This is a genomic window from Tessaracoccus yangjingae (assembly GCF_055326235.1).
This window is the reverse complement of the sequence record NZ_JBUZNN010000008.1, coordinates 1-56,240: the sequence shown is the minus strand read 5'-3', so window position 1 is coordinate 56,240 and position 56,240 is coordinate 1. Positions and strand designations below refer to the sequence as shown.

49 protein-coding genes and 4 tRNA genes (1 of these 53 running past the window's edge) are annotated in these 56,240 nt (G+C 71.2%); 18 read left to right on the top strand and 35 right to left on the bottom strand.

The window, feature by feature from the left end:
- Nucleotides 1-14, bottom strand: a tRNA-Ser gene (locus ACZK5D_RS12005); it reaches 74 nt to the left of the window's first position.
- Nucleotides 15-145: 131 nt separating this feature from the next.
- On the opposite strand from ACZK5D_RS12005, the gene ACZK5D_RS12000 reads away from it, so the two are divergent.
- Nucleotides 146-1,318, top strand: a complete 1,173-nt coding sequence (locus ACZK5D_RS12000) for an MFS transporter (RefSeq protein WP_463665442.1) — start codon at nucleotides 146-148, stop codon at nucleotides 1,316-1,318.
- A 6-nt stretch (nucleotides 1,319-1,324) separates the two neighbouring features.
- Here the strand turns inward: ACZK5D_RS12000 and tadA are convergent, their stop codons facing one another.
- Together tadA and ACZK5D_RS11990 are read right to left on the bottom strand one after the other, a co-directional pair.
- Nucleotides 1,325-1,756 (bottom strand): tRNA adenosine(34) deaminase TadA, encoded by a 432-nt coding sequence (tadA, locus tag ACZK5D_RS11995; protein WP_463665441.1) that lies wholly within the window; start codon nucleotides 1,754-1,756, stop codon nucleotides 1,325-1,327.
- A 33-nt stretch (nucleotides 1,757-1,789) separates the two neighbouring features.
- Entirely contained in the window at nucleotides 1,790-2,386 is a 597-nt protein-coding gene (locus ACZK5D_RS11990; RefSeq protein ID WP_458995935.1) for a tRNA adenosine deaminase-associated protein, read from the bottom strand.
- Between the two features lie 112 nt (nucleotides 2,387-2,498).
- On the opposite strand from ACZK5D_RS11990, the gene upp reads away from it, so the two are divergent.
- A complete protein-coding gene (gene upp / locus ACZK5D_RS11985) occupies nucleotides 2,499-3,140 on the top strand; it encodes a uracil phosphoribosyltransferase (RefSeq protein ID WP_458995934.1) in 642 nt (213 codons plus the stop codon).
- A 150-nt stretch (nucleotides 3,141-3,290) separates the two neighbouring features.
- Nucleotides 3,291-4,052 carry a YwiC-like family protein gene (locus ACZK5D_RS11980; protein ID WP_463665440.1) on the top strand — a complete coding sequence of 254 codons (762 nt, stop codon included), beginning with the start codon at nucleotides 3,291-3,293 and terminating at the stop codon, nucleotides 4,050-4,052.
- A 7-nt stretch (nucleotides 4,053-4,059) separates the two neighbouring features.
- On the opposite strand, the gene ACZK5D_RS11975 is transcribed toward ACZK5D_RS11980, so the two are convergent.
- The 4 genes from ACZK5D_RS11975 to ACZK5D_RS11960 all read right to left on the bottom strand — a co-directional run bounded on the left by ACZK5D_RS11975 (nucleotide 4,060) and on the right by ACZK5D_RS11960 (nucleotide 7,610).
- Nucleotides 4,060-4,965, bottom strand: coding sequence for a 1,4-dihydroxy-2-naphthoyl-CoA synthase (locus tag ACZK5D_RS11975; RefSeq protein ID WP_463665439.1), 906 nt, complete (start codon nucleotides 4,963-4,965; stop codon nucleotides 4,060-4,062).
- Nucleotides 4,966-4,974: 9 nt separating this feature from the next.
- Complete coding sequence (locus ACZK5D_RS11970) at nucleotides 4,975-5,706, bottom strand: glycerophosphodiester phosphodiesterase (protein WP_463665438.1); 732 nt, start codon at nucleotides 5,704-5,706, stop codon at nucleotides 4,975-4,977.
- Nucleotides 5,707-5,772: 66 nt separating this feature from the next.
- On the bottom strand, nucleotides 5,773-7,335 hold the full coding sequence (locus ACZK5D_RS11965; protein WP_463665437.1) for a glucosaminidase domain-containing protein: 1,563 nt from the start codon (nucleotides 7,333-7,335) through the stop codon (nucleotides 5,773-5,775).
- Between the two features lie 202 nt (nucleotides 7,336-7,537).
- Nucleotides 7,538-7,610, bottom strand: a tRNA-Arg gene (locus ACZK5D_RS11960).
- A 218-nt stretch (nucleotides 7,611-7,828) separates the two neighbouring features.
- On the opposite strand from ACZK5D_RS11960, the gene ACZK5D_RS11955 reads away from it, so the two are divergent.
- Both ACZK5D_RS11955 and ACZK5D_RS11950 read left to right on the top strand, forming a co-directional pair.
- The gene (locus ACZK5D_RS11955) at nucleotides 7,829-9,313 is read left to right on the top strand and encodes an AlkA N-terminal domain-containing protein (protein ID WP_463665436.1); all 1,485 of its coding nucleotides are present in this window, start codon (nucleotides 7,829-7,831) and stop codon (nucleotides 9,311-9,313) included.
- Entirely contained in the window at nucleotides 9,310-9,801 is a 492-nt protein-coding gene (locus ACZK5D_RS11950; RefSeq protein ID WP_463665435.1) for a methylated-DNA--[protein]-cysteine S-methyltransferase, read from the top strand. Before ACZK5D_RS11955 ends, ACZK5D_RS11950 begins: the two co-directional genes overlap by 4 nt.
- A 25-nt stretch (nucleotides 9,802-9,826) precedes the next feature.
- Here the strand turns inward: ACZK5D_RS11950 and ACZK5D_RS11945 are convergent.
- Nucleotides 9,827-9,920, bottom strand: a tRNA-Ser gene (locus ACZK5D_RS11945).
- 119 nt (nucleotides 9,921-10,039) lie between these two features.
- On the opposite strand from ACZK5D_RS11945, the gene ACZK5D_RS11940 reads away from it, so the two are divergent.
- Nucleotides 10,040-11,755: an LCP family protein gene (locus ACZK5D_RS11940; protein WP_463665434.1), complete on the top strand. Its 1,716-nt coding sequence runs from the start codon at nucleotides 10,040-10,042 to the stop codon at nucleotides 11,753-11,755.
- Nucleotides 11,756-11,764: 9 nt separating this feature from the next.
- On the opposite strand, the gene ACZK5D_RS11935 is transcribed toward ACZK5D_RS11940, so the two are convergent.
- Both ACZK5D_RS11935 and ACZK5D_RS11930 read right to left on the bottom strand, forming a co-directional pair.
- On the bottom strand, nucleotides 11,765-12,202 hold the full coding sequence (locus ACZK5D_RS11935; RefSeq protein ID WP_463665433.1) for a hypothetical protein: 438 nt from the start codon (nucleotides 12,200-12,202) through the stop codon (nucleotides 11,765-11,767).
- A 48-nt stretch (nucleotides 12,203-12,250) separates the two neighbouring features.
- Nucleotides 12,251-12,338: transfer RNA gene (locus ACZK5D_RS11930), tRNA-Ser, on the bottom strand.
- Nucleotides 12,339-12,524: 186 nt separating this feature from the next.
- On the opposite strand from ACZK5D_RS11930, the gene ACZK5D_RS11925 reads away from it, so the two are divergent.
- From ACZK5D_RS11925 to ACZK5D_RS11915, 3 genes are read left to right on the top strand one after another with little or no spacing between them, the layout of a single operon-like run.
- Nucleotides 12,525-13,343: a pseudouridine synthase gene (locus ACZK5D_RS11925; protein WP_463665529.1), complete on the top strand. Its 819-nt coding sequence runs from the start codon at nucleotides 12,525-12,527 to the stop codon at nucleotides 13,341-13,343.
- Nucleotides 13,344-13,369: 26 nt separating this feature from the next.
- Nucleotides 13,370-14,029, top strand: a complete 660-nt coding sequence (locus ACZK5D_RS11920) for a 4a-hydroxytetrahydrobiopterin dehydratase (RefSeq protein ID WP_463665432.1) — start codon at nucleotides 13,370-13,372, stop codon at nucleotides 14,027-14,029.
- Nucleotides 14,030-14,058: 29 nt separating this feature from the next.
- On the top strand, nucleotides 14,059-15,024 hold the full coding sequence (locus tag ACZK5D_RS11915; protein WP_463665431.1) for an NAD(P)H-quinone oxidoreductase: 966 nt from the start codon (nucleotides 14,059-14,061) through the stop codon (nucleotides 15,022-15,024).
- Nucleotides 15,025-15,045: 21 nt separating this feature from the next.
- On the opposite strand, the gene wecB is transcribed toward ACZK5D_RS11915, so the two are convergent.
- The 12 genes from wecB to ACZK5D_RS11855 all read right to left on the bottom strand — a co-directional run bounded on the left by wecB (nucleotide 15,046) and on the right by ACZK5D_RS11855 (nucleotide 29,899).
- Nucleotides 15,046-16,113 carry a non-hydrolyzing UDP-N-acetylglucosamine 2-epimerase gene (wecB, locus tag ACZK5D_RS11910; protein WP_458995922.1) on the bottom strand — a complete coding sequence of 356 codons (1,068 nt, stop codon included), beginning with the start codon at nucleotides 16,111-16,113 and terminating at the stop codon, nucleotides 15,046-15,048.
- A gap of 59 nt (nucleotides 16,114-16,172) precedes the next feature.
- Nucleotides 16,173-17,642 (bottom strand): glycosyltransferase family 4 protein, encoded by a 1,470-nt coding sequence (locus ACZK5D_RS11905; RefSeq protein ID WP_463665430.1) that lies wholly within the window; start codon nucleotides 17,640-17,642, stop codon nucleotides 16,173-16,175.
- Nucleotides 17,643-17,645: 3 nt separating this feature from the next.
- Nucleotides 17,646-18,938, bottom strand: a complete 1,293-nt coding sequence (locus ACZK5D_RS11900; RefSeq protein WP_463665429.1) for a nucleotide sugar dehydrogenase — start codon at nucleotides 18,936-18,938, stop codon at nucleotides 17,646-17,648.
- A gap of 115 nt (nucleotides 18,939-19,053) precedes the next feature.
- Nucleotides 19,054-20,049 (bottom strand): Gfo/Idh/MocA family protein, encoded by a 996-nt coding sequence (locus ACZK5D_RS11895; protein WP_463665528.1) that lies wholly within the window; start codon nucleotides 20,047-20,049, stop codon nucleotides 19,054-19,056.
- 1 nt (nucleotide 20,050) lies between these two features.
- Complete coding sequence (locus tag ACZK5D_RS11890; RefSeq protein ID WP_463665428.1) at nucleotides 20,051-21,139, bottom strand: DegT/DnrJ/EryC1/StrS family aminotransferase; 1,089 nt, start codon at nucleotides 21,137-21,139, stop codon at nucleotides 20,051-20,053.
- Entirely contained in the window at nucleotides 21,140-21,736 is a 597-nt protein-coding gene (locus tag ACZK5D_RS11885; protein WP_458995918.1) for an acyltransferase, read from the bottom strand.
- On the bottom strand, nucleotides 21,733-22,791 hold the full coding sequence (locus tag ACZK5D_RS11880) for a glycosyltransferase (protein ID WP_463665527.1): 1,059 nt from the start codon (nucleotides 22,789-22,791) through the stop codon (nucleotides 21,733-21,735). The genes ACZK5D_RS11885 and ACZK5D_RS11880 overlap by 4 nt, the downstream gene beginning before the upstream one ends.
- 101 nt (nucleotides 22,792-22,892) lie before the next feature.
- On the bottom strand, nucleotides 22,893-23,762 hold the full coding sequence (locus ACZK5D_RS11875; RefSeq protein ID WP_458995917.1) for an ABC transporter ATP-binding protein: 870 nt from the start codon (nucleotides 23,760-23,762) through the stop codon (nucleotides 22,893-22,895).
- On the bottom strand, nucleotides 23,740-24,573 hold the full coding sequence (locus tag ACZK5D_RS11870) for an ABC transporter permease (protein WP_458995916.1): 834 nt from the start codon (nucleotides 24,571-24,573) through the stop codon (nucleotides 23,740-23,742). The genes ACZK5D_RS11875 and ACZK5D_RS11870 overlap by 23 nt, the downstream gene beginning before the upstream one ends.
- Nucleotides 24,574-24,642: 69 nt before the next feature.
- Nucleotides 24,643-25,812, bottom strand: a complete 1,170-nt coding sequence (locus ACZK5D_RS11865; protein ID WP_458995915.1) for a glycosyltransferase — start codon at nucleotides 25,810-25,812, stop codon at nucleotides 24,643-24,645.
- Entirely contained in the window at nucleotides 25,812-27,407 is a 1,596-nt protein-coding gene (locus ACZK5D_RS11860) for a glycosyltransferase (protein WP_463665427.1), read from the bottom strand. The genes ACZK5D_RS11865 and ACZK5D_RS11860 overlap by 1 nt, the downstream gene beginning before the upstream one ends.
- Nucleotides 27,404-29,899 (bottom strand): glycosyltransferase family 4 protein, encoded by a 2,496-nt coding sequence (locus tag ACZK5D_RS11855; protein ID WP_463665426.1) that lies wholly within the window; start codon nucleotides 29,897-29,899, stop codon nucleotides 27,404-27,406. Before ACZK5D_RS11855 ends, ACZK5D_RS11860 begins: the two co-directional genes overlap by 4 nt.
- Nucleotides 29,900-30,047: 148 nt before the next feature.
- On the opposite strand from ACZK5D_RS11855, the gene argG reads away from it, so the two are divergent.
- The 5 genes from argG to ACZK5D_RS11830 all read left to right on the top strand — a co-directional run bounded on the left by argG (nucleotide 30,048) and on the right by ACZK5D_RS11830 (nucleotide 36,098).
- Nucleotides 30,048-31,478 (top strand): argininosuccinate synthase, encoded by a 1,431-nt coding sequence (argG, locus tag ACZK5D_RS11850; protein ID WP_463665526.1) that lies wholly within the window; start codon nucleotides 30,048-30,050, stop codon nucleotides 31,476-31,478.
- A gap of 315 nt (nucleotides 31,479-31,793) precedes the next feature.
- The gene (locus ACZK5D_RS11845) at nucleotides 31,794-32,330 is read left to right on the top strand and encodes a helix-turn-helix domain-containing protein (RefSeq protein WP_458995912.1); all 537 of its coding nucleotides are present in this window, start codon (nucleotides 31,794-31,796) and stop codon (nucleotides 32,328-32,330) included.
- A gap of 63 nt (nucleotides 32,331-32,393) precedes the next feature.
- On the top strand, nucleotides 32,394-33,350 hold the full coding sequence (locus ACZK5D_RS11840; RefSeq protein WP_458995911.1) for a TIGR03885 family FMN-dependent LLM class oxidoreductase: 957 nt from the start codon (nucleotides 32,394-32,396) through the stop codon (nucleotides 33,348-33,350).
- Between the two features lie 6 nt (nucleotides 33,351-33,356).
- Nucleotides 33,357-35,009 (top strand): alpha-amylase family protein, encoded by a 1,653-nt coding sequence (locus ACZK5D_RS11835; RefSeq protein ID WP_463665425.1) that lies wholly within the window; start codon nucleotides 33,357-33,359, stop codon nucleotides 35,007-35,009.
- Between the two features lie 45 nt (nucleotides 35,010-35,054).
- Nucleotides 35,055-36,098 carry an FUSC family protein gene (locus ACZK5D_RS11830; RefSeq protein ID WP_463665424.1) on the top strand — a complete coding sequence of 348 codons (1,044 nt, stop codon included), beginning with the start codon at nucleotides 35,055-35,057 and terminating at the stop codon, nucleotides 36,096-36,098.
- Nucleotides 36,099-36,140: 42 nt separating this feature from the next.
- On the opposite strand, the gene ACZK5D_RS11825 is transcribed toward ACZK5D_RS11830, so the two are convergent.
- Nucleotides 36,141-36,926, bottom strand: a complete 786-nt coding sequence (locus ACZK5D_RS11825) for an HAD family hydrolase (protein ID WP_463665423.1) — start codon at nucleotides 36,924-36,926, stop codon at nucleotides 36,141-36,143.
- Nucleotides 36,927-37,024: 98 nt separating this feature from the next.
- Nucleotides 37,025-38,299, bottom strand: coding sequence for a serine--tRNA ligase (gene serS / locus ACZK5D_RS11820; RefSeq protein WP_463665422.1), 1,275 nt, complete (start codon nucleotides 38,297-38,299; stop codon nucleotides 37,025-37,027).
- A 205-nt stretch (nucleotides 38,300-38,504) separates the two neighbouring features.
- Between serS and ACZK5D_RS11815 the strand changes: the two genes are divergently transcribed.
- Nucleotides 38,505-39,707, top strand: coding sequence for an MFS transporter (locus ACZK5D_RS11815; RefSeq protein WP_463665421.1), 1,203 nt, complete (start codon nucleotides 38,505-38,507; stop codon nucleotides 39,705-39,707).
- 45 nt (nucleotides 39,708-39,752) lie between these two features.
- Nucleotides 39,753-41,309, top strand: a complete 1,557-nt coding sequence (locus ACZK5D_RS11810) for a bifunctional phosphatase PAP2/diacylglycerol kinase family protein (RefSeq protein WP_463665420.1) — start codon at nucleotides 39,753-39,755, stop codon at nucleotides 41,307-41,309.
- Between the two features lie 219 nt (nucleotides 41,310-41,528).
- Here the strand turns inward: ACZK5D_RS11810 and pheA are convergent, their stop codons facing one another.
- The 5 genes from pheA to ACZK5D_RS11785 form a co-directional block, all read right to left on the bottom strand.
- On the bottom strand, nucleotides 41,529-42,428 hold the full coding sequence (pheA, locus tag ACZK5D_RS11805) for a prephenate dehydratase (RefSeq protein ID WP_463665419.1): 900 nt from the start codon (nucleotides 42,426-42,428) through the stop codon (nucleotides 41,529-41,531).
- Between the two features lie 31 nt (nucleotides 42,429-42,459).
- Complete coding sequence (locus ACZK5D_RS11800) at nucleotides 42,460-44,361, bottom strand: glycoside hydrolase family 127 protein (protein WP_463665418.1); 1,902 nt, start codon at nucleotides 44,359-44,361, stop codon at nucleotides 42,460-42,462.
- A gap of 16 nt (nucleotides 44,362-44,377) precedes the next feature.
- Nucleotides 44,378-45,187 (bottom strand): carbohydrate ABC transporter permease, encoded by an 810-nt coding sequence (locus ACZK5D_RS11795; protein WP_463665417.1) that lies wholly within the window; start codon nucleotides 45,185-45,187, stop codon nucleotides 44,378-44,380.
- Nucleotides 45,188-46,114, bottom strand: a complete 927-nt coding sequence (locus tag ACZK5D_RS11790; protein ID WP_463665416.1) for a carbohydrate ABC transporter permease — start codon at nucleotides 46,112-46,114, stop codon at nucleotides 45,188-45,190.
- Nucleotides 46,115-46,179: 65 nt separating this feature from the next.
- Entirely contained in the window at nucleotides 46,180-47,463 is a 1,284-nt protein-coding gene (locus ACZK5D_RS11785) for a sugar ABC transporter substrate-binding protein (protein WP_463665415.1), read from the bottom strand.
- 159 nt (nucleotides 47,464-47,622) lie between these two features.
- On the opposite strand from ACZK5D_RS11785, the gene ACZK5D_RS11780 reads away from it, so the two are divergent.
- Nucleotides 47,623-48,633, top strand: coding sequence for a LacI family DNA-binding transcriptional regulator (locus ACZK5D_RS11780; RefSeq protein ID WP_463665414.1), 1,011 nt, complete (start codon nucleotides 47,623-47,625; stop codon nucleotides 48,631-48,633).
- Nucleotides 48,634-48,646: 13 nt separating this feature from the next.
- Here the strand turns inward: ACZK5D_RS11780 and ACZK5D_RS11775 are convergent, their stop codons facing one another.
- From ACZK5D_RS11775 to aat, 3 genes are read right to left on the bottom strand one after another with little or no spacing between them, the layout of a single operon-like run.
- Nucleotides 48,647-49,459, bottom strand: coding sequence for a DUF1206 domain-containing protein (locus tag ACZK5D_RS11775; protein ID WP_463665413.1), 813 nt, complete (start codon nucleotides 49,457-49,459; stop codon nucleotides 48,647-48,649).
- Between the two features lie 28 nt (nucleotides 49,460-49,487).
- The gene (locus tag ACZK5D_RS11770) at nucleotides 49,488-50,351 is read right to left on the bottom strand and encodes an Fpg/Nei family DNA glycosylase (protein WP_458995902.1); all 864 of its coding nucleotides are present in this window, start codon (nucleotides 50,349-50,351) and stop codon (nucleotides 49,488-49,490) included.
- Nucleotides 50,344-51,126, bottom strand: coding sequence for a leucyl/phenylalanyl-tRNA--protein transferase (aat, locus tag ACZK5D_RS11765; protein WP_463665412.1), 783 nt, complete (start codon nucleotides 51,124-51,126; stop codon nucleotides 50,344-50,346). The genes ACZK5D_RS11770 and aat overlap by 8 nt, the downstream gene beginning before the upstream one ends.
- A gap of 90 nt (nucleotides 51,127-51,216) precedes the next feature.
- Between aat and ACZK5D_RS11760 the strand changes: the two genes are divergently transcribed.
- Nucleotides 51,217-51,903: an EcsC family protein gene (locus ACZK5D_RS11760; protein WP_458995900.1), complete on the top strand. Its 687-nt coding sequence runs from the start codon at nucleotides 51,217-51,219 to the stop codon at nucleotides 51,901-51,903.
- 7 nt (nucleotides 51,904-51,910) lie between these two features.
- On the opposite strand, the gene alr is transcribed toward ACZK5D_RS11760, so the two are convergent.
- From alr to ACZK5D_RS11745, 3 genes are all read right to left on the bottom strand, one after another.
- Nucleotides 51,911-53,026, bottom strand: a complete 1,116-nt coding sequence (gene alr, locus ACZK5D_RS11755; RefSeq protein ID WP_463665411.1) for an alanine racemase — start codon at nucleotides 53,024-53,026, stop codon at nucleotides 51,911-51,913.
- Between the two features lie 77 nt (nucleotides 53,027-53,103).
- Complete coding sequence (locus tag ACZK5D_RS11750) at nucleotides 53,104-54,510, bottom strand: ANTAR domain-containing protein (RefSeq protein WP_463665410.1); 1,407 nt, start codon at nucleotides 54,508-54,510, stop codon at nucleotides 53,104-53,106.
- A 218-nt stretch (nucleotides 54,511-54,728) separates the two neighbouring features.
- On the bottom strand, nucleotides 54,729-56,120 hold the full coding sequence (locus ACZK5D_RS11745; protein WP_463665165.1) for an IS1380 family transposase: 1,392 nt from the start codon (nucleotides 56,118-56,120) through the stop codon (nucleotides 54,729-54,731).
- Nucleotides 56,121-56,240: the final 120 nt, after the last annotated feature.

Below are 56,240 nucleotides of genomic sequence, written 5' to 3'. Positions count from 1 at the left end.
TCAGACACATCACCGCCGAAAACTTTACCGGCGGTCGCTGGGTTTGACCAATCGGTGCTCCCGGCGGAGGACATGGCCCGCTCCCGAGGGCAAGGCATGGCAACCCCGGTGGCCAGGCCGACCGGGCGCCCGTAAGGTGGGGCCGGTGCGTGACTTTGCGGTGTTGATGAGGGCCCCCGGGTTGGCACTGATCGTGGCCACCCAGCTGGCGGCCCGGCTACCCGCCGGCATGTACTCCCTGGGCGTGCTGATGCACGTCCAGCAGACCCAGGGCAGTTACACCGCCGCCGGCCTGGTGCTGGCCGCGTTCTCCGTCGGCATGGCGGTGGCCGGGCCGCTGGTGTCGCGGCAGCTGAGCCGGTTCGGCACGCTCCCCGTCCTGCTGAGCACCCTGGTGATCTCGGTCACGGCGTTCGCCCTGCTGGCCGTCCTCGACCTCACGCTCCCCTGGCTGATGCTGCTCGGCGCCATCGGCGGCGCGGCCATGCCGCCGGTGATCCCGACCGTCCGCACCCTGTACCCGCAGCTGGCGCCGCAGCACCTCCTCACCGCGCTGTTCAGCTTCGACGCCGCGCTCCAGGAGATCATCTGGGTGATCGGCCCGGTGGCCATCACCATGCTCGTCGCCGGCCTCGGCTCCGGCCCCGCGCTGCTCGTGGTGGTCGCGGTGCAGGTGGTGGGCGGCCTGATGTTCATCCTGGCGCCCAGAGTGCGCGCGCTGAGGATCCCGGCCGCCTCCCGTCGCTTCGGGCGGGTGCTGAGCAACCCGTCGGTGCTCCTCATGTCCGTCACGTCTCTGCTGATGATCGGCGCCTTCGCCTCGATGGAGGCGGCCGTCGTGGCGTCTTTCGGCCACGGCTCCGTCAACGCCGGCCTCGTTCTGGCGATCTCGTCGTTCGGGTCGCTGCTCGGCGGCCTGGCCGCCGGGAACCGCCCCATCACGCGGTGGTCGCTCGCGCTGCGGATGTTCATCGTCGTGGTGGGGTTCGCGATCGCTGCCCTCGTGAGCGGCTTCTGGGCGCTGTCCGCGGCACTGTTCGTCGCCGGGTTCGGGATCGCGCCGGCGCTGGCCGCCGTGTCGTCGGTGATCGCGGGCAGCGTGCCGTTCTCTGACACCGCAGAGGCGTACGGCTGGATCGGCACCGGACAGCTCCTCGGCGCCTCCGTGGGCTCCGCGATGGCCGGCATCGCCATCGACGCGGCGGGCGGCCACGGCGGGATCCTCGTCAGCGTGGGGATCGCGGCCGCCGGGGTCGTCGTCGCCAGCGTGTTCCGCCGGGCGCAGCCGGACCTGCGCAACGGGATCGTGGCGCAGTAGCGCCGGTCAGCGACGCTCGGCGAAGAACCGGTCCAGCACGGCGGAGCATTCGTCGGCGAGCACCCCGGCGGTGACCGCCGGCCGATGGTTCAGGCGTGGGTCGCGGACCACGTCCCACAGAGACGACACCGCCCCCGCCTTCTCGTCGAACGCCCCGAAGACCAGGTGGGCCACCCTGGACGCGACGACCGCCCCCGCGCACATGGTGCACGGCTCGAGGGTGACCACGAGGGTGCAGCCGTTGAGGCGCCACTCGCCGACCACCTCGGCCGCCCGCCTGATGGCCACCACCTCGGCGTGGGCGGTGGGGTCGCCGTGGAGTTCGCGCTCGTTGCCGGCGCGGGCGATCACCTCGCCGTCGGGGTTGAGCACGACCGCGCCGATGGGGACGTCCCCGTGCAGGGCGGCCGCCTCGGCCTCCTCAAGGGCGAGGCGCATGGCGCCGTGCCACCTCGTGCCCAAGGCCGCGGGCTAGTCGTCGAAGGCCTCGACGGCGCGCTCGAACTCCGTCTTGACCTTCAGCTTCGCCGCGATGCGTCCGAGCAGCACGTCCGAGTCCTCGTCGTAGTCCGTGGCGATGGCCTCGAGCTCGAACTGGCGCAGGCCGCTGGCCGCGTACATCCCGAGATCTCCCAGGGGGGCGGGCTCGTCGTCGTCGTCCGGCATCTCCTCGCCGAGGTAGTCCACGACGTCTCGGGCGATGGGCCAGTCGTTGGCGGCCGTGACGTCCGAGAGGAGCACCTCGACGGTGCGCCCGCGCACGCGGCAGATGACGAAGAACTCGCCCGCCACCGACACCCATCCGTCGGCACCCGAATCGCCGGGGAGGCGGCCGAGCTGGTTGATCAGCTCGTCGAGATCGTTGGCCAGATCAACGTCCATCGGCACCGCGACGGCCTTGCCGTCCTCGCGGTAGAGGGCCACGACCAGGTCCACGTCATCCTCGGTGGCGTCCTCGAGATCGTCGAAGTCGTCGAAGTCGTCCTCGGCGTCGTCAGCCTCGTCGGAGTCGTCCTTGTCCGTGTCGGTGAGGTCGAATGGCTCGGCGTCCTCGTCGAATGCGTCCACGGCTGACTCCTTTCATCGCATGGGCCCCCATCCTTGCACGCCGGGCAAGGCGACACACCGCCGGGGGCCGAACCGCTACGCTCCCGGCGCCGGATGTGGGAAGGTAAGGGTCGTGGAACTCTGCGTCGTCACCCATCCCCTCGTCGATCACAAGCTGACCGTCCTGCGCAACAAGCACACCGAGCAGCCGGTGTTCCGGCGGCTCGTGGAGGAGCTCGTGACGTTGCTGGCCTACGAGGCCACCCGCGGCGTCCGCATCACGGAGACCAGCATCGAGACCCCCGTGACCGCCACCACCGGGGTGAAGCTGGCACAGCCGGCCCCGCTCGTGGTCCCCATCCTCCGCGCGGGCCTCGGCATGCTCGACGGGATGCTGCGGCTGATGCCCACCGCCGAGGTGGGATTCCTGGGCATGATCCGTGATGAGGTCACCCTCCAACCCGTCACCTACGCCGAGCGTCTGCCCAACGACCTGTCGGGGCGCCAGTGCTACGTCCTCGACCCCATGCTTGCCACGGGCGGCTCGCTGGGCGGGGCGGTGCAGTACCTGGTGGACCGCGGCGCGGACGACATCACCTGCATCTGTCTGCTCGCGGCCCCCGAGGGCATCGAGAAGCTCAACCGCCTGCTGGCGGACCTGGATGTGCCCTGCACCCTCGTGGTGGCCGCCGTCGACGAGCGCCTCAACGAGCACGGCTACATCGTGCCGGGGCTCGGCGACGCGGGCGACCGGCTGTACGGCCTGGCCGACTGACTCACTGACAGGCTCCTTCGGCCCCGCGTCTGCATCTTTCTCGCTGTGGGGCCGCAGCTGTGCATATGCACGCAGTCGGCCCCACAGCGAGAGATGTGCGGAGATGGGGCCGGATGGTGAGGCGTGACGGGCGTCGGCTAACGTGACCGGATGGCTGGTCCGACGGCAGGCTGGGTGCCGAAGCAACACGGGGCGTGGGCGATGCTCGTCGTGCCGTACCTTGCGGGACTGTTGATGGCCCGGGATGCGCGCCCCCTGGGCCCCGGAGACCTCACGCTCGGGCTGACCTGGCTCCTCGGCTACTTCGCCTACAACGCCGCCACCCTGACGCTGAAGGCGCCGGCCGTCCGTCGCTCCCGATACATGCCCGCGCTCCTCGTCTACGGCGTCGCGACGGCCCTCATGGGCCTCGGGACCCTCGTCATCCTTGGGCCGTCGCTGCTGTGGTGGGCCCCGGTCTACGCGGTGCTGGTCTCGTGGGCGCTGTGGCTGGCGTCGTCGAGGAGGGAACGATCACTGCAGTCGGGCGTCCTCACCGTCATCGCCTCATGTGGGCTGATGGCCGTTCTCCAGCCGTGGGGCGCCGACGACCCCAACCGCTGGCGCGACGTGGCCATGATGCTCGCGCTCACCGCGTACTTCGTGGGCACCGTGCTCCACGTCAAGGCGCTGATCCGGGAGCGGAACGACCCCGCCTCGGCCGTGCGGTCGCAGGCGTACCACGGGGCGCTGGCGCTCGTGATGATCGCGGCCGTCGGCGCCGGCTGGATGGGTTGGTGGTGGCTGACGTGGGCTGCGGCGCTGGTGGCGAGGTCCTTCTGGATGCCGCTGGCCCCGCGTCGCCCCGCCCAGATCGGCGTGATGGAGATCCTGCTCTCGACCTGGGCGCTGGCCCTGGTGGTTCTCGGCTGACGCCGCCTCAGTAGTAGTACGGGAACCTCGACCAGTCGGGGGCCCGCTTCTCCAGGAACGAGTCGCGACCCTCGACGGCCTCGTCGGTCATGTAGGCCAGGCGGGTGGTCTCGCCGGCGAACACCTGCTGGCCGATGAGCCCGTCGTCGATGGCATTGAACGCGAACTTCAGCATCCGCTGCGCCGTCGGCGACTTTCCGCAGATCTTCGCGGCCCACTCCAGCCCGACATCCTCCAGCGCCTCGTGCGGCACGACCCGGTTGACCATGCCCATGCGGTGGGCGTCCTCGGCGTCGTGCACGTCGCCCAGGAAGAAGATCTCGCGGGCGAACTTCTGCCCCACCTGCCGTGCGAGGTAGGCCGAGCCGAAACCGGCGTCGAAGGAGCCGACGTCGGCGTCCGTCTGCTTGAACTTCGCGTGCTCCCGCGACGCGAGCGTCAGGTCCGCCACCACGTGCAGCGAGTGCCCCCCACCGGCGGCCCACCCGTTGACCAGTGCGATGACCACCTTCGGCATGAAGCGGATCAGCCGCTGCACCTCGAGGATGTGCAGGCGGCCCAGCTTCGCGGCGTCCACGCTCTCCGCGGTCTCGCCCTCGGCGTACTGGTAGCCGGCGCGGCCGCGGATCCGCTGGTCCCCACCCGAACAGAAGGCCCAGCCGCCGTCCTTCGGGGAGGGTCCGTTGCCGGTGAGCAGCACGCAGCCGATGTCCGATGACGTCCTCGCGTGCTCCAGCGCACGGTACAGCTCGTCGACGGTGTGCGGGCGGAAGGCGTTGCGGACCTCCGGCCGGTCGAACGCGATCCGCACCGCCGGCACCTCACGGGACCGGTGGTAGGTGATGTCGGTGAACTCGAAACCCTCTACCTCGTCCCACAGCTCGGGACGGAACGGATTGCCGGAGGTGCTCATGGGGCGAGCCTATCGGCCGGGGACCCGGAGGACCTCGGCGATGCGGTCGGGCAGGTTCGTGATCACGGCGTCGACTCCGAGCGCTACGAGCCAGCGGGCGTCGTCGTCCTTGTTGACCGTCCAGGCGTTGACCTTGATTCCCTCCTCGTGGCAGAGCCACACGAAGTTGGGGTGCTGCAGCGCCAGGTAGTGCGGGTGGATGGCGCCGGCGCCGAACCACTTCGCGTACTTCCAGGGATCGTAGATGCCGTCGGACATCAACAGCCCGAGCTGCCCCGGCGCGACCCGTCCCCGTAGGTTGGCCAGCGAGAAGTGGTTGAACGACGAGATGAGGACCTGGTCGAGCATCCCGGCGTCCTGAACGATGCGCAGCACGTCGTCCTCGAGGCCGGGGTAGAGCACGATCGTGTTCTTGAGCTCGATGTTGACGGTGACCCCCGTCCCTCTGAACAGGTCCAGGACCTCACGGAGGGTGGGGATCTTGACGTTGCGCCGGCCCGCGAAACGGTTGGAGAAGTCACACTGCCGAAGCTGCTCCAGCGTCTGGTCCACCACACGGCCGAACCCGTTCGACGTGCGGTTGATGGTCTCGTCATGGATGGCCACCACCTGGCCGTCAGCGGTGCGCTGGACGTCCAGTTCGACGCCGTCGGCGCCCATCTGCAGCGCCAACTGGAATGCGGGGAGGGTGTTCTCGGGCGCGTACGCGCTCGCGCCCCTATGGGCCCAGATCTGTGTCACCGGCTGATTCTCCCACGATCCGCAGCCCCGGCACTCATCGCCGGCGCCCGGCGCCGATGGGTGGACTCAGGAAAAGCGGACGATGTTGTTGAAGACCCACGAGCGCTCCCACGCGTAGATCCAGTCCCCGGAGGCCGTCTGCCTGGACGCGATGACGCTGGCCAGGATGTAGGCGCGGCAGCCGCCGTAGCCCGTGGTGCTGGTGTCGCACTCGGCCTTCCACTCGCGGCCGCCGGAGGTCCAGGTGTACTCCTTCGGACCCGGGGTGCCATGGCCGCCGAGGGGATTGGTGGTCCACAGCGTGCGCTTGCTGGGCTTGTACGTCATGTTGTTGAACGTCCAGTCGTTGGTCTTGACGAACTTCCCGTCGACCACCTTGACGGTGGAGGCCCAGATGTCCGTGAAGCACCGCGTGGTCGACGAGTAAGGCTCGCAGCGCGTCCTCCACTGGCGGCCGTTGAACTCGTGGGTGCCCTCGGTGGTGTAGATGTCGTTGATCCACGTGCCGTTCACCGTGGCCGACGTGTAGGCAACCCCACTGGAGGTGGTGAGGACCGCCCGGAAGGACCATGTGCCCGGGGTGCTCTGGCCCACCGTGAGCGGCAGGTCGAACGTCGCGTCCGAGGCGACGGTGCCGGACGAGTGGTCCGTCCAGGCGCCGTTCAACAGGACCTGCGCCTTGACGCTGCTCCCCTGGAGCCCGGCCGCCGAGCCGCGCAGCCGCGCAGCCTGGTTCACCATCACGGTGGCGATCGCCTGCACCGAGACGCGCGGCAGCCGCTCGAGCGTGAACTCCGCGCTGGTCAGGACCCCCTGAGCGGCGACGGCCTGGACCCGGTACGTGACCTTCCCCGCGACGTTGAGGTTGTAGTCGACGGGGATCGAGAACTGCCCCCTGGAGCCCGCGGCCACCTTCCTGCTCGTGGACCAGCCCGACGGCGTGAGCACCTGGACGAGGATGTCGCGCGCGGCGCCCCCCGGGCTCAAGAGCCCGGTGACGGCGGCGGCCGCGCCCGCATACGCCTTGGTCTGCGGGCGGATGACCAGTTCGGAGGCCGCAGTCGACGGCGTGGTGACGTTGTGCTGGTACAGGTTGTACTTGGTCATCAGGTTGATCACCTTGTTGGCGTACTGCGGATCGGTCGCATAGCCGCCCAGGTGGACCTCGACGATGAAGCGGTCCGGGTTGTCGGTGTAGCTGAAGGCCTTCGCGTAGCGGCTCAGCCGGCTGAGGAAGTAGCCGTGGTCGATGAACGACTTCTCGGGGGTGTCGTACTTCCTGAAGCTCGCGGTGGTGGTGTAGGCCGTGCCGTTGGCGTCGTACTCCGTCGTCGAGACGCTGTAGCAGCCGTTCTGGTACGGGCTCGCCGTCGATGAACACTTGATGCCGAACCAGTTGTTGGCGTTCTTCGTGAGCCCGGACTCACCCATCCCCGATTCCAGCATCGCCTGCGCGATCGCCACGGAAGCCGGTACGCCGTACTCGCGCTCCTCGGCCTGCGCCCAGGCGGCTGTTCTGGTCACGAAGGTCGCGGCGTCCAGTGCGGCCGCGGGACGCGGCATGGGCAGCATGACAGCAGCGAGTGCGAGGACCAGCAGTGCACGGACGAGGGTGCGCGGGGAAGGCATGGCCGTATTCAATCCGGTGACCGGGGATCTGACCACCGCAATGTCAGGCACAGGTTGAGGTCTGGCACGGGCCCCGACGCCCCTGCGGCGTGCCGCACCACCCGCTGCGGTACACCACGGCCGGCCGCTGATCGGGTGGCGGTTCGACGAGGCCGGAGAAATGACCGAGGCGCCGGGTGCGGACACCCGGCGCCTCATCCAGCGCGCTCGGAGGGACTCGAACCCCCAACCTTCTGATCCGTAGTCAGATGCTCTATCCGTTGAGCCACGAGCGCTGGCCCGCGAAACTATACGCGACCCCGGGAGGATGGGCAAAACGGGCCGTCCGTGCCCCCTCCGTCCGGGAGGGGGCTACGCCGGTCTTCCAGCGGGGACTCATCCGTGCACATGGGCAGAGGCTGCCGCACAGGGCGATCGCCGGCACCGCCCCACCGGGACGGTGATGTCGCATTCCTGCGAGAACCCGGGCTGTCCGTGCGTCATGCTGGGTGTCATGCACGACGACACGGCCGCCTGCCTCCGCGCCATCCGGGCCAAGGACGCGCGTTTCGACGGCCGCTTCGTCACTGCCGTGACCTCGACGGGGATCTACTGCAGGCCGAGCTGCCCCGGCCGCACCCCCCATCCCCGCAACGTCCGCTTCTTCCCGACCGCCGCCGCCGCGCAGCTCGCCGGGTTCAGGGCCTGCAAGCGCTGCCTGCCCGGAGCCGCACCCGGCTCGCCCGAATGGGACGTCCGCGGCGACGCCGTCGCCCGCGCGGTCCGGCTCATCGACGACGGCGTCGTGGACCGCGAGGGCGTCGTCGGCCTGGCCGCGCGGCTGGGCTACTCCGTGCGGCAGGTGCAGAGGCTGCTGGACGAGGGGGTGGGCGCCGGCCCCCTGGCCCTGGCCCGGACCCGCCGGGCGCACACGGCCAGGACGCTGCTCGAAGCCACGGCGCTGCCGCTCACCGACGTGGCGTTCGCCTCGGGGTTCTCGAGCCTGCGCTCCTTCAACGCCACGCTCCGGGAGGTCTACGACGCCACGCCGAGCCAGCTGCGGCGGCCGTCGAGCGCGCCTGCCCCCCGCTCCGACGGTGGCCTCACCTTCGTCGACCTCACCCTCCCCGTCCGTCGGCCCTTCTGCCCGTGCAACGTGTTCGGCCACCTCATCGCCACCGCCGTCGAGGGCGTCGAGTCCTTCCACGAGGGCGCCTACCACCGCACCCTGCGGCTCCCCGGGGGCCACGGCGTCGTCTCGCTGAGGCCGGGACCCAGGGGGGTCGCGGCCCGGCTCGGGGTCAGCGACCTTGTTCAGCTGCCCACCGCCATCGCCCGCATCAGGCGTCTCCTGGATCTCGACGCAGACCCCGTCGCCGTCGACGATCTCCTCGCCTCGGACCCCCTCCTCGCGCCCCTGGTCCGGGCTCATCCTGGGCGGAGGGTTCCACGCGGGATCGACGGCGAGGAGGTCGCCTTCCGGATCCTGCTGGGGCAGCAGGTCTCGACGGCCGCGGCACGGACCCACGGCGCCCGACTGGTCGCCGCCGTCGGCACCCCGGTGGAGACCGGAATCGCTGGCCTGGATCGCCTGTTCCCCACGGCCGACGCGGTCGCGGAGGCACCCGACGACGCTCTGGCCTTCCCCGCCTCCCGCCGCGACACTGTCCGCACGCTGGCGCGCGCACTGGCCGAAGGCCGCTTGGACCTCTCCGTCGGCGCCGACCGCGACACCGCCCGCGCAGGGCTCGCCGCCCTCAAGGGGATCGGCCCGTGGACCGTCGAGATGATCGCCATGCGAGGGCTCGGCGACCCCGACGCCTTCCCCGCCACCGACCTCGGCGTGATCCGGGCCGCCGCCGAACTCGGGGTCGACGTCGCCGCGCGGTCCGCGCGCTGGCGGCCCTGGCGGTCCTACGCCACCCAGCACCTGTGGGCGCTCACGCCCCACGCCGTCAACTCGATCCCGGGGCACCCCGGTTGTCAGGAGAAGCCATGAACTACAGCGTGATGGAGTCGCCCATCGGAGCGTTGACCATCGTCTCGTCCGACGGGGCGCTGGTGGCGGTCCTCATGGACGGGCACCACCGCCCGCCCGTGCCCGAGTCCGCCTGGGGCGAGCGGGTCGACGACGCGCTCCCGGAGGCCACCCGGCAGCTGACCGAGTACTTCGCCGGCCGGCGGCGGGAATTCGACCTCCCGCTGGCACCGTCGGGCACGGACTTCCAGCGGCAGGTGTGGGCGGCGCTCGCCGAGATCCCGTACGGGGAGACCCGCAGCTACGGCCAGATCGCCGCGGCGATCGGCCGCCCCGGCGCCTCGCGCGCCGTGGGCATGGCCAACGGCAGGAATCCGGTGAGCGTGGTGGTGCCCTGTCACCGCGTGGTGGGGGCGAGCGGTTCGCTGACCGGCTACGCCGGTGGCCCCGAACGCAAGCAGTTCCTGCTCGACCTTGAGCGCGGCAACGACGGAGCCCCCGGGAACTGACGTGTCCCGGGGGCTCGATCATGACTGGCGGAGGCGGCGGGATTTGAACCCGCGATGGGGTTGAAGCCCCAAACCCGCTTAGCAGGCGGGCGCCATAGACCGTACTAGGCGACACCTCCAGTGCCGTCACAGCCTAGCCGAGCCCCGAGCCAAGCGGCAAACACCCGGGAGCCGACCGGCACGGGGGCACAGGGAGCTCTGAGGGCGTCGGGTTACACTGGCGCGCAGGAGGAGCCGAATGAGCGAAGACCCCAGGGCCCGCCGCGCCGCCCCCGACGAGGGACCCGCCGCCGCAGGGCCCACGTCCGGGAGCACGCCGTCGCGCGCCTTCGAGGGCACGAGCGGCCCCGGGCCCGAGTCGGGAACCGATGAGCTCCCCTTCCTCGCCAACGTCCGCCATCGGATGGCCGCGGACGACGCCTCCCGGGAGCCGTCGCTGCGCCGGTCCCTCGGCCTCACCGCCCTCTCCACTCTCATCCCGGGCCTCGGGCTCCTGGGAGCCCGGCGGCCGGCCCTCAGGGCGCTCGGCCTGATCACTGGCCTGGCGGCCCTGGTCGGCGTCGTCTCGCTGGCGTACTGGGCCTCGACGAACACCACCCGGGTGGCCGTACTCGCCGTGAGCCCCGGGTTCCTCGCCTCCGCCAGTCTCGCTCTCATCGCGCTCGGGCTGATCTGGGTGGCGCTCATCACCCTGACCCAGGTGACCACCCGCCCACGGCACCTGTCGAACGGCCGCCGCGCCGTGGGCGCGGTGCTGGTGACCGCGCTGGCGTTCGGTGTCGCGGCGCCGTCGGCCATCGGCGCCCGCTACGCGCGGGACCAGGTGCTGCTGGTGGAGAACGTGTTCACCGCCGGCGAGGACGAGGTCCAGTCCTCCAGCCGGCCGACGCTCGAGGCCAGCGAGGGCACCGACCCGTTCGCCGACATCCCCCGGATCAACATCCTGCTGCTGGGCGCCGACGGCAACGCGGCCCGCGCCGACGCCGTCGAGCAGTACAGCATCCGCACCGACACCATCATGCTGGCGTCGATCGACACCAGGACCGGCGCCACCACGCTGATCCAGATCCCCCGCAACCTCCAGTACACGCCGTTCCCCGAGGGCAGCGAGATGGCCGAGGCGTTCCCCCGCGGCTTCCGCGGCGAGCCGGCCGAGGACTGGTTCATCAACAGCATCTGGGCCCACACCGAGCTCGGCTACCCCGACCTGTTCGCCGGCGCCACGTATCGCGGCGCGGAGGCGCTCAAACAGGGTGTCGAGGGCGTGACGGGGCTCAAGGTGGACTACTTCGCCATGCTCAACATCGACGGCATCAAGAACCTGATCGACGCCATGGGTGGCGTCACCGTCAACATCAACCAGCGCCTGGCCATCGGCGGCAATTCGGAGGGCAAACGGCCGTCGGGGTACCTCGAGCCAGGCCCCGACCAGCACCTCATGGGCTACGAGGCCATGTGGTACGCCCGCAGCCGCCTGGACTACTCGGACTACGACCGGATGGCCAGGCAGTCCTGCCTGGTGGGCGCCATCATCAAGCAGGCCAACCCCGCCACGATGTTGACCCGATACGAGGCGATCGCCGCGGCGTCGTCGCAGATGGTGGTCACCGACATCCCGCAGCGGGACCTGACCGAGATCGTCGAGCTCGCGCTGCGCGTCAAGGACGGCCAGGTCACCCGGCTCGTCTTCTCGCCGGGCAAGAACGGGTACTCCTACGCCGACCCGGACTTCGACGCCATGCGTGCCGCGGTGGACGAGGCAATCAACCCGGCCACTCCGAGCCCCACCCCGGCGCCGTCGGGCTCACCGGCCACCACGTCGTCCGCGTCGCCTTCGGCGGCACCGCAGCCATCGGCGTCGCCGTCGGCCTCCGAGGCCCCTGAACTGGCCGACGGCGCGCAGAACGTGACGGACGTCTGCGCGTGGCACGGCGGGGACAGCGAAGAGGGCTGAGCCCGAGCGCTACCCCTTCGCGGCGCGGAGACGCGCGCGAATGTCGTTCAGGACCGCGTCGATCTGGGCGCGATCCCCGCCGGGGAACAGCAGGTGCGTGCGCCGGACGGCCCCGTGGTAGATGGTGACGTGAGAACCCTCCTGGGACTGCGTCACCTTGCTCACGTCCGCCCACTCCCCCGAGTGTTCAACCCCGGGCCCCACGAAGCTGTAGCCGTCGTCGGTCAGCGTGAACCTGGCCGCGAAACGGTTCATCGACACCAGCGCCATCACCATGAGCCCCACCCCCGCGGCGAGCAGCAGCCCGGCGATGACCACGACGACCACGTGCCAGCCCTGGCTGAGCGCGGCCACGAGCAGGACGGCGCCGGCCAGGGCCGCGACGGCGGCAGTGACGAAGGCACGCACAGGCGGCTGCGGCTTGATGACGTGGATGCTCTCGGCCATGGCGGCAAGCCTACCGAGAGGAGCCCGCGACCCTCGGGACGCCGGGCGTGGCGGCGAGGGTGGGATTCGAACCCACGGAGAGTTGCCCCTCGGCCGCTTTCAAGGCGGCTGCACTAGTCCACTATGCGACCTCGCCAGTGCGCGACCATGCTACCGCCTCCCCGCCCCCGGGGTATCGTGGCCTCCCGGCCGGGTCCACCGGGCCGCCGTCGAGAGGGGTGAGGTGCCGCCGAAGTCGCCGCTGCCACCGCGCCGTGGCCTCCAGGCCGCCTGGGTGCGCACTCCCGACCGTGACCCCGGAAACCCGCTGCCCTGGCCGACGATGCGCGACTGGCTGGTGCACAAGCTCGCCCCCTCCCCCGAGGACGTCGACGACATGCTGGGCCGGGGCGTCTTCGTCGACGACCGCGGCCGTCCGTGGAGCGGGCGCGAACCGTATCAGCCACACACCTTCGTGTGGTTCCACCGGGAGCTGCGGGAGGAGGCCCCGGTCCCGGGGGAGCTGACGCTCCTGCACCTCGACGAGCGGGTGGCGGTGTTCGACAAGCCGCACTTCCTCTCCACGATCCCGCGGGGTCGCCACGTGACCGAGTCCGCCGTCGTCAAGGGACGCCGGCTCCTGGACCTCCCCGGGCTGTCGGCCGCCCACCGCCTCGACCGCGGCACCGCCGGGGTGCTGCTCATGACGACGGAGAAGCGCTGGAGGGCCGCCTACCACTCGGTGTTCACGCACCGGACCGCCGTGAAGACGTACCGGGCCATCGCGGGCGTCGACCCCTCGCTCACCTTCCCGCTCCGGGTGGAGTCCCACCTCGTCAAGCGGGTGGGCACCCTCCAGGCCGAGACCCTCGACCTTCCGCCCAACGCCACCACCGACATCGACCTCCTCGAGACCCGCGGCGCCCACGCCCTGTACGAGGTCCGTCCGCTGACCGGCCGCACCCACCAGATCCGGGCGCACTTCAACCAGTTGGGCATCCCGCTGCTCGGCGACCCGCTCTACCCCGAGGTGCTGCCCACCGGCATCGACGACTTCAGCACCCCTCTGCGCCTGCTCGCGTACCGGCTGGAGTTCCCGGACCCCGTCGACGGCTCGCCGCGCAGCTTCGTCAGCTCCCGGGAACTCGACTGGCCCGCCTGATCCCGCCGGCGGGGTTAGGGTGAGGAATGGCTCTCACCCGCACCCAGGCCTCCGAGGCGCTCCCCTCCTGGCGCTACCTGCTCGGACGCATGCACCTCACCGTCGACGCCGGCTCTTTCGCTGACGCGCTGGGCCTCGTCAACGAAGTCGGCCGGATCGCGGAGGAGCTCAACCACCACCCGGAGATCGACATCCGCTACTCCCGGGTACACCTCGCCGTGTCCAGCCACGACGCGGGCGGCATCACGGACCGCGACGTGGCGTTCGGGGAGGCCGTGAGCAGCCTCATCGCCTCGCGCGGGCTCGACCCGGTGACGGCGGACCTCGCCGCTTTCGAGGTGGCCATCGACGCGCTCGACATCCCCGCGGTCCTCCCCTTCTGGAGGGCGGTCACGGGCTACGCCGACGACGGGCCGGAGGCGCTCGTCGACCCTCAGCTGATCGGACCGCCGATCTGGTTCCAGCAGATGGATCAGCCCCGCCCGCAGCGCAACCGGATCCACATCGACCTCACCGTGCCCCACGACGAGCTCCGCGCCCGCCTGGACCGGGCGCTCGCCGCGGGTGGCACGCTGCTGAGCGACGCGGCGGCCCCAAGCTTCTGGGTGCTCGCGGACCCCGAGGGCAACGAAGTGTGTCTGTGCACGTGGCAGGGCCGCGACGAGTGGGACGCGGCCGAGGGGTGACCACCCCGCCCCTGTGGCAGGCTGGGCGCATGCGCGCAGTGATCGTGGAGACCCCCGGAGACATCGACGCCCTCACCCTCGGCGAGGCGCCCACCCCCACCCCCGGACCGGGCGAGGTGCTCGTGCGGACGGTGGCCTCGGGCGTCAACCGTGCAGACGTGCTGCAGCGGCAGGGGCACTACCCGCCGCCCCCCGGCGAGAGCGAGATCATCGGGCTCGAGGCCTCCGGCGTGGTGGAGGAGGTCGGCGAGGGCGTCCAGCGATGGCGTAAGGGCGACGAGGTGGTGGCCCTCCTGGCCGGCGGGGGCTACGCCGAGTTCTTCGTCGCCCCGGAGGGGCAGCTGATCGCACCTCCGCCGGGGGTCGACCTGGTCTCGGCGGGCGGCGTGCTGGAGGTGGCCGCCACGGTGCTGTCCAACCTCAGGGAGGGGCGGCTGAAGGCCGGCGAGGTGTTCCTGGTGCACGGCGGGGCGGGGGGCATCGGCACGTTCGCCACCCAGTACGCCAAGGCGCTCGGCTCCACCGTCGTGGCCACGGCCGGGAGCCCGGCGAAGCTCGCGCACTGCCTGGCGCACGGCGCCGACCACGCGCTCGACTACCACGACGACTGGGTGGCGGCCCTCAAGGCCGCGACGAAGGGCGCCGACGTGATCCTCGACATCATCGGGGCGAAGTACCTCGAGTCCAACGTGGCCGCGCTGAAGAAGCGGGGGCGAATAGTGGTGATCGGGCTGCAGGGCGGCGTCAAGGGCACCCTCAATCTCGGCGCGCTGCTGAGCAAGCAGGCCACCATCACCGCGACATCGCTGCGCTTCCGACCGGCGGCGGAGAAGGCGGAGATCTGCGCCGCCGTCGAGGCTGAGGTGTGGCCGATGCTCGCCGACGGGCGGATCCGGCTCTCACCGGAGACCCGGATCCCCTTCGACGAGGTACGACGGGCGCACGAGCAACTCACCGCCGGCGACAACGTGGGCAAGATCGTCCTGGTCCACTGACGGGCCGTCGCCCCTCAGCGGTCAGCCCTGGAAGTCGAGCAGCGCGCGCACGGCGCGCTCGGACGCGCGCCCGTCCCCGTAGGGCTCACCCTTGGCGCCGGTGGGCCGCGGCCGGACCATCACGTCGCGCAACTGCGTGAGCTCCGGGTCGAGGATGTTCCAGCCGTCGGCCAGCGTCTCGACCCATTCGGTCTCGGTGCGGATGGTGGTGACGGGCGTGTCCAGGAGGAACGCCTCCTTCTGCAGCCCGCCCGAGTCCGTCACCACGCCGGCAGCGGCCATGACGGCGCGCACCATCTGCGGGTAGGCCAACGGCTCGGACGCCACCAGGCTTCCCGAGGACAGGCTCAGGCCGTGCTTCTCGGCCAGCACCCTGAGCCGCGGGTGCGTGAGGAGGACCACCGGGACGGGGGCGCCCTGGAGGGCGGTGAGAATCGCGGCCAGGCGCGCCGGGTCGTCGGTGTTGTCCGCGCGGTGGATGGTGGCCAGGACGAACGGCCGGTCCGGGTCCACGCCGTCGGGGAGGGCCACCGGCTGGTCGGCGACGGCGTCGCGCGTGGCCAGGCACACGTCGGTCATGACGTCACCCACCAGGACCGTACGGTCACGCAGGCCCTCGTCCGCCAGGTGCTGGACCGCCACCTCGGTGGGGGCCAGGAGCAGGTCCGCGAGGTGGTCGGTGACGATCCGGTTGTGCTCCTCCGGCATCCGCCGGTTGAAGGACCTGAGGCCGGCCTCGAGGTGGGCCAGCTTGATGTGCATCTTGACGGCCGCCAGCGCCGCCGCGGCGGTGGAGTTCGTGTCCCCGTAGGCCAGCACCCAGTCCGGCTGGAAGCGCTCGAGCACCTCGTCCATCTGCGCGAGCATGGCGCCCGTCTGGCGCCCGTGGGTGCCGGACCCCACCCCGAGATGCGCGTCGGGGGCGGGGATGCCGAGGTCGCGGAAGAACACGTCGGACAGGAGGGGATCGTAGTGCTGGCCGGTGTGCACGATGATGTGCTCGACCTCCGGCAGCTCCGCGCAGACGCGCACGATGGGGCCGAGCTTCACGAACTGGGGACGGGCCCCCACCACACTCATGATCTTCACGGGGCCCAGTCTGGCACATGCGCCCCCGACCGGGCGTTGCTGCCGGCGGTGGCCCCGCCTCAGCCTCCGGCGGCCGGACGCACCTCGAGCGAGCCGAACTCGCCCTCGGCAGGCCGGGCCGGGTGGCCGGTCATCGCGCCGTACAGGCCGAGGATCTGCTCCTCCTGCGCCTGCCAGGAGTAGCGCGCCGCCACCTCCGCCACCGCGTAGCGCGACGGGTCGGCCAGCACCTTGGCCGCCTGCTCGCCGAACGAGCGCGGATCCTCGGAGGTGAAGACCTCACCGACGCCGTGCGTGATGACGAACTCGGCCATCAGCTTCGCGTCGGAGACCACCAGCGGCAGCCCCGCGTGCAGGTACTCGAAGAGCTTGTTCGGCATGGCCGCGTCGTGGTTGGGCGAGCCCCCGGGCAGGGGGTGCACCGCGGCGTCCGCCCCCGAGAGGTAGTGCAGGAGCTCGTTCTGCCCGACGGGGCCCACGAAGTGCAGCCTGTCCGCGACGCCGTGCTCGGCCGCAAGCGCTTCCAGCTTGGGGATCATCGGGTGCGGCAGTGGCACGGACACGACCACGAGGTGCGCCTCTGCGGGCAGATGCGCGATCCCCTTGATGATCGTCTCGATGCCGCGCGCCCAGCTCATGGTCCCCGAGTAGACGACGAGCGGCACGTCGGGGCTGAGCCCGGCCGCCTCGCGCACCGTCGTCGGGCCGTCGTGGCGCGAGACGGGGGGCATGTTGAGGAACACGGACGGGCGGGCCGCGAGGCGGTAGGTGTCGCGGAGGACGTCGGCGATGGGCTCCGAGACGGTGGACGTGGCGTCGGCCTGCCCGATCATGGCGCGCTCGCACGCGATCAGCGCCTCATGCGCGGCCACCAGGCCCTGCTCCTGCGGCGGGATCCCGGCGAAGTTCTCGCGGGCGTCGTAGTAGAAGCGCGGCTCCCGGCCCTCGGCGCGGAGCCTGGCGAGAGCCTCGCGGGCCGCCAGGAGCACCTGCGGATGGTGGGCGTGCAGCACGTCCGGCCTGAGGTCGACGAGCAGGTCCGTCAGCGTGTGCGCGATGTCGTAGACCACCGGGAGGTTGCGCTCGACGCCGTCGACGACGAAGGGGTCGGTCAGGCCGGCCCGGCGACGCCGCTCCAGCTGGACGCGGTACCTCAGGTCCTCGGCGAGGGACCCTGCCTTCAGCGCTCCGACCCGTCCCGTCTCCAGCAGCCACTTGGCCGCCGCCTTCGCGGAGGCCGGATTGACGCCGGTGATGCGCTCGCGGTGCACGCGGCGACGGCGGTGTGCCGCCCTGCGCTGCTCGAGGTTGCCGGTGGGGCCGGGCTGCGCCGGTCTCCTGGTCAGCGGCACCCGGATCACCCGGATGCCGTCCCCGAGCACGTACTCGCCGGAGCGGCCTCCCGCCGCCTCCAGCGAGATGATGACGGGCTCGTAGCCGCCGCGGCTGAGCGTGGTGGCGAACTTCTTGACGCGCGAGTCGATGTCCACGGGCGCGTGCCGGAACAGCACCACCCGGGGCGCCGCCACCGGTCAGGCTCCCTTGCCGATGACGGTGATCCGCACCCCGTCGAAGTTGGCCGGGTCGAGGACGCGGCGCCCGTCGACGATGGCGGTGACGCCGGGGAGGGCCGCGGCGGTGAGGTCGCGGTACTCGGCGTGGTCCGTGTGCAGGATGGCGAGGTCCGCCTCCTGGCCGAAGTGGTACGGGGCGAAGCCGTAGCGGCCGAGCTCCTCGTCGGTGAACATCGGGTCGTGGACGGCCACCTGGGCGCCTCGCTCGCGCAGCTCGGTGACGACGGGGAACACGCCGGAGAACGCGGTCTCCTTGACCCCGCCGCGATAGGCGGCGCCGAGGACGGCGACACGCTTCCCGGTCAGGTCCCCCGCGAGGCCCTGCAGGAGGTCGACGGCGTGGGCCGGCATGGCCGCGTTGGCGGCGCGGGCGGTGGACACGACGCTGGCCTCCGGGTCCGTCCAGAGGTAGAGGCGGGGGTAGATCGGGATGCAGTGGCCGCCCACCGCGATGCCCGGGCGGTGGATGTGGCTGTAGGGCTGGGAGTTGGAGGCCTCGATCACCTGGTAGACGTCGATGCCGTTGCCCGCGGCGAAGCGGGCGAACTGGTTGGCCAGGCCGATGTTGACGTCGCGGTAGGTGGTCTCCGCGAGCTTGGCCATCTCGGCGGCCTCCGCGGAGCCGAGATCCCACACGCCGTTGCCGCGCGCGAGGTCCGGCCGGTCGTCGAAGCTCAGCACGGCCTCGTAGAACGCCTGGGCGCGGGCCGCGCCCTCCGGGGACAGGCCGCCGATCAGCTTGGGGTACTTGCGCAGGTCCGCGAACACGCGGCCGGTCAGGACGCGCTCCGGGGAGAACACCAGGTGGAAGTCGCGGCCCTCGACGAGGCCCGAGCCCTCCTCCAGCATCGGCCTCCAGCGGGTGCGGGTGGTGCCCACGGGCAGGGTGGTCTCGTAGCTGACCAGGGTGCCCGGCTTCAGCCCCGCGGCGATCGCACGGGTGGCCTCGTCCATCCAGCCGAAGTCCGGCACGCCCTCGGCGTCGACGAACAGCGGCACCACGACCACGACGGCGTCCGACTCGGCGACGGCGGCCGTCGTATCCGTCGTGGCCCGCAGCCGTCCGGCCGGGACCAGCTCGGAGAGCTTCTCCTGCAGATGCGCCTCACCGGGGAACGGTTCGGTGCCGGCGTTGACCAGGTCCACGACCGCCTGGTTGACGTCCGCCCCGATCACCTCATGCCCGGCATCGGCGAACTGGACCGCCAGCGGGAGTCCGATCTTGCCCAACGCGACGACCGTGATCTTCACTTGCCTGTTCTCCTTCGTTCCGCCTGCGACCCCGTCGCAGACTCTACCCCTCGCGGGCGGACACACCGACGGGCCCGCTGGTGCGGGCCCGTCGGTGGGTGGTGGTTCTGGTTGCTCAGTGGGCGCCGATGGCGACGAAGCGGTCCGTGGCTGCCGACTCGATCATGGCCTCGCAGACCTCGACCACGCGTGCGCCCTGTTCCATGGTCACGATGTCCGCGTCCTTGCCGAGGACTGCGTCGCGGAAGTTCTCGTGCTCGGTGCGCAGCGGCTCCGGCTTCGGGATCGCGAACCGGGTCACGTCGCCCTCGGACACGCCGCGGAACTGCGCGATGTCGTCCCAGGTGGTGGCCACCAGGCCGTTGGCGTAGAACGTCAGGTCCGCGGTCAGGGTGTCGGCCACGAACATGCCCTTCTCGCCCGTCACGACGGTGAGCCGCTCCTTGGTGGGCGAGAGCCAGTTCACCAGGTGGTTGCTCATCAACCCGCCGCTGAGCTGGCACGTGGCCGAAACCATGTCCTCGTACTCCCGGCCGGCCTTGCTCACCGTGCGCGCCGCCACCAGCTCGTAGTTGCGCTGCGTCACCCACGCCGTCAGGTCGACGTCGTGGCTGGCGAGGTCCTTGACCACCCCGACGTCGGCGATCCGCGCCGGGAACGGCCCCTGCCGGCGGGTCTGCACCTGGTACAGATCCCCCAGGTCACCGTTCTCCAGCCGCTTGCGCAGGCTCTGCAACGCCGGGTTGTACCGCTCGATGTGGCCGGTGGCACCCACCAGGCCCTTCGACGCGAACGCCTCGGCCAACCGGCGGGCCGCCACCGTGTCCTTCGCCAGCGGCTTCTCGATCAGCGCATGCACCCCGGCATCGGCCAGCGCCAACCCGATCTGCTCGTGATACGCCGTCGGCGTGGCCACCACCACATAGTCCACGTCCTGCGCGATCAGCTCCTCCACCGAGGCCAGCACCGGCAGCGACCCCGCCACCCCGTGCGGGTCACCGGCCGGATCCGCCACCGCGACCAGTTCCACCCCGTCGATCGAGCGCAGGTTCCGGGCGTGATGGCGACCCATCATGCCCAACCCGATCAGGCCCGCCCGCAGAGCCGCCACCTCAGGCACCGGCCTTCGCCAGCGCGTTGACCGCGGCCACGACGCGCTCCAGGTCACCCTGCGACAACGACGGATGCACCGGCAGCGACAGGCACTCCAGCGCCGCCTGCTCGGTGTTGGCCAGATGCACATCCACCTGGAACGGCTTCAGACGATGGTTCGGCACCGGGTAGAACATGCCCGAGCCGACGTTGTACTCATCCTTCAGCGCCTTGGCGAAGCCGTCACGATCCTCGGCCACCCGCACCGTGTACTGGTGGTACACGTGCACCGCACCCTCAGCCACCGGCGGCGTCACGACACCCTCCAGGTTCGACGACAGGAACGCCGCGTTCTCCTGACGCGTCGCGGTCCACGCCCCCACCTTCGTCAACTGCACTCGGCCGATGGCCGCATGGATGTCGGTCATCCGGTTGTTCAGCCCGACGACCTCGTTGTGGTACTGCTGCAACATCCCCTGATTGCGGTACAGCCGCAGGTTCCGCTCGACCGTCTCGTTGGCCGCCGACACCATGCCGCCCTCACCCGAGGTCATGTTCTTCGTCGGGTACAGCGAGAACATCGCGAACTCGCCGAACGCCCCCACCGGGGTCCCGTTCAACGCCGCCCCGTGCGCCTGCGCCGCATCCTCGAACAACATCAGACCGTGCCGGTCCGCGATCTCCCGCAACTGCACCATCTTCGCCGGATGCCCGTACAGGTGCACCGGCATGATCGCCTTCGTGCGCTCCGTGATCGCAGCCTCCACCGACGCCGGATCCAGCGTGAAATCATCCAAGGCGATATCCGCGAACACCGGCGTGGCACCCGTCAACGCCACCGAGTTCGCCGTCGCCGCGAACGTGAACGACGGCACGATGACCTCGTCACCGGCCCCGATCCCACACGACAACAGACCAAGATGCAGCCCCGACGTACCCGAGTTCACCGCCACACACGCGCGACCCAGACCGAAATGCGCCGAGAACTCCTCCTCGAACGCCTTGACCTCTGGGCCCTGGGCGATCATCCCGGAACGCAGCACCCGATCAACGGCCGCCCGCTCCTCGTCGCCGATGATGGGCTTGGCCGGGGGAATGAAGTCGTTCACTTAAGAAACCTCCACAAGCGTGTTGTCCTGCTCCTGATACTGCTCACCGGTCTGCGGGCACACCCACAGCCCCTCCGTCGCGCCGGCCTCCAGCGGAACTCCCGCCCGGCCCACCCAACGGATGCGCTTGGCCGGCACGCCGGCCACCAGCGCGAAATCCGGCACATCCTTGGTCACCACGGCGCCGGCGGCCACCATGGCCCAGCGTCCGATCGTGACGGGGGCCACGCAGACGGCGCGCGCGCCGATCGACGACCCGGTCCGGCAGGTCACCCCGACCGCCTCCCAGTCGTCGCCGCGCTTCAGCTTCCCGTCGGGGTCGATGGAACGCGGGAAGTGGTCGTTGGTGAACACCACGGCGGGGCCGACGAAGACGCCGTTCTCCAGCACCGCGGGCTCGTAGACGAGTGCGTAGTTCTGCAGCTTGCAGTTGTCCCCCATGGTCACGCCCGTGCCCACATAGGCGCCGCGCCCGACGATGCAGTTCTCGCCGAGGACCGCCTGCTCGCGGACCTGAGCGAGGTGCCAGACCGAGGAACCCTCTCCGATCACGGCATCCGGGGATACGTCGGCGCTGGGTTGGATGCGAACGGTCATCGCTTCCCTTTCTCTCGTCGAGGGTGAGCATACCGTGCGGCCTTCCGCCGGCTGCGGACGGTGGCGGCTGAAGGCAACAGCTCCGCGATCAGCGCCGCCGCGTCGTCGTACGGGTTGGGCCGGGCCCTCGCCGCCTCGCCGGCGGCCCTCGCGGCGGAGACGAGCGCCTCGCGGTGCGCCGTCTCGGACGCGAAGCGCCGCAGCTCCGCGACGGTCTCGGCGTGGCCGTCGACGACCGCGCCCGCCCCCGTGCCCCGGATCAGCTCGGCGACCCTGGGCAGCGGTGTGGCCACCGTCGGCAGGCCGCACGCCTGGTACTCGTAGACCTTCGACGGCATCGCGTCCCGGAAGGCGGGTGTGTCCTCCAGCAGGCACAGGCCGACGTCGGCCCCGGCTGCCAGCGCCCAGGCCTTGTCCGGGGGCAGCCGGTCATGCGAGGTGATGCGGGCGCAGTCCGGTTCGAGCAGGCGCGCCTCCAGCCAGGCGCGGTCCGGCGGGGCGACGGGGCCGACGAGGTCCAGCGACCAGGGCCGGGCGTCCCCGGAGGTGGCGGCGACGGCCTCGACCATCGCGTGCAGCCCGCGGCTCCGCCGGTTGTCGCCGATGTAGACGGCGCGGAAAGGCCCGTCCGCGCGGTGGCTCCGGATGGGCGGCAACAGGCTGAGATCGGGTTCGTTGCGCATGACGGATCGGCGGGGGGCGTCGCGCGGCGGAACGTGCTCGTCGGCCACCAGCACCAGCTCCGCGCGGGCGATGAGCCGCATGAGCAGGCCGACGGCGCCCTGGAGGACGGGCAGCAGCGGACGGGGCACCCAGGGGCGGTCGGTGAGCAGGGCGCGGTAGTCCTCGTGCACGTCGGCGACCCACGCGCCGCGCCTGAGGCGGCTGCTGAGCCAGGCCATCGGCGCGGTGTCCGGATCGATGGTGAGCAGGACCCCGGCGCGCATCCGCCACGGCCACAGCAGCGCGCGGAGCGCCCGCGTCACGGCCCCGGCCCGGGGGGCGGTGCGCACCGTGGCCCCGGCCGGACCCGCGGCCGGATCGCCCAGGCCCATCACCGCGACACTCAACCCGGCCCGCTGAAGAGCAAGGACCGTGCGGTGCAGGCGGGCGTCCGCGACGTCATGCCCCGTGGTGACGAGGCCGACGTCGGCGCTCAGAAGTCCTCCATGACGATGGCCTCGTCGCCCACCTTGAGGAACTCGAGGTAGGCGTCGCACACCTCCGCCGGTTCGCCGCGCTTGATCAGGCGGCCCTTGTGCAGCCAGATCACCTCGTCGGAGAGCTCCTGGATGGTGGAGAGGGCGTGCGAGACGAGCAGCATGGTGCCCGCGCTGCCCATGAGCTCCTCCATCTTCTTGCCCGCCCGCTGCTTGAACTGCGCGTCGCCGGCGGAGAGCGCCTCGTCGATGATGAGGATGTCCGGCTCCATGAACACCGCCACGGAGAACGCCAGGCGGGAGAACATGCCCGAGGAGTAGGTGCGCATCGGCATGTCGATGAAGTCTCCGAGGTCCGCGAACCCCGCGATCTCCTCGAACTTCTCGGTGACCTCGGCGCGGGTCAGGCCGGCGGCGAGACCGCCGATCATCACGTTCTCGCGGCCGGTCAGCGCGGAGTTGAACCCGACCCCGAGCGCCAGCAGGGTGGACACCTTGCCGCGGACCTCGATCTGGCCCTTGGTGGGGGGCAGGATGCCCGCGATGGCCCGCATCAGCGTGGACTTGCCGGCACCGTTGGCGCCGATGAAGCCCGTGCACTGGCCCGCCGGCACGTCGAAGGTGACGCCCTTGATGGCGTTGACCTCGCGGAAGCGCACCTTCTCCTTGCGGGCCTTGCGGACGAGAGCGTTCTTGAGGGAGTTCTTACGCTCTAGGTTCACCCGGTAGGTGATGTGCAGGTCGTCGACGATGACCGCGGCATCGTCCGAGTGCACGGCGGGGGGCGTGACCGACTCGTGAGCGACGGGTTCCGGGTCTCCGGTGGTGCGCTCCAGCGGCGTATCAGAGGCGGACAGCGAACTCACGCTCCCTCGAGACGAAGTACAGGGTGCCGAACACCGCCAGGGCGACCGCCCAGAGGGTGCCGCCCACGAAATAGCTGGTGGCCGGCATGTGACCGGCCAGGGCGTCGTGCCAGATGCCCAGCACGCCGAAGACGGGGTTGAGCTGGATCCACTGGCCCACGTGGCGGCCGATGGGTCCCTCCAGGAACATCTCGGCCGAGTACAGGACCGGGGAGGCGTACAGCCAGATGCGGATGAAGTAGGGGAGGAACTGCGAGGTGTCGCGGAAGTACACCTGCCAGGTGGCCACGAGCGCGCCGAGGCCCAACCCCAGCAGGGTGGACAGCACGATGGCGTAGAGCATCCAGAGCATGTTCCAGGACCACGGGAGGCCCCAGATGATGTGGATCACCAGATAGACCAACAGGGTGGGGAGGAACCGCCGCAGCCCCACGTACACGTTGGAGAAGATGAGCAGCATCTTGGGGAAGCTCATGTTGAGCACCAGGCTGCCCGCGTTCGTCACTGCGTTGACGCACGCCTGCATGGCGCCGGTGATGTAGAAGAAGAGGAACAGGCCGGCCGCGATGTCCGGGAACGTGTGGCTGGCCGACCCACCGGAGAGCACCACCACGAGCAGGAAGTAGACGCCCGCGAGGAGGAGGGGGTTGACCACCAGCCACAGCTGCCCCAGCACGGTGTTGGTGTTCGAGGCCCGGAGGTTGGTGTGGGCCAGCTCCAACGCGAAGTCCCGCCGGCCCCAGAGTTCGCTGAAGTAGGCGCGGAGGTTCGGCACGCTCGCCTTGTGCGGCTTGTAGATCCGCCTCTGCACGGGGGCCCCACCGGCCTTCCGAGACTCAGTCAACCTCTCACCAACTCCCACATCTCAGCGTCCGCCGGGTCAACCGACCCGCGGATCGATGCCAAGTGTCCCATACACCCGCCGGAGCGCCGCCTCGTCCTCCGGCCAACTGAGCCGCGGCCGCGCCTCGCGCACCTGACGGACAAGCTGAGGGTACTCCGCCTGCGCCCGCCGGACGGCGTCGGCGAACGAGGCCGCGTCTCCCGGCCGGTACAGCACGCCCAGGCGGTGCTCGCGCACCAGCTCGCCGAGCTGGCCGACGTCGGTGGCCACCACCGGCACCCCCAGGCTGACGGCGTGGAACAGCTTGTTCGGCATGGCCAGGCGGTGGTTCGGCCAGCGGTCGGAATGCGTGACCAGCGCCAGGCCCGCCTCCGCGATCGCCCGCGACACGTCGTCGAGGGGAAGGGCCGGCAGGACCGAGGCGCGGCCCGCGTCGAACGTGGTGAGCCACGTCCCGTCCCCGGGGCCGACGATGGTGATCGGCAGCTCGACCTCCCGGCTGGCCGCCGCGATCACCTCGAGCTCGCGGTAGGCGCCCACCCGTCCCGCGTAGACGGCGCCGCGGGGGCGTTCGGGCAGCACAGGGAGCTCGGCCTCGGGAAGCAGGGGGAAGGTGTTGCGCACCACCGCGACGTTCCCCCAGCCGTACTGGCGCCGCAACGCGTCCGCGACCCCGGGCCCGACGGTGATCACCGCGGCGGCCCGCCCGCCCCATTCGGCCTCCTGGCGGCGCTCGCGGCGGTCCTGCAGCGGCGTCGGCCGGTACTCGCGCGGCACGCCGGTCCACAACTCGTGGGAGTCGTAGACCAGCGGCACGCCACGCTCACCTGCGAGCCTGGCACCCGCGCCGAGTGCGGTGAAGTCGTGGGCGTGCACTACGTCGAACGAGCGGGCGGACGCGTCGGCGTAGGCGCCCTCCGCCCACCGGCCGAAGGCGCTGTTGCGGTGCTGCGGGAGCAGCAGCCACCGGCCGACCCGCGCCGGCCACGACAGGCGGCGGCCCGACAACGAGGTCCCCTGCTCGCCCCTGAACACCGACGACGTGCCGACGCTGGAGACCGTGATGCCCTGGCCGGGCCGGAATCCCGCGGGGACGGACTTGCCGATGATGTGGACGCTGTGTCCGGCACCGACGAGCCCCCCTGCCTCGCGCAGCACCCGGGTGTCGGTGGCCACGGAGGTGGCGACGAGCATCAGGACGCGCATCAGCGGGCCTCTGCCGCATCCACCGGCGGCAGGCCGAAGAGAGTGGGATCGAGCTCGACGCTGGGCCGCACCGCGGGGTTGGCGTCCCAGAACGCGGCCAGGTCCGCAGCCGAGGTGAGGTCTCCCAGAAGCGCCAGCGTGCCGGCGCCGGCCGCGTCAGGCGTCGCGGCGGGCCGGAGGCCCTCCACCATCCGGCGGGCCTTCCGCAGCGCGCGTTGAGGGACCGAGAGCGGACGCGCGGTTGGCTTGGGCTGGGGTACGCCGACCGTGTGGACGACTGCGCCCTGGGCCTCGGCCAGCGCGACCTGCGGCTCGACCGCCGGTGAGCGCCAGGTCCTGCGGGCGAACACCTCGACCCGGTCCGGCGCGGGGCCGGCCTGCCCGGACGCCGCCCGCGCAGGGCCCCACGGGGCCACGCCGTAGAGCTCCGCGAGGCGTGCGCTCACGGCCGCGGGACCGTATCTGGCAGACAGCTCCCGGCGTGCGCCGGCCGGATCGAGGCCCTGAAGGCCCTCCTCGATGTCGGTCACAGCGTCCAGGATCCCGGCCGGGTCCTCCGCCACGTCGATGAACCGGCCGCACAGCCGGATGGTGTCCCCGAGCGCCTCCTGGGGGCCTCCGCTCCTGGTCACCACCACCGGCAGCCCCGCCGCGACAGCCTCACTCACCGCTAGGTGGAACGTCTCGTAGCGGCTGGGCGCGACCAGCACGTCGAAGCGAGGCAGCGCCGCCAGGACCGACGGCTTGGGCACGTTGCCGTGGAACCTCACGCGGCCGCCCAGGCCGGCGACCCGCACCGAGTCCTCAAGCTCCCCGCGGAGGGGCCCGTCGCCGAACAGGTCGAGGGTGGCCGCCGGGCGCTCCCCCGCGAAGCGGGTGAAGGCGGCCATCAGCCGCTGCACGCCCTTGATCTCGAGCAGCCCTCCGACGAAGACCCAGCGGTCCAGCGTCTCGGGGGGCGCGTCCCGACGGGGGGCGCCGTCGAAGTCGACGGGGTTGGGCACCACGACCACCTTGGCGTCGTTGCCGGGGAGGTGGCCGAGGATCAGGTCCCGGACCTGGCCGCTGACGCAGGTGAGGTAGGAGGCCCGGTCCAGGACCTCCGCGTAGAGCTCGCGGCCGGCCGGGTCCGCGAGCACGGTGCGGGCCTCGCTCGAGTGCTCGGTCACCACCACCCGCGTCGCCGGACCGGCGAGACGCGCGGCCAGGAGGCCCCCGAAGTAGGTGACGTGGCCGTGCATGACGTCGGCCTCGAGCCCCGGCAGCGCATCGGCCACGGCTGAGACCGCGCTGGCGGCCCGCTGGGGCACGCTCCATCCACCCACGAGCGCATGCGGCACCCGGGTCACAGTCCCGAAGTCCCCGCGGGCGTCGAGGGCGCCGGCCGCGCCCATCCGTCGGATCAGGGCGTCGAAGGCAGGGCGGTGGGCGTCGACCAGCTCCTGCGGCCCACCCGGCCACTCGACGGAGTTGACCACCCGCACGTCGAAGCCTCCGGCCGCCAGGCGGCTCCATTCGGCGACGAAGTTGCCCAGCACGGGGTTGCCCAGCGAGGGATACCAGGGCGTGAGGACCGCGAGGCTGCGGTCGGTCATGCGTCGAGCTGGAGGAATCCGGCCAGCACCTCGGCGGCGCGTCGGCCGTCGTGGAACTCGAGGACGTAGGCGCGCCCGGCGGCGCCGATCCCGGCGGCGCGCGCCGGGTCCTCGAGCAGGCCGGCCAGGACCTCGCCGAGCGTGTCGGCGGTGGCGCGCACGATGGGCGGCTCCCCCGGGTAGCGCTCGGCCACCCGGTCCGCGAGGTGACCCACCACCACCCTGCCTGCGCTCATGGCCTCGACGGCGGCCAGGCCGTAGTCTCCGATCCGCAGCTGGTCGATGACGATGTCGGCGCCGAGCACCAGGGACCTGACCTGCTCATGCGGGATGTCCTCCTCGCGCACGTAGCGGATGAGGCCGCGCGACTGCAACTCCTCGCACGCCGCGTCGACGTACTCGGAGCCCTTGATGCCGCTGCTCGGGATGTGCAGGACGACCGGCGGCTTCCCGTCGGCCATCGGCACCCTGTCGCTGGACCAGAGCCGGGTGTCGACCGTGAGGGGGAGCCAGGTGGCGTCGGGCAGGTAGTCGAACAGGTCCGCGGTGGTCACGAAGGCTGGGCCGTCGAAGGCCCTGACGTGCGGGGTGAGGTGGTCCACCCGCCGCTGCAGCTTGGCGGTGAGCTCCGCCATCTCGCCCTGCAGCTCGCCCCGGAAGGGGGACCACGCCTCAAGCCGGGCGTGCTCCCTGGGGTTGCGGATGTCCGAGCCGTGGAACACGAGCCCCTGGCGGATGCCCTGGGCCCGCAGCCACTCGGTCTCCTGCCAGAAGTACTTGCCGAACGCGTTGCCCACGATGGGCCGGCCGGACTCGCTGAGCACGTGGGTGTAGCGGTTGACCAGCCTGGCCTTCAGCCGCTCCTGCCAGTAGCGGGTGAGTGACTGCGTCTGGGTGAACACCTCGTCCGCCGGGTAGTTCTGGTCCGAGAGCTTCAGCCACGCCGAGTCCGCGATGACGCGCGGGCGCTCGCGCATCAGCGCGTGGGCCCACTCGGTGGCCTGACCGGCCGAGTTGGTGGTGCCGATCCGCAGCCGCGGACGCGGCTCGAAGAGGTCCGAGTCCGACAGGCTGGCCCGCTGCGCGAGCATGTCGCGGCGGATGCTGTAGAGCTGGGCGGTCAGATCGTGCGGCCGCAGCCCGGCGCGCAGCTGGGGGGTGAGGGTGGCGAGGCACGTGTCGACCAGGTTGTGGCTGAAGTGCTCGAAGGTGTGCTCCGCCACCAGCTCGTCGGTCAGCCTGGACCTGTAGCTGTCCAGATCCCCGAGCAGCTTCGTGGCCGCCTGGGCCAGCGACGCGGGGTTGGAGTGCTGGAACACCTCGCCGATGCCGAACCTCGTGATCCGCTCGCTCAGCCACTCCATGTCGGAGGTGAGGATGGGGAGCCGGGCCTGTACGGACTCGAAGTACTTGTTGGGTGCGGCCCAGTTGTGGTTGCCGACGGGGAGGAAGGGGAAGATCGCGGCCGTGGCGGAGGCGAGGTAGTCGGCCACCTCATGGGTGGGCGCGAACGGCACGAAGTGCAGCCTGTCACGCACCCCCAGGCGCCGGGCCTGCTCGTCGAGCTCCAGGGTGTAGGAGCTCGGCCGCCGGGCGCCGATCGCGAGATGGACGCCCGGGAGCAGGGTGAGCGCCTCGACGGCGTCGTGCACCCCGCGGTGAACCGACAGGCCGCCGGCGTAGGCCAGGAGCGGCGCGTCGGGATCGATGTCGAGGAAGTCCCGGATGGTCATGGGCCTGCCGGTGGCGGGCAGGTCCCCGATGGGCGCGTTGGGCACCAGCGGTGGGAGCGGGATGTCGTACTTGTCGCGGAGGAACTCCGCGATGGGCTCGCAGACGGTCACCACGGCATCGCAGCCGCGGATGTACTCGGCCTCCAGCGCCGGGAACCCCTGCAGCACGTTCGGGTCCTCGCTGGCGAGGCCGTAGACGTACTCGCGCGCGTCGTAGAGCACCGCGACCTTCCGTCCCTGGCCCCGGAACCGGTCGGCCACGCGGCGCGCCAGGTGCAGGAGGTGGACGTCGCAGACCACGAGGTCCGGCTCGAGCTCGACCACGCGGGCGAACATCGCCTCTTCCATGTCCGCGATGAACGGGAGCATCCCCTGCCACGTGGTGGGGTCCGGCCCCCCGATCTCCTCGGGGTGGCGGACCTTGTGCGCGACGGCCTGGACGGCGTGCTTGGCCCGCGCGGTGGCGCCGTCGACGACGGCCACGGCCTTGAGCACGGGCTGCGGGGGGCGGCGGCGCGTGGTCAGATGGAAGGTCTTGCGGACGGTGCGATAGACGAGGCTCAGCTTCTTCTTCGCCTGCTGGCCGTAGGTGAGGTAGTAGGGGATGCCGCTGATCTCGCCGACGGGCGGGATGCCGGTGCCGTACCCGACCATGGTCACCCTGAAGCCGGCCGCCGCCAGCGCCAACCCGTTGCGGTGCGCCCGGGCGTCGATCTCGACGTTGTTGGGCATCACAATGACGGCGTGGGGCTGCTGCATCTAAAAGTTCTCCGTCACGAGTGAGGGGCAATCCTGAGCTCGGAGCATATCAGGGGCCCCCTTCGCGACCCCCTGCATACGAGGGCCCGAACCTGGGCGGCGCCCACCGTTCGGCACACCCCCTGGGCCTCAAAGCATGACGACTACAGTGTCCTGCGTGTCCAAAGTCTTGACCTCCCTGCCCGTCGGCGAGCGCGTGGGAATCGCGTTCTCCGGCGGCCTCGATACCTCCGTCGCCGTCGCGTGGATGCGCGAGGCCGGCGCCGTCCCGTGCACCTACACCGCCGACATCGGGCAGTACGACGAGCCCGACATCGAATCGGTGCCCGGGCGCGCCGTCGCCTACGGCGCCGAGCTGTCGAGGCTGGTGGACTGCCGGGCCCAGCTCGTCGAGGAGGGCCTCTCGGCCCTGGCCTGCGGCGCGTTCCACATCCGGTCGGCCGGCAAGGCGTACTTCAACACCACCCCCATCGGCCGCGCCGTCACCGGCACGCTCCTGGTGCGGGCCATGGCCGAGGACAACGTGTTCATCTGGGGCGACGGCTCCACCTACAAGGGCAACGACATCGAGCGGTTCTACCGCTACGGCCTCATGGCCAACCCGCAGCTGCGCATCTACAAGCCGTGGCTCGACGAGGACTTCGTGGCCCAGCTCGGCGGCCGCGACGAGATGAGCCAGTGGCTCACCGAACGCTCGCTGCCCTACCGGGATTCGAAGGAGAAGGCCTACTCCACGGACGCCAACATCTGGGGCGCCACGCACGAGGCCAAGACGCTCGAGGAGCTGAACGTGTCCCTGGAGACCGTCCAGCCCATCATGGGCGTGAAGTACTGGGACCCGTCGGTGCAGATCGCGACGGAGGACGTCACGGTGCGCTTCGAGCTGGGCCGTCCCGTCGCCCTCAACGGCGTGCGCTTCGACGACCCGGTCGCCCTGGTCATGGAGGCCAACGGGATCGGCGGCCGCCACGGCCTGGGGATGAGCGACCAGATCGAGAACCGCATCATCGAGGCGAAGTCGCGCGGCATCTACGAGGCCCCGGGCATGGCCCTGTTGTGGATCGCCTACGAGCGGCTGCTCAGCGCCATCCACAACGAGGACACGCTGGCCAACTACCGCTCCGAGGGCCTGAGGCTCGGCCGGCTGCTGTACGAGGGCCGCTGGCTGGACCCGCAGTCGTTGATGCTGCGCGAGTCGATCACCCGGTGGGTGGCCTCGGCCGTTACCGGCGAGGTGGACCTGCGCCTGCGTCGAGGCGACGACTACACCATCCTCGACACGCGTGGCCCCCACCTCAGCTACCAGCCGCACAAGTTGTCGATGGAGCGCGTGGAGGACGCGGCCTTCGGGCCCACCGACCGCATCGGCCAACTCACCATGCGCAACCTCGACATCGCCGACTCGCGCGAGAAGCTCGAGCTGTACGCGGCCCAGGGCACCCTGCTGGCCGGGCATCAGGACCTGATCGGTCGCCTCGAGGCGGGCGGGGCCGCGGCCATCGCCGAGCTGGGCGCCACCGGCCCCTCTGACGTCGACGAGGCCGTCGCGGCGTCCTCCATGGAGTCCGGCACAGACTGATCGCCGTCACCGGCCCTACAGCCGCCGCTCACCTGCCAGGCACGGTGAGCGGCGGCTGCGCTATAGCCGAAAGTGAGTGCTCACCCTTGGCAGCCCGGCGCGGGATGTCATGGCTTGTCGCCGCCATCACGACGCGGGAATCAGCCCCAGGGCTCGGGTGATTTGAGTATCCGTACTCAAACCTGCTTCGTTGCGTGCTCAGATTCTTTGAGTAGTCGAGCCCAGCGGGCCGCGGGTTCCGCCGCGAGCACCCTTGGCACGGTTGTTTCGGGGACACGCTTCCCCGTTCAGTCGGAAGAGCTAGGGGGCACACCGATGACTGAGACCACACCCTGCGTGCGGTATCCGGACGTATTCCTGCACCGCCTGCTGGACGACGGCACCTCGCCGCAGTCCCGCGGGGAAAGGCAGGAGCGAGACAGTGTGAGGGCGCGGGCAGAGTCGCTGTGCGCCCACTGCCCGCTCCTCGCCACCTGCCTCACCGACGCGGTGACCAAGTTCGACGTCGCCGGCTTCGTGGCGGGCACCACCCCGCGCCAACGCCAGGTCATCCGGGCCAGACTGGCCGTCACCGTGACGACGGAGGACTTCGACGCGATGGTGGGCGTGCGGTCCGGCAGGCAGTACGACCGCTGGGAGATCCTGCGGCTGCGTGAGGAGAACCCGAGCCAGCCCCTGAGCAGGCTGGCCGCGAAGCTCGGATGCTCCGTGTCCACCATCAAGCGCCATCTGCGCAGGATCGAGGAGGAGGGGCTGACCACTCCCCCGGCCCGTCCCACGCCCTCCCCCGTCGAGGTCATGGCCGTGGCCTCGGACGTGATCCGGGCCTCGCGCGGCGAGGCGGCCGCCTGACGCGCGGGGCGTCAGTTTGCCGGAATGCTTGAATCCGGCGCTGTGGCCGGGTGAGAGTGGGGCATGACCCGAATCGGATTCCATGCCTCACACGAACAGATCGCGCCGCGCCAACTCCTGCTGGACGTCCAGCAGGCGGAGCGGGTGGGCTACGACATGGCCATGTGCTCGGATCACTACAAGCCGTGGTCAGAGCGGCAGGGGCACTCCGGCTACACGTGGGCGTGGCTGGGCGCGGCCCTCGCCACCACGGACCTCTCCTTCGGCTGCGTCTGCGCCCCCGGCCAGCGCTACCACCCCGCCGTCGTGGCGCAGAAGATCGGCACTCTCGCGGCCATGTTCCCCGGCCGGTTCTGGACGGCGCTCGCCAGCGGCGAGGCCATGAACGAGTCGATCACTGGGGAGCGTTGGCCGTCGAAGGACGAGCGCGTGGCCCGGCTCGAGGAGTGCGTCGACGTGATCCGTCGCCTGCTGGACGGCGAGGTGGTCAATCACACCGGCATGGTCACGGTGGACCGCGCGAAGGTGTGGGACCGGCCGGAGGAGCCGCCGTCGCTGCTGGTGCCCGCCGTCTCGGCGGCCTCGGCGGCGAGGGCCGCGGCCTGGGCGGACGGGCTGATCACCGTCAACCAGGACCTCGACACCCTGCGCGAGGTGATCGCGGCCTATCGCGGCGCCGGGGGCCGCGGCCCCCTGGCGCTCCAACTGCACCTGTCCTGGGCGCCCACCCTGGAGGAGGCCGAGCGGATCGCCTTCGACCAGTGGCGCTCGAACGTGCTCGGCGCGCCGCTGGCGTGGGACATCGCCACCGTCGAGGGGTTCGACGCGGCCTCCGAGCACATCACGCTGGACTCGGTGCGCGAGGCGGTGCGGATCTCCGAGGAGCTGGACCAGCACGTCGCCTGGATCCGCGAGTACGCGGCGCTCGGGTTCGACGACATCTACCTGCACTTCGTCGGTCAGGACCAGGCCGCGTACCTGGACGCGTTCGGGACCCACGTCCTGCCGAAGGTGCGGTGACGGGCGATGCGGATCACCGAGACCAGCGACCTGTGGTGGAAGAGCGCCGTCGTCTACTGCCTGGACGTGGAGACCTTCCTGGACTCCGACGGCGACGGCGTGGGAGACCTCGCCGGCCTGGCGCAGCGCATCGACTACCTGGCCCAGCTGGGCATCACCTGCCTCTGGCTCATGCCGTTCTACCCGTCGCCGGACCGCGACGACGGCTACGACGTCAAGGATTTCTACGGCGTGGACCCGCGGCTCGGCAACCACGGCGAGCTGGTGGAGGTGATCCGCACCGCCCACGACCGCGGCATCCGGGTCATCGCGGACCTCATCGTCAACCACACCTCGGACCAGCACCCCTGGTTCGTCGCGTCGCGGCGCAGCACCACCAACCGGTACCGCGACTACTACGTCTGGCGCGACACGGAACCGGGCGACACCTCCGCCGAGGTGGTGTTCCCCGGCGAGGAGGAGGGCATCTGGACGCTCGACGAGCGCACCGGCCAGTGGTACCTCCACCACTTCTACGCCCACCAGCCGGACCTCAACCTGGCCAATCCGGAGGTCATGGACGAGATCCTGCGCACCGTCGGGTTCTGGTTGGAGCTCGGCGTGGACGGCTTCCGGGTGGACGCCGTGCCGTTCCTGCTCCAGAACGCCGAGAACACCGGCGCCGCGACGATGGCGGTGGACCCGCACGACGTGATCAGGCAGGTCCGGGCGTTCCTGCAACGCCGCAAGGGCCACGCCATGCTGCTGGGCGAGGTCAACGTGCCGCACGCCGAGCAGCGGAAGTTCTTCGGCGGCGACGCGGGCGACGAACTGCAGATGATGTTCGACTTCATCGCCATGCAGGCCACCTACCTGTCGCTGGCCCGCGAGGATCCGCGCCCGCTGGTCACCGCACTCGAGGCGCGCCCGCCGATCCATCCCACCTGCCAGTGGGCCACCTTCCTGCGCAACCACGACGAGCTGACACTGGACAAGCTGAGCGAGGCCGAGCGGCAGGAGGTGTTCGACGCGTTCGGCCCCGAGGAGTCGATGCAGGTCTATGGCCGCGGCCTCAAGCGGCGGGTGCCGCCGATGCTCGGCGGCGACCCTCGCCGGGTGCGGATGGCCTACAGCCTGATGTTCTCGCTGCCCGGCACCCCCACCCTCTACTACGGCGAGGAGATCGGCATGGGCGAGGACCTCGAGGCGCCGGGGCGGATGGCGGTGCGGACCCCCATGCAGTGGGGTCCAGGCCGCAACGGCGACTTCTCGACGGCGCAGCCCGGCAGGCTGGTCCAGCGGGTGGCTCCGGACGGCTACGGGCCGGAGCACGTCAACTTCGCCGACCAGGAGCATGACCCCCTCTCGCTGTGGGCGTTCATGCGCACCCTGATCGGGGTGCGCAGGCGCCGTCACGAGCTGGGCTGGGGGGAGTTCTCCGTGATCGCGACGGAGGCGCCGTCGGTGCTGGCCCATCAGGTGGCGCTGGACGGCTCGGCCGTGGTGGCGGTGCACAACTTCTCGGCGGACCCGGTGTCGGTGTCGCTGACCCGGGTGGTGGCGGACGGGGACGTGGTCGAGAACCTGCTCGACGGCGAGGCGGCGGTGCTGCACGACGGGGCACTGTCGGTGCAGCTGGAGGGGTACGGCTTCAGGTGGTTCCGGGTGCGTGCCGCCTGATCGACGGTGGGCACGCGGCGCCGTCGACGTCCCTACGATGTCGACGTGGCCTCCTTCGCAACGGAACTCCTGACGCTCGACCGTCGTCTCATCAGCGTCCGGGCCGGCCTGACCGGTCTCGCGGTGCTGTCCGTGTTGGCGGCGGCCATCCTGATCTGGGGGCCCGTGGCGATGGCCGCGGTGATCGGGGCGCTCATCCTGCTGGCGACGGATCCGCCCCCGGCGGGCCGCCCGTGGGCCAAGGCGCTCCTGCCGCTGGTCGTCGTGGGGGCCGCCCTCACCTACGTCGCGGTCTGGATCGACGGCCGTCCCGCCGCTGCCGCGGTCCTCGTCGGCGTCGTCGGGGTGGCCACCGCGCTCCACTCCGGCCGCAGCCGCAAGGCCGGCGTCCGTGCCCTGATCTCCGCCATCTGGATCATCCTCGCGCTGACCCTCCATGACACGGGCGTGGGCCCGCTCGGGTATGCCGCGGGGTTCGCCCTCGGCGCCGCCGTCGGTGCCGGGGTGGCGTGGCTACGGGCCCGTGAGGGTTCCGATGAGGGGGTCGGTGACGATGACGTCGAGGCAGCGACGACGGCGCAGCCGTCTTCGGGGCGCCGTGGGCAGCTCGGCAGCGCGCTGGGGCAGTTCGCCGTGCTGCGCGGGCTCGGACTGGCGGTCGCCACCCTGCTCGGCTTCACGTTCTTCCCCGCCCATCCGGCCTGGCTCCCCGTCTGCGCCCTGCTCGTGATGCGCCCGCCCAGCCATCAGGCCTTCGTCCTGGGCACGCAGCGCACGCTGGGCACGGCCCTCGGGGTGATCATCGCGGTGGCGCTCACCGGGCTGGTCGGCGACAACACGGTGGTCCTGGTGCTGCTCTTCCTGGGCTCCGCGTTCCTGGTGATGACATTCCGCGAGGTCAACTACGCCCTGTTCGCCCTGCTGCTCACCACTCTGATCGTCTTCAGCCAGAGGATCCTGGGGGTCGGGGCCGCCGAGTCGGGCGTGGACCGGCTGCTCGAGACGCTGCTCGGCGTCGTCATCGCGTTCTGCGTCCTGGGCCTCGATGCAGCCCTGACGCGCGCCCGGACGCCTGCCCCTGAGCGCTGAACGACGGGCGATGCTCCGGGATCGGCAGGCCCGGCCCAGCGGCTAGCCGGGGAACCAGCGCGATAGTTCCTCGACCGTCCCCAGGTCCGCGAAGTGCCCGGTGACCGCGTCGGCGGCCGCCTTCACCACGTCGGGGGCGTCTCCCATCGCGACGCCGCGCCCGGCCCACTCGAGCATCTCGATGTCGTTGCGGCCGTCGCCGATGGCCAGCACCTCGGCCGGATCGATGCCCAGCTGGTCGCACACGATCTGGAGGCCGTGTGCCTTGTCCACGCCCATGGGCGCGATGTCCAGCCACGCGGACCAGCCGATGAAGTAGGCCACCTCGTGCAGGCCGAGCTGGCTCACCATGCCGTTGAACACCTCCTCCGAGCTGTGCGGGTCCCGCACGATGACGCGCGAGACCTCCCGCGAGGCCAGCTCGTCGATGCTCTCGATGGTCACGTCGCCCTGGAGTTCGCCGTCTGGGAAGGGGCGGTTCACCCGCCAGTGCAGGCCGTCCTGCACCGCGATGCACGCGCTGGGCGCCAGCTCGGCCACCCGGTGCACGGTCTCCCTCGGGTCGAACCGGGTCTCGTGGTGCACCTCGAACGGCGGGTTGGTGATGACCATGGCGCCGTTGGAGGACACCGCCCACCCCGGGGGAAGGTCCAGGTGGGTGAAGATGATCTCGGTGGAGATCCACGACCGCCCCGTCGACAGCACCACCGGCACCCCGGCGTCCACCACGCGTCGCACGGCGGCGTGCACCTCCTGCGGCATGTCGCCGAACGGGTCGACGAGGGTGCCGTCGATGTCTAGAGCCACCATCCTGGGGCTGAACTTCATGGGCAAACGAACCTCTCTAGCATGACCCGGCGGCCACGGTGCGGCGAGCGTGACAGACGCTGGTGAACACCCGGTGACCTGGGGCCGAACGGCCGGGGCTACGCCGGCGGAACCAGCGCCTCCCGGCCTCCCAGGTAGGGACGCAGGGCCTCCGGGACGCGCACGGAGCCGTCGGGCTGCTGGTGATTCTCGAGCAGCATGATGATGATGCGCGTCATGGCGCACAGCGTGCCGTTGAGGGTGGCGACGGGGCGCACGCCGTCGGCGAAGCGGCCCCGAATGCCGAGGCGGCGGGCCTGGAACTCGGTGCAGTTCGAGGTGGAGGTCACCTCGCGATAGCGCTCCTGCGTGGGCAGCCAGGCGTAGCAGTCGAACTTGCGGGCGGCCGACAGGCCGAGGTCGCCCGAGGCCACGTCGAGCACCTGGAACGGCACCTCCAGCGCGGTCAGGAACTCCTTCTCCCACCCGAGCAGCTTCTCGTGCCAGGCCTCCGCGTCCGCCGGGTCGCAGTGGACGAACATCTCCACCTTGTCGAACCAGTGGACCCGGAAGATGCCGCGGGTGTCCTTGCCGTAGGAGCCGGCCTCGCGGCGGAAGCACGGCGAGTAGGCCACGTACTGCCGGGGGAGGGTGGCGCCGTCGAGGATCTCCCCCGCGTGGTAGGCCGCAAGAGCCACCTCGGAGGTGCCGACGAGGTACAGATCGTCCGCCGGGAGGTGGTAGACGTCCTGCGCGGCCTGCCCGAGGAACCCGGTCCCCTCCATGGCCGACGGCTTCACCAGCGCCGGCGGGATCATGGCCGTGAACCCCCACTCGGCGGCCTTGGTCATGGCCAGGTTGAGCAGCGCCAGCTCCAGCTGCGCGCCGATGCCGGTGAGCACGTAGAAGCGGGACCCGGAGATCTTGGTGCCGCGCTCCATGTCGATGGCGCCGAGCAGCTCGCCGATCTCCAGGTGATCCCTGGGAGTGAAGCCCTCCGCCGCGAAGTCCCGGGGGGTGCCGACCGTCTCGAGGACGACGCCCTCGTCCTCCCCGCCCTCGGGGACGCCGTCGAGGACGAGGTTGCCGAGCTGCTTCATGAGCTCGGTGAACCGTTCCTCGGTGGTGTCGACGGCAGCCTGGGCCGCCTTCACGTCCGCGGCCAGCTGGCCCGTGCGCTGAAGCAGCGCGGCCCGCTCGTCGCCCTTGGCCCTGGCCACCTCCTTGCCCAGCCCCTTCTGCTCGGCGCGGAGGGTCTCGTAGGCGAGGATGGTGGAGCGGCGGGACTCGTCTGCGTCGATCAGGTCATCGACGAGCTCGACCGAGGCGCCCCGGGCGGCCTGGGAACGTCGGATGCGGTCTGGATCCGTGCGGAGCCACTTGGGATCGATCATGGGCCCTACCTTACCGACGCCACGCCGGAGGACTCGGGCGCGACCGCCCGCCCACCTGGTCCTCCCTGGGTGGGGGAGGGTTTGAGCCAATGGATGGGTTCGCGGCACTCGTCCCGCTCAGCTCCCGCGTGGGGTCCCCCGCGAACCCATCCATTGGCTCAAACCCAGCCCACCCCCGCACCCGGGGGTCGCATAGGGTGGGGCGGTGACGGGTGAGCTGACGACGGGGCGACGGGAGCCGATCTCGGGCGAGATCTGGGTGCTGGTGGCCTCGGCCATGATCATCGCGCTCGGGTTCGGCATCGTCGCGCCCATCCTCCCGCAGTTCGCCAAGTCGTTCGACGTGGGGCTGATGGCCGCGTCGTCCATCGTCTCGGTGTTCGCCCTTGTCCGGCTCCTGTTCGCCCCCGCGGGCGGCGCGCTGGTCAACAAGCTGGGCGAGCGGCGGGTCTATCTGGTGGGCCTGATCATCGTGGGCGCGTCGAGCGTGCTGAGCGGGCTGGCCACGGACTTCTGGTGGCTCCTGGTGTTCCGCGGGCTGGGCGGCGTGGGCTCGGTGATGTTCACCGTCTCCGCCATGGCACTGCTGGTCCGGCTGTCGCCCCCGGCGCAGCGCGGGCACACCTCCTCGCTCTACGGCACCGCCTTCCTGCTCGGCAACATCGCCGGCCCCATCCTGGGCTCGGCGATGCAGGGCCTGGGCCTGCGGGTCCCGTTCTTCATCTACGCCGGGGCGGTGTTCATAGCGGCGGCCGTGGTGATGGTGTTCCTGCGCGGAGGCCCCGGGGGGCGCCCCGTCGACGGCGAGCAGCGCGCCACCATGTCGCTGGCCGAGGCCATGGGCCTGCCGTACTACCGGGCGCTGCTGGTCACCGGGTTCGCGCACGGCTGGGCCAACTTCGGCGTCCGGATCGCGCTGCTGCCGCTCATGGCGGCGGCGGTGCCCACCATCGGGAACCAGGCCGCCGGCATCGCGCTCACCCTCTTCGCTCTCGGCAACGCCGTCACCCAGCAGGCCACCGGCCGGCTCGTGGACCGGCGCGGCCGGCGGCCCTTCCTCGTGGTGGGGCTCCTCGTGTCCGCCGCCGCGACCATCTTCTTCGGGTGGGTGGACGCGCTCTGGGTGTTCCTGGCGCTCTCCGCGCTGGCCGGCGCCGGGGCCGCCCTCATCGCGCCGGCGTCGCAGGCGCTGATGGCCGACATCATCGGCTCGAACCGCAACGGGGGCCAGGCCCTGTCCACCTACTCGATGTCGATGGACCTCGGCTCCATCGCGGGCACCATGCTGGCCGGCGCCATCGCGGACGCCGTCGGCTTCGGCTGGGCGTTCGCGGTGACCGGCGCGGTGATGGCCGGCGCCGTCCTCCCGTGGCTGTTCGTACGGCGGCGCCCGGCCCGCACCGCCTGAGCACGGCCCGCCCGCCGCCCACCCGGCGGTGGAAGAATCACGGCCATGATGCGGAGGTCGCCCGTGACGGTGGCGGCGACGCTGGGCTTCGGCGCCGCCTTCGTGGTGTGGACCCTCCTGCTGCCCGCCTTCGTCGACGACCTGTGGCCGCACTCCCCCGTGGCCGACCGGTCCGTGGTGGGCCAGGCGGCGGCGGCGGTGGCGCTGCTCACGGTGCCGACCCTGATCTACCCGGGCCTGCTGGTCGTCGCCTGGTGGGCGTGGCGGCGGCGGTTCCTGGCGATGGCGCGGGCCATCGTCATCGCGGTGGCGCTCGGCGTGGTGGGCACGGCGCTGCTCAAGCTGACGGTGGGCCGCGACCGCCCGGACAGCCCGTGGGACTACCTGGTGAGCAGCGATCCGCTCAGCTACCCGTCGGCGCACACGGTGGCCATGACTGTGGCGGCCACCCTGCTCGGCGTCCTCACCACCACCACCCGCCGCCCCCGTCGCGTGGTGCTCGCCACGCGCGTTCTGGGCGGTGTCGCGGTGGTGGTGGTCGCGGCCGACCGGCTGCTGCTCGGTGCGCACTTCGTCACCGACGTGGTGGGCGGGTTCCTCTTCGGCGGGTTCGTCGCGTCGCTGGCCTGCCTGATCGCCGACGTGCACATGGCGCGCTCCGTCGCGTCCCACACGGGGCCGGGCCGCGTCGTCGTGGTGTATCACCCCGGCAAGGTGCGTGACCTGACGGTTCTCCACCGACTCATCGGGCACGAGGCCCACGACCGGGGGTGGGAGCCGCCCATTTGGCTGGCCACCACGGAGCAGGACCCGGGAAGAGGAATGGCCCGGGCCGCGCTGGAGTCGGAGGCCGACCTGGTGGTGGTCGCCGGCGGCGACGGCACCGTGCGCGAGGTGTGCGCCGCCGTCAGCGGCTCGGACGTCCCCGTGGCCATCCTTCCGTCGGGCACCGGCAACCTGCTGGCCCGCAACCTGGGCGTCCCGCTCGACGCCGGCCGGGCGCTCACCCTGGCGTTCACCGGGGAGGCGCAGGGCATGGACCTCATGCGTTATCAGGACCTCGACGGCGGGGTCAACGGTGTCGCGGCGGTCATGGTGGGCCTGGGCGCGGACGCCGCGGTCCTCCACGACACCGACGAGGCACTGAAGCGCGCGCTCGGCCCGGCCGCGTACGTGTGGGCGGGACTGGGCCACATCAGGGCCCGGCCCGTGCCGCTGCGGCTCACCGTCGACGGCGCCGCCCCGCTCGAACGGGAGGCGTCGCTGGTGGAGGTGGGCAACGTCGGGGACCTGTATCCGGGGGTGTCGCTCATGCCCTCGGCCAGCGCCCACGACGGGACCCTGGAGGTGCTGGTGGCATCGCCCGAGACGGCCGGCGACGTCGCCCGGATGATCGGCGGGGTGCTGCGGCAGGCGTCGGAGGAGCCACTGCTGGACCGCCTCGAGGGCGCGTCGGTCACCGCGGAGTACGCGGAGCCGGTGCTCTGCCAGGTCGACGGCGACGTGGTGGGAACCGTGCGTCGGATCCGCTTCGACGTCATTCCTGCCGCGGTCAGGGTGGTGCTGCCACACCCCGTCGACGGACCGCCACCCGCTGGCTGAGCCCTTTCCCGCTGGCTGAGGTGCCAGCAGCGCGGCGACGAGCCTCGAGCCCTAACCATCGCACCTTGTCAACTCACGTTTCTTAGGCTTCGAGGCCGCTGCGCGGCACCTCAGCCAGCGGGGGGGTCGGCACCTCAGCCAGCGGGGGGGCCGCACCTCAGCCAGCGGGGGGACGGCACCTCAGCCAGCGGTGGGGCCGTGGGCTGAGGTGTCGCCAGGTCAGCCGAGGGTGCGGATCCACCTCGCGGCGGCGTCGAACTCCTCGTCGCTGAACCCGTGGCCGACGACGGGTCGGGCCTTGTCCGCGCGCGGGTACGAGCCCAGGAAGTGCACGGTGGGGCACACGCGGTGCAGCCCCTCCATCGCCTCCTCGACGCGCTTGTCGTGCAGGTGGCCCTCGACGTCGATCGAGAAGCAGTACGAGCCCAGCGTGGTCTTCGTGGGGCGCGACTCGATCCGGCTCAGGTTCACCCCGCGGACCGCGAACTGCTCCAGGATCTCCAGCAGTGCGCCCGCGTGGTCCTCGCGCATGTAGGCCACCAGCGTGGTCTTGTCCGCGCCGGTGCGCTCGGGCACCGGCCCCGCGACACCAACCTCGACGAACCGGGTCACCGCCCCGGGGTTGTCCTCGATCTGGTAGGCCAGCTCCTCCAGCCCGTACAGCTCGCCCGCAACCCTCGCGCACACCGCGGCGTCGTACCGCGACTCCGGCCGCGCGACCTCGGCCGCGGCGCCCGCCGTCGACCCGGCCTCGGTGACGTGCGCCTGCGGCACCATCATCCCCAGCCAGTCCCGGCACTGCGCGGCGGCATGGCCGTGGGTCAGCACCTGCTGCACCTCGTCCATCCGGGTGCCCGGGCGCACGTAGAGCCCGAACTCGACAGGGATGACGATCTCGCCGCGGATGGCGAGCGGGGCGCCGGCGATCAGCTCGTCGAGCGTGGCGGACACCCCGCCCTCGACGGAGTTCTCGATCGGCACGACGGCGCCGCGCACGTGCCCCAGTCGCACGGCGTCGAGCGCCTCGCGCACGCTGGCGAACGCGAGGGCGTCGTCGTCGGTGATGGTGCGCAACGCCTGATGGGTGAAGGTCCCCGCGGGGCCGAAGTATCCGAGCACGCCCCTCAGGTTAGGCCATCGCGCCGGGCGGTCAGCCGAGCAGGTACGGCATCCAGACCCGCATGGTGGCGGGGCCGCGGTTGCCCCACGCGTGGTACGGGGTCAGCCCCACCCACCGCGGGCCGTCGTCGTCGCGCCCGGCGGGGGTGTCGCGGTAGGGCCAGTCGGAGCGGCCCTCAGGCAGGAGGGCGAGGCTCACCTGCACGTCGCCGCCGGCCTCCCTGACTCCGGCGGCGAGGTCCACCCGTGCGCGGGCGACGTCGGCCCCCAGGTCGACCGACTCCAGGGCGTGGACCAGCGGCCCGCGGGCCACCGCCACCTGGCCGGTCACCGTGTCGATCCGCGGGTCCGGGAACAGGAACCTGGGCACCATCGGCAGGTCGAGTGTCACGGTGTCGCCGACGGCGAGCGCCCGCCCCACCGCAACATGCCCAGTCGCCACCGGAGAGGGGCCGGACCCGTCGTCGACGGTGGCGCCGTCGGCCCAGGACGGGACCCGCAGCACCAACCGCCAGGAGTCGGGCGCGGACAGAACCGCGACCCGGACCCGGCCGTCGTGGGGGTACCCGGTCTGAACCTCGAGCTCGACGCGGCCGCCCGGCAGGTCAGCCACGACCCGCCCGGGCATGTACTGCTGCAGGTGCACCGCGTCGCCGGAGGTGGTGGCCACCAGCGAGGACAGCGACGACAGCGTCCGCGACACGTTCGTGGGGCAGCAGGACACGTGGTACCACGGCGCGCGGAGCGACGAGTCGGCGCGCGGGCTGGCCACGTCGGCGGCCGGGACCTCACCCTCGGTGCGGCGGTAGAGCGTGTTTGCGTAGAAGAAGCCGTGCCCGTCCTCGGCCGGGGAGGTGGCGACGATGTTGTAGAGGATGCGCTCCACCATGTCGGCGTACGCCGCCTCGCCGGTGGCGAGCAGCAGCCGTTGGGCCAGCATGATCGCCCCGATCCCGGCGCAGGTCTCCGAGTAGGACCGGTCCGGCGGGAGCTCGAAGTCCTCGCCGAACGCCTCACCGGTATGCCGCGACCCCATCCCACCCGTCACGTAGGTGCGCGTGGCGAAGGTGTTGCGGGCCTGCCGCACGATGGCGTCGAGGAGTTCCGTGTCGCCCAGGTCGACGGCCACGTCGGCCGCCCCCGCGGCCAGGTACATGGCCCGCACGGCATGCCCGTGGGCCACCTGCGTCTCCCGCACCGGCACCTCGTCCTGGTAGTAGGAGCGGCCCCACTCGATGTCGGCGAGGCGGCCGTGGCCGCGACGCTCGATGAACAGCGCAGCCTGGCGCGTGTACTTCTCCTCGCCCGTCAACCGCCCGAGCTCGGCCAGCGCCACCTCGATCTCCGGGTGGCCGGGCACCTTGTCGCGGCCGCCCTCGCCGAACTCGGCGCACACGTGGTCCGCGGCCCGGATGGCGGCCTCGACGAACGGGTCGCGGCCGAACGTGCGGGCCCGGGCGACGGCGGCCTGGATCAGATGGCCGTAGCAGTACAGCTCGTGGCCCCACTCGAAGTCCGAGTAGCGCGGCTGCTGGCCGGGACGGCCGAACATGGTGTTGAGGTAGCCGCCCGGCTCCTGGACGGGCAGGATGCGGGCCGTGAGCGCCTCGAAGCGCTCGTTCATCTCGGGGGAGCCGGTGCGGCCGTGCTCCCACGCGATGGCCTCCATGAGCTTGTAGACGTCCGAGTCCGAGAACTCGCGGCCCCGTCGGCCCTCCGCCAACCCGCCCCGCACCGCGAGGTCGAAGTTCGGGATCCAGCCCTCGCGCTCCATCCAGTCCTGCGCGTGGGCGATCATCACCGACGCGTTGAGCTGCTGCCGGTCCGCCCAGAATCCTCCGGTGATGGTGACGTCGTCGATGCCGAGGGGCCGAAGGGTGCCGGCCTTGGGCGAGATGGGCCGGCCGTGATCGGCGGGGAGGGTGGTGGTCATGTTCAGTGGCTCCTGGTCACTTGACGGCGCCGACGGCGAGGCCGTCACGCAGAGACTTGTAGGACAACGAGTAGACGATGAGGATGGGGATCGAGGTGAGCACGGCCAGCGCCATCAGCCCTGGCCAGTTGATGCCGAAGGCGGACACCTGCTGCGACAGCAGGGCCGACAGCGGGTAGGTGCCGGGCGCGAGGAAGAAGTTGACGGCGTAGAGGAACTCCCCCCACGCCAGCAGGAACACCAGCGTGCCGACGGTGAACACGCCGTTGCGCGCCAGCGGCAGCACGATGGACCAGAAGGTGCGCGGCATCGAGGCGCCGTCGATCTGCGCCGCCTCCTCCAGCGCCGGGGGGATGGCCCGGAAGAAGGGCCGCAGCAGCATCACCGCGAAGGGGATCAGCAGCGCCGTGTCCGCGACGACGACGCCCAGGGTGGAGTCCAGCAGCTTCCACGACCCGAAGATCTGGAACAGCGGGATGATGTTGGCGGTCTGGGGAGACATCTGGAAGACGATGAGCAGACCGAGGCCCAGCGAGGCGATCCAGCCCTTGATGTGTGCCAGCCCGTAGGCCGCCGGAACGGCGAGGAGCAGCACCAGGGCGGTCGTGCCGACGGCGATCGTCACCGACTGGCGCAGCGCCACCCACAGCGCGGGGCCCATCGCGGCGGTGTAGGCCTCAACCGTGGGGCTGAAGGAGAACGGGGACCCGAAGACCTCGGCGGAGGGCTTGAAGCTGGTCAGCAGGATCCAGAAGAGGGGCAGCCCGTAGAGGAGCGTCAACAGCGCCTTGATGGCGCCGGTCACCGGACCGGTGCGGGTGTTCATCTACTTCTCCTCCTTCAGGACCGAGCGGGCGTAGACGACCGCCAGGACGAGCACCAGGGCGACGGCGATCACCGACGTCGCGGAGCCGAGCCCGTAGTCGTAGCGCTGGAACGCCTGAAGGAAGCCCAGGAACGGCAGCGTGTTGGTGGCGGTGCCGGGGCCGCCGTAGGTCATCACGTAGATGTAGTCGAACGACCTGAACCCGTACACGACGGTGAGGATCAGGAGCACCAGGGTGGTGGGCCTGACGGCCGGCAGCATCACGTGGCGGACCTCCTGCCACCGGTTGGCGCCGTCGAGCGCGGCGGCCTCGAACTGCTCGACGTCGATCTGCATGAGCGCGGCCCGGAAGACCAGCACGTTGAACGGGATCACCGCCCACGAGCACACGAACGCCACGGACAGCAGCGCCCAGGTCTGGTCGTAGAGGAACGGGAAGGCCGTGTCCGTGAGCCCGAGGCTCATCGCGATGGAATTGATGAGGCCGTCCTTGGCCAGGAGGAACTTCCACACCGAGCCGTTGACCACCGGCGGAAGCGCCCAGCAGAACACCATGACGGCCAGCACCGCGCTGGACCAGCGGCCGGAGGTGCGCAGCGCGATGGCTCCGGCGAGGCCGAGCAGCATGCCGCTGACGGTCACCACCACCACGAAGGCCGCCGTGCGGAGCAGCGCGGCCTGCATTTCGCCCGATTCGAGGGCGCGGGCGTAGTTGTCGAGGCCCACGAACTCCCACGGCTTGTTCAGGGTGCCGCTGGTGACGGCCGAGAACGACATCCGCACCAGCTGGATCAGCGGGAAGAGTGAGAAGGCGGCGAGGAACGCCGCGGCGGGGAGCGCGAAGCTCCAGTGGGGGCGCCCGGCCCTGCGGCGTCGGGCGACGGGCGGGGTGGCGACGGGCGGTGTGGCGACGGTGAGGGTCGACATCGGCATCTTCCGTGACGTGCCCCCGACGGCGCGGTGGGGGGCCGCGCCGTCGGGAGGAATGGGAACTACTGGATGACGGAGCTCAGCTTGTCGATGACCGCCTGCGCGGCGTCCTCGGGCGACTGCTGCCCGCCCAGGGCGGCGGACCAGGCCTGACCGACGGTGAGCTGGACATCAGCGACGGCTTCCGGCGGGATCGCGGCGTCGGGGTAGTTGGCGCCGAAGGCCGCGACCGTCTCCGCGAAGGGCTTGAGGAGCTCGTTGCTCGTCACCGCTTCGTTCTGGGCCACGTCGAGCCGGGAGGGGATGGACCCGACGATCTCCGCCGCGGCCAGCTGACCCTCCTCGGACAGGTAGGCCGCCTCGAGGTACTTCCACGCGAGCTCCGGGTTGGCCGAGTAGGCCCCGATGCCCTGGCCCTCGCCACCGAGGTAGACCTTGCCGGTCTCGGAGAGCGGGAGCTTGGTCACCCCGAAGTTGAACTTGGCGTCCGACTTGGCGGTGCCCATCTGCCAGTTGCCGTTCTCCGCGAAGGCCACCTCACCGGCGGCGAACTGCTGGAACGGGACGGTCTGGTCCCACGTCACGGCCTCCTGCGACAGGTAGCCGTTGTCCACCCAGCCCCTGACCCGGGAGAAGCCCGCGGCCAGCGCGCCCGCGTCGGGGCTCTCGTAGCTGAAGCCCTCGGAGGTGAGCCAGGGGTACGCCTGCCATTCGCCCTGCCCCTGGGGCAGGCCGCTGAGCGTGATGCCCTGGTAGCCGGCGTCCTTGGCCTTGGCCATGGCGGCCTCGAGCTCGTCCATCGTGGTGGGCGGCTCGACGCCGATCTCGCTGAGGATGTCCGCGTTGTACCAGAGGCCCAGGAGGTTGACGTAGCCCTGCAGCGCGAACGTCTCACCGTCGAGCTTGTGGATCACCGAATCCGGAAGCTGCGACGCGTCGGAGTAGCCGGCCAGGTGCTCGTCGAGCGGCGCGAGGACGCCGGCGAGGGCAAGGGTGGAGGTCTCGGCTCCGTTGAACACCGCGATGTCCGGGCCTTCGCTCGCCCCGGCCGCCGCCACGAGCTTCGAGTTCATCTGGTCGTAGGGGACATAGACGTTGTCCACGGTCGAACCGGGGTTCGCAGCCTCGAAGAGCTCCGCGTACTTGTCCATCAGGCCCACCTGGTTGGGGTCTGAGAAGTAGTGCCACACCGTCACCGTTCCGGTGGCCGCGCCGCCCGAGGTTTCGCCACCGGTGGTGGCCGAGGGCGTGCCCGACGAGCCGCCGCAGGCGGCCAGCGTCAGCGCACCGGCCAACAGGCCTGCGACGGCGATGCGGCGCGAGATGGTGGGGGTGAATCCCGACATCGGATCTCCTTCGTTCCGTGTCCGGCCGCGTCATCACGGCCGGGTTCGTTTTCGAAACTCTCGAAAACGCTTTCGGTTCTAGTTTGCACGCTCTCTAGCCTGATGTCAACGCGGTCCGCTACCATTCCCGGTAACGGTTTCGTAACGGTGGAGGTAGTGATGGCAGGCACGCGCGCAGTGACGCTACGCGACGTGGCGGAGGCGGCCGGCGTCTCCGTCGCCACCGCGTCGAAGGCACTCAACGGCCGCGACGACGTCGGGGCCGACACGCGGCGCAAGGTGCAGGAGGCGGCCGAACGGCTGTCGTTCACGCCTAACGCGCTGGCGCGGAACCTGGCCTCCGGGCAGTCGGGCACGGTGGGGCTGCTGGCCTCGGACCTGGACGGACGCTTCTCGATCCCCATCCTGATGGGCGCCGAGGACGCCTTCGGCGCCGAGCGGATGTCCGTCCTGCTGTGCGACGCCCGCGAGGACGCGATCCGCGAGCGCCATCACCTGACCACGCTCCTGGCCCGGCGCGTGGACGGCCTGATCGTCGTAGGGTCCCGCACCGACCCCCGGCCGTCGATCGGCCGGGATCTGCCGGTGCCGGTGGTGTACGCCTACGCCCCCTCAGACAACCCGGACGACGTGTCCATCGTGCCCGACAACGTGGGCGCGGGCGCCATGGCCGTCGAGCACCTCCTGTCCCTCGGGCGTCGGCGCATCGCCCACATCAGGGGCGACGTCACCTACGCCGCGGCGCACGACCGCGTGGCCGGCATCACCGGGGCACTGGCCGACGCGGGCCTCGAGCTGCTGGGCCCGCACACCTACGGCGCGTGGTCGGAGGCATGGGGCCGCGCCGCCGCCGACGCCATCCTGGCCTCGTCCCCGGACGTGGACGCCATCATCTGCGCCTCGGATCAGATCGCCCGCGGGGCCCTCGACACGCTACGGGCCCGCGGGGTGGCGGTCCCCGACGACGTGGCCGTGGTGTCGTTCGACAACTGGGAGATCCTGGCCACCGGGTCACAACCGCAGCTCACCAGCATCGACATGAACTTCGAGGCCATCGGGCGCCTCGCCGCCCAGCGCGTGTTCGAGTCGATCGCGGGGACCACCACGCCGGGGATCGAGACGCGGCCGTGCCGGCTCGTCGTGCGGGGGTCGAGCGTGAAGGGGGCGTGAGGGGCCTTGCCCCTCACCGGCTCCGGCGGGCCGTCGTGCGGGCGCGGGCGATGCAGTAGACGCCGTAGAGGATGAGCCCCACGCCGATCGCCACCAGCACCGCCTGCCCACCGGGCACCCCGACGAGCGCCTTGAGCGCGCCGTCGAGCCCGCCGGTGTCCTCCGGATCGCGCGTGAACACCGCGACCACGAACAGCACTCCGACGATGACCACCGCCAGGCCCTTCGCCAGGTAGCCGCCGATCCCGAGCGCGGTGAACGAGCGCCGGAACCGGGGTGGCAGCTCCACGTCCTCCAGGAAGGACTTCGTGACCCCCTTGGCCATCATGCCCACGCCGATCGCCGCGATGACCACGCCCGCCAGCACCAGGAGCGCCGAGCCCCACCAGCTCTGCAGCAGCTCCGCGCTCAGCGATTCGGTGGTCTGCTCGCCGTCCGCCGTGCCCCCCAGCGCGTACACCAGCGCGGCCGAGCCGACCACCGCGTACATCACGGCCCTGCCCACGCTCTTGGCAGCGTCGCGCTTGTCCCGCGACACCTCCCCGACGGCGACCGCCAGCGAGTAGAGGGCCAGCGCGAACAGCGCCCCGGCCACCAGCCACAGCGCCGCCGCCCCGAGGGGGTTGTCCTTGATGGCCCGCATGGCGCCGGACTGGTCCGCCGACCCTCCCGCGCCGCGCGCGATGCCGATGGCGATGCCGCCGATGATGGCATGCACGATGCCGTTGACGACGTGACCCGCCGCGGCCGCCCAGGCCGCGACCGGGTGCTCCTCGACGTCCTTCGCCGCGCCCTGGACGCCGCCGATGACTCCCCCGTCGCTCATCCCCACATCGTAGGCGCCGTGGACGGGGCTACTTGAGGAGTTTCGACATCCGCCGGTCGGCCAGCGGCCGCCCGCCGGTCTGGCAGCCGGGGCAGTACTGGAGCGACGAGTCCGCGAAGGACACCTCGGCGATGGTGGAGCCGCACACCGCGCACGCCTCCCCGGTGCGGCCGTGCACGCGCATGCCCGCGCGCTTGGCGTCCTTGAGCTGGGAGATGGGCACCTCGGCCGCGGACGCCACGGCCTGGCCGAGCACCTGCCGCAGGTGGTCGAAGAGCTCGGCCGAGCCCGCCTCGTCGAGGCTGTTCGCGGGCTTGAACGGGCTCAGCCGGGCCGCGTGCAGGATCTCGTCGCTGTAGGCGTTGCCGATCCCGGCGAGGATCTTCTGGTCCCGCAGGACGCCCTTCAGCTGCGCCCGTCCGGCGGCCGCGAGCACCGCGCGGAAATCGTCGACGGTGAAGCCCGGGTCCAGCGGATCAGGCCCCAGTGCCGCGACACCGGGCACCTCCTCGGGGCTGTCCACCACGTAGACGGCGAGGTGCTTCTGGGTGCCGGCCTCCGTGAGGCTGAAGCCGGATCCGTCGTCGAGGACGATCCTCAGCGCCAGGCCGGACTTGCCGGGCCGCGCGGGGACCTGCGGCGCCACGTCGTGCCAGGTGACCCAGCCGGCGCGGGCGAGGTGGAAGATCAGGTGCACGCCCTGGGCCGCGACGTCGACGAACTTGCCGTGGCGGGTGACGCCGTCGATCTCCAGCCCCGCCAGCGCCGTCAAGGGCGTCTTGTACGTCTTGAGCGCGGAGAACGACACCAGGTGGCCGGCCGCGACGACCCGGCCGCGCAGCCTGCGGTCCAGTTCGCCGGCCAGCGCGGCGACTTCGGGCAGCTCAGGCATCGGCCCCTCCTTCTGTCGGTCGCGCCCCCGTGACGGGCGTACCCCCTCCGGACAGTGTGCCCCGCGCGCGCGCCGCATCCCAGGCCTGCAGCAACTCCGCGCCGTCCATCCTGCCGCGGCGGCTCCACGGCAGCTGCGGCAGCTCGAGCGCCACGCTCAGGCGCGCCAGGTACTCGGCGCGGGGCACCTCGTAGGCGCCGAGCGACCCGAGGTGCTCGGTGAGCCACTGCACGTCCAGCAGCCGCACCCCGGCCGAGGCGAGCTCGACCGCGAGGCGCAGGAGCGCCACCTTCGACGCGTCCCGCCCGCGGTGCGGGTGGTGGAACATCGACTCACCCGCGAACACTCCCCCAAGGTGCACCCCGTAGAGCCCGCCGACGAGCCGGCCGTCGGCGTCCCACGTCTCGACGGAGTGGACCCACCCCTTGGCGTGCAGCGTGGTGTAGGCGTCCTGGATCCGGTCGTCGATCCAGCCGCCCTCGCGGGCCGGGTCGCCGCAGGCGGCCAGCACGTCGTCGAAGGCCAGGTCGACCGTCGTGGTGTACCGGCGCGCCGACTTCCGCAGCGACCGTGTGACGTGCAGCCCCTCGATGGGGAGCAGGCCGCGCTGCATGGGGGACCACCACCCCATCTCCTCACCGTCGTGGTCGATGGGCATCGGAAACACACCGCAGGAGTAGGCTTCAAGCGCGAGACCGGGGCCGAACTCCTCGGAGTAACCGATCAGATCCTGGCCCGGCCAGTCCTCCGGCCGGCCGAATGTGGCGCCCAACATGGCCCCAGTCTGGCAGCCCCTAGGTGGATTTCCAGGGTCGACGCGTTTGCGGGGCTGTGACAGGCTGGGATCGAAGAGAGGAGTGTGACGATGAGTGATGGCAACGTCGTGGCGGTGGCCGAGAACTTCACCGCCGACGTCCTCCACGAACTGCTGCAGCTGGCCATCGAGGGCAAGGGCAGGCTGCCCGGGGCCAAGCACTCCGCCAAACAGCTCCTGGCCCAACGCGCGGACGCCGAGGAGGCTATCGCGCGGATGATCGCCCAGCACGTCGCCATGGCGGGAGGGCAGGGCTTCGCCACCAACTGGGGCGGGTTCTTCGTCGCGCTGGTCGCTATACCCGCCAACATCGCGGCGGCCACCTTCCTCCAGGCAAGGCTGGTGGCGGGCATCGCCCACCTGCGCGGCTACGAACTGAGCGACCCCAGGGTCCGCACGGCCATCCTCATGGTGATGCTGGGCCCGTCCACGATGGCGGACCTGGTGAGCAAGGGCGTTCTGCCCAGCTCTCCCCTGGTGGTGGCCACGGCCCCCGTCTTCGACGCCCGGCTCGACGGCCAGGTGTCGCGGGCACTCCTGGACCGCGTGATGTACCAGGTCAGCGGCAAGCGCCTGGGGGTGCGGGCCCTGCGCGGCATCCCGCTGGTCGGCGGAGGGGTGGGCGCCGCCGTCGACGGCTGGAGCACCCGGAGCATCGGCATCCACGCCATGAACGAGTTCCCGAGCCGGCGCCCGAAGCTGTCGCGGGGCCACGCCGAGGGCGCACAGCCGCAGTAGGGACCGCTCAGTAGGTGCGGGGCACGCGGGCGGTGATGAGGCAGGTCACCTCGTAGGTGATCGTCCCCATCAGGCCGGCGATCTCCTCCACACCGATGCGGTCCTCGCCGCTGGTGCCCATGAGGACCACCTCGTCGCCCACCGTCACCTCCGGGGTGTCCGGGCCCAGGTCCAGCATGGTCTGGTCCATGCACACGCGGCCGACGACCGGGTAGGACCGCCCGGCGATGAGCATCCGCCCCCGCGACGACAGCAGCCGCGAGTAGCCGTCGCCGTAGCCGACGGCGACGGTGGCCACCCAGGTGTCGCGGGGGGCGGTCCAGGTGCGGCCGTAGCCCACCGTCTCGCCCTCCCGGATGCGCTTGAGGAAGCTCACCCGTGACGTCCATCGGCCCACGTCGCGCAGCGGCCGGGTGTGGGGGGTGGCGGCGTCGGGGTAGGAGCCGTAGACCATGATCCCGGGGCGGACCATGGTGGTGCGGCCCAGGTCGTGGCCGAGGACGGCGCCGGAGTTGGCGGCGTGGACCAGCGCGACGGGGCCGACCACCTGCTCGACCCGCGCCACCGTCGCCTCGAAGAGGGCCAGCTGGGACCGCGTGAAGTCCTCCCCCGCCACCACGTCGCTGACGGGGAGGTGCGTGAACACCCCGCCCACCCGCAGGTGCCCGGCAGCCGCCAACCTCTCCGCCAGCGCCACCGCGTCCGCGGGATCGGCGCCCACGCGGCGCATGCCGGTGTCGATCTTGAGGTGCACATCGACGGTGACCCCCGCCGCCGCGGCGGCCGCCTCTGCCTCGTCGACCGCTGCCGTGTCCCCGACCGACAGCGTGACCCCCGCCGCGACCGCCTCGGGCAGGTCGTCTACGAGCGTGGGCGTGAACTTGAGGATGGGCAGCGAGACGCCGGCGGCGCGCAGGGTCTGCGCCTCGGCCGTCAGCGCCACCCCGAGCCAGTCGGCCGAGCCCCGCTCCTGGATGGACTGCGCCACCCTGACCAGGCCGTGTCCGTAGGCGTCGGCCTTCACTGCCGCCAGGACCTGACGCCCGCCGGCAAGCTCGCGGGCGACGGCCAGGTTGGCGTGCAGCGCGTCGAGGTCGACGTGGAACGTGGTGGGCGAGGGCATGGAGACCAGTGTGGACTCTTCAGTGGCGTCGTCGCACGTTCCGTCCCCGCCCGTCCATGCAGGCAGGGCCGGGGGCGCTAGAGCGTCTCCGGGTCCGCCCCTGTCTCGATGACGAGCTCCGCCACCGCACGCAGCTTCACGTTGCGCTGCTGACTGGCGCTCTTGAGGCGCTCGAAGGCGTCCCCAGGCGTCAGCCGGTGCCGCTCCACGAGGATCCCGACGGCCTGCCCGATCAGGCGGTGACTCTCGATGGCGCGGGCCATGTGCTCCTGCCGGTCCGCGCTGCGCTGGGCGTGCAGGAGCCGGTCGACCGCCAGCGCGAAGGCCTGTGCCAGGAGGTCCGCCACGATCATCTCGTCCGGGCCGATCTGGCGCCGCCGGGGGAACTGGACCCACGCCCTGCACTCGGCGAGGCTCGCCTGCGGCACGAGCAGGATGCCCGGGCGCAGGCTGATGCTGTCGGCGCTGGGCCGCCCGCCCAGCCCCGCGAGCACCTCCGGCGGAAGCTCGTCGGAGGTCACCGTCGTGCCGCCGTGGAACAGCACGGGGCCGTCGTGGTCGATCTCGATGGTGCAGGTGCCGCCGAAGAGGAGCTCGAAGCCGTGGACGGCCAGGCCGAGGAGCGTCGCGATGTCGTCCTCGCCGGCGAAATCGGCGCTGACCAGCGCGGCGGCGGCGCGCCGGGTCTGCGCCTCCATCTGCCGCGTGATGTCGCGGAAGGTCCGGATGGTGGCGGTGAGCCCGGTGTCGGGATCCCGGACCTTGGCGTCTGCCACCGACACCCACACCGGCCGGCGCTCGCAGTCGTAGTACAACGCCTCCCCCACGCCGGTGGCGCCGGCGCGGGCATCCGCGTGCCGTTGGGCGATCGCGGCCAGCTGGTCGGCGTTCTCCACCTGGGTGGGCCACCAGGGGTACGGGGGTGCGAACGGTCCGTCGCTCATCGTGTATCCGAAGAGCCGCTCGAAGGCCGGGTTCATCTCCATGACCGTGCCGGCGGCGTCGAAGATGAGGACGCCGTCGTGCAGGGCGGACAGGAGGGCACGGCGCCACGCGGCGTCGAGCGAGTGATGCCGGGCGCGTGCCAGGGCCGCACCCAGGCGGATGCGCAGCCCCGCCAGGTCGAACGCGGCGGCGCCGTCGCCGTAGTCCTCGAGCAGCACCACGGGGGTGTCGGCCAGTGCCGACTCCGCGCGCAGGGCGCGCATGAACTCCTCCCCGGATGACGGGGAGGCGAGATCGGCCAGCACGAGCTCCGGCGGGTCGGAGCGGAGCATGTCGGCGGCCTCGTCGACGGCGGCCACCGTCCGCACGTCGTAGCCCTCGGAGAGAGCGTCGCCGAGGAACGCGGCCCGCTCGGAGTCGGGTTCGACCAGGGCCAGCGATGGCCTCCGGGCCGGGTCCGGCTCGGCAGGCCTCGTGCCCGCGGCGAACATGGGCGTGGCGGCGGAGGCCCGCCCCGCGCCACTGAGATGGATGGTCATGCACTCGGCCTTTGCGACGGTGACGACAGAATTTGTTCGTCACGCCGCACATTAGCCTCGATATTTCATGACGGGCGTGTGTGGGGCTGGTCGGCGCCGGTGGCGTCGGGGTTGTTCTGATTCTTGCAGGTGGGTGTGACAAGACCCCGCGTGACGTCTGCGGTGCGGGTTTCCAGGCCGGGAGCTGCCAGATTCAGAGGGTCATGTGGAGGACAGGGTCAGGTGGCTGGTGCCGGGAGGTTTCGGAGTCGGCTGATGCTGTCGATGATCAGCTCGGCCCAGCGGGATCGGTCGCTGAAGTGGACGACGGTGCGGCGGGCTCTTCTGGCGAGGGTCGCGGGGATGGTGTAGAGCCGGTAGCGGAGCCGTTTCGGTTCCCAGCGGCGGGCTTCATGACCGGCCAGCGCCAGCATCGCGCTCCAGGCCTGCAACTCGGAGGCCAGGGCGACGATCTGGCACCAGATCCGATTCTGGTCGAACCCGTGCAACGGGAGGTTGGCCAGGCCTGTGTCTTTCGCGATCCGGATCCGGTCTTCGCAGCGGGCGCGTCGACGATGCCTGAGCTCCAGCTGCTGGAGGGTGCCGAGGGTGGTGTTGGTGGCGAAGGCGGTGAGCCGGTAGCCGTCGACGTCGTCGAACCGCAGCTGAGCGCCGGGGTGGGGCCGTTCTCTGCGGACGATCACCCGCATCCCGGCAGGCCAACCGTCGAGATCCAGCAGTCCGGTGAAGTCAGCAAGATCGGCCCCCTCGCGAGCCTCGCCATCGCTGTTGAGGGCCGGCACCCAAACCCACTCAGGGACCAAGTGGTAGAGGTCGGGGGTGTCCATGGGGAGGGTGAACCCGACCGAGTACGCCACCCTGCGCCCGGTCAGCCACTTGGTGAACTCCTTCGTGCCGCCGGCCCCGTCCGCGCGGATCAGCACGCGGCGTCCGGGCCGCGGGTTCCGGTCGGGGAGCTGCGCGAGAGCTTGTTTGGTGACGGTGATGTGATCGGCGGCGGTGTTCGAACCGGCGTTCCCGGGGCGTAGGTGGACCTCCAGGGCTTCGCCGGTGCCCTCAGGTCCGTGGTCGGCGAACGCCAGCAACGGGTGGAACCCGAAGCCTCGCTTGAACGTCGCAGCCGCGCGCTGCTTCTCCGAATGGGCGGTGATCAACGACGCGTCCAAGTCGATGATCACCGGATCCTCGGCAGTCGACTCGTGGTCGGGGGCATGCTCACCGGCCAGGGCCCAGACCGTGGCGCGGGCCTGCTGCCTAGCTCCCGCGATCGCCTTGATGGCCTTGTCCGCATCCGCAGCGAGGGCCGCGATGAGCCGCGACACAGTCGGATCCGACGCCACCGGGCCGTAGACCCCTGGTTCAGCACGCAGGGTAGCGAGGTCACTCAACGCTTCACCGCCGAGCACCAGCGACACCGCCAGATCACAGACGATCTTGCCTGGGTCGTGGACCGCCAACGGTTTCCGCCACCGAGACAGCGCCTCCGACAGGGCCCGGTCCAGGCCGGCCGCGCGGATGGTTTCGGTCAGCAGGATCCCGCCAGCCTGCCCGACCGCGGTCACCTTCGCGGTATCGACATGAACCCTGGGATACGAGCCGGTACTCTTCACCTCGAAGGTGCTCCTTCTTGTTGGTCGATGTTTCTCTAGACAAGTCACATCATCCCAAGTCAGGGGCACTTTCGCTATCTCAGGCCACTACAGTCCACCCACCGTCATGAAAGCACGAGG

What these genes read in the sequence shown, in the direction of transcription:
- tadA (WP_463665441.1), bottom strand. Translation starts at nt 1,756, where the DNA reads ATGCGCCTCGCCCTTGAGGAGGCCGAGGCGGCCGCCCTGCACGGGGAC.
- ACZK5D_RS11980 (WP_463665440.1), top strand. Translation starts at nt 3,291, where the DNA reads ATGGCTGGTCCGACGGCAGGCTGGGTGCCGAAGCAACACGGGGCGTGG.
- ACZK5D_RS11975 (WP_463665439.1), bottom strand. Translation starts at nt 4,965, where the DNA reads ATGAGCACCTCCGGCAATCCGTTCCGTCCCGAGCTGTGGGACGAGGTA.
- ACZK5D_RS11965 (WP_463665437.1), bottom strand. Translation starts at nt 7,335, where the DNA reads ATGCCTTCCCCGCGCACCCTCGTCCGTGCACTGCTGGTCCTCGCACTC.
- ACZK5D_RS11955 (WP_463665436.1), top strand. Translation starts at nt 7,829, where the DNA reads ATGCACGACGACACGGCCGCCTGCCTCCGCGCCATCCGGGCCAAGGAC.
- ACZK5D_RS11950 (WP_463665435.1), top strand. Translation starts at nt 9,310, where the DNA reads ATGAACTACAGCGTGATGGAGTCGCCCATCGGAGCGTTGACCATCGTC.
- ACZK5D_RS11940 (WP_463665434.1), top strand. Translation starts at nt 10,040, where the DNA reads ATGAGCGAAGACCCCAGGGCCCGCCGCGCCGCCCCCGACGAGGGACCC.
- ACZK5D_RS11935 (WP_463665433.1), bottom strand. Translation starts at nt 12,202, where the DNA reads ATGGCCGAGAGCATCCACGTCATCAAGCCGCAGCCGCCTGTGCGTGCC.
- ACZK5D_RS11925 (WP_463665529.1), top strand. Translation starts at nt 12,525, where the DNA reads ATGCGCGACTGGCTGGTGCACAAGCTCGCCCCCTCCCCCGAGGACGTC.
- ACZK5D_RS11920 (WP_463665432.1), top strand. Translation starts at nt 13,370, where the DNA reads ATGGCTCTCACCCGCACCCAGGCCTCCGAGGCGCTCCCCTCCTGGCGC.
- ACZK5D_RS11915 (WP_463665431.1), top strand. Translation starts at nt 14,059, where the DNA reads ATGCGCGCAGTGATCGTGGAGACCCCCGGAGACATCGACGCCCTCACC.
- ACZK5D_RS11885 (WP_458995918.1), bottom strand. Translation starts at nt 21,736, where the DNA reads ATGACCGTTCGCATCCAACCCAGCGCCGACGTATCCCCGGATGCCGTG.
- ACZK5D_RS11880 (WP_463665527.1), bottom strand. Translation starts at nt 22,791, where the DNA reads ATGGGCCTGGGCGATCCGGCCGCGGGTCCGGCCGGGGCCACGGTGCGC.
- ACZK5D_RS11865 (WP_458995915.1), bottom strand. Translation starts at nt 25,812, where the DNA reads ATGCGCGTCCTGATGCTCGTCGCCACCTCCGTGGCCACCGACACCCGG.
- ACZK5D_RS11860 (WP_463665427.1), bottom strand. Translation starts at nt 27,407, where the DNA reads ATGACCGACCGCAGCCTCGCGGTCCTCACGCCCTGGTATCCCTCGCTG.
- ACZK5D_RS11855 (WP_463665426.1), bottom strand. Translation starts at nt 29,899, where the DNA reads ATGCAGCAGCCCCACGCCGTCATTGTGATGCCCAACAACGTCGAGATC.
- ACZK5D_RS11845 (WP_458995912.1), top strand. Translation starts at nt 31,794, where the DNA reads ATGACTGAGACCACACCCTGCGTGCGGTATCCGGACGTATTCCTGCAC.
- ACZK5D_RS11840 (WP_458995911.1), top strand. Translation starts at nt 32,394, where the DNA reads ATGACCCGAATCGGATTCCATGCCTCACACGAACAGATCGCGCCGCGC.
- ACZK5D_RS11835 (WP_463665425.1), top strand. Translation starts at nt 33,357, where the DNA reads ATGCGGATCACCGAGACCAGCGACCTGTGGTGGAAGAGCGCCGTCGTC.
- ACZK5D_RS11825 (WP_463665423.1), bottom strand. Translation starts at nt 36,926, where the DNA reads ATGAAGTTCAGCCCCAGGATGGTGGCTCTAGACATCGACGGCACCCTC.
- serS (WP_463665422.1), bottom strand. Translation starts at nt 38,299, where the DNA reads ATGATCGATCCCAAGTGGCTCCGCACGGATCCAGACCGCATCCGACGT.
- ACZK5D_RS11810 (WP_463665420.1), top strand. Translation starts at nt 39,753, where the DNA reads ATGATGCGGAGGTCGCCCGTGACGGTGGCGGCGACGCTGGGCTTCGGC.
- ACZK5D_RS11800 (WP_463665418.1), bottom strand. Translation starts at nt 44,361, where the DNA reads ATGACCACCACCCTCCCCGCCGATCACGGCCGGCCCATCTCGCCCAAG.
- ACZK5D_RS11795 (WP_463665417.1), bottom strand. Translation starts at nt 45,187, where the DNA reads ATGAACACCCGCACCGGTCCGGTGACCGGCGCCATCAAGGCGCTGTTG.
- ACZK5D_RS11790 (WP_463665416.1), bottom strand. Translation starts at nt 46,114, where the DNA reads ATGTCGACCCTCACCGTCGCCACACCGCCCGTCGCCACCCCGCCCGTC.
- ACZK5D_RS11785 (WP_463665415.1), bottom strand. Translation starts at nt 47,463, where the DNA reads ATGTCGGGATTCACCCCCACCATCTCGCGCCGCATCGCCGTCGCAGGC.
- ACZK5D_RS11780 (WP_463665414.1), top strand. Translation starts at nt 47,623, where the DNA reads ATGGCAGGCACGCGCGCAGTGACGCTACGCGACGTGGCGGAGGCGGCC.
- ACZK5D_RS11775 (WP_463665413.1), bottom strand. Translation starts at nt 49,459, where the DNA reads ATGAGCGACGGGGGAGTCATCGGCGGCGTCCAGGGCGCGGCGAAGGAC.
- ACZK5D_RS11770 (WP_458995902.1), bottom strand. Translation starts at nt 50,351, where the DNA reads ATGCCTGAGCTGCCCGAAGTCGCCGCGCTGGCCGGCGAACTGGACCGC.
- aat (WP_463665412.1), bottom strand. Translation starts at nt 51,126, where the DNA reads ATGTTGGGCGCCACATTCGGCCGGCCGGAGGACTGGCCGGGCCAGGAT.
- ACZK5D_RS11760 (WP_458995900.1), top strand. Translation starts at nt 51,217, where the DNA reads ATGAGTGATGGCAACGTCGTGGCGGTGGCCGAGAACTTCACCGCCGAC.
- alr (WP_463665411.1), bottom strand. Translation starts at nt 53,026, where the DNA reads ATGCCCTCGCCCACCACGTTCCACGTCGACCTCGACGCGCTGCACGCC.
- ACZK5D_RS11750 (WP_463665410.1), bottom strand. Translation starts at nt 54,510, where the DNA reads ATGACCATCCATCTCAGTGGCGCGGGGCGGGCCTCCGCCGCCACGCCC.